Raw genomic sequence first — 52,326 nt, 5'->3', positions numbered from 1 at the left:
CCGCCGCAGTGGCCCGCCTCGTTCCCCGCCACCCCCGCGACCGCGGCGAACACACGGCAGCAGGTCCCGGCCGACGGAACCCGGCCGGACGGCGGTGACACCGCGAGATCAGAGATCCCTGTGCCGCGGAAGTGGAAGCGCGGCCCGATCGTCGCAGGTGTTGCCGCCGTGGTCCTCGTCGGAGCGGTGGTCGGGGCGATTGCCCTGTCCCCGGACGACACGTCCAATGCCACAGAGGCATCCGGCGACGACACCGGTGCGACCTCGCAGACCACCACCGCGGGACCTCCTCCGGTGGGCGCAGACGCCGTCAAGGCGATCATCGAGGCGTTGCCGCAGTCGCTGGAAATGGACAGCGACTGCACCGATGCCGGTCTGAGCAGCAAGACGCCGAAGGTTCAGAAGGTCTCGTGCGAAGTCGACTCCAAGTCGTTCGCGGTGTACGAACTCAACCTCCCCGGGTATGTGACGTTCCAGGCGTCGATCGACAAGGACAACGCGAACAAGGCGATCGGGGGCTGGCGTGCCGGCAACATGGGTGGGGACCTCGTCGAGAGCAAGGACGGTACCGCCGGTGCGTACATCAAGCCCGGCAAGAACTACGTCGAGTACGTCAGCACCGTCACCGGCCTCAATCTCGGGATGACGGTCCCCGGCATCGTCGACAAGGACGTGCTGGTCAAGATCCTCGAGCGGGCCGACATGTTGGATTGATTTCGAGTCGTCGGGAACTTTCCGGGGATCCGGCAACTCCTATCTGTGAGACCAGCGGAAGCCGCCGCTGACGACGAGCAGAGGGAGCACATCATGACGAACCCGCAGCAGAGCTTCGAGGGCAGCATCGACGACGTCACCGCCGCCCCGGACGTCCCGCAGGTCGACACGGCGACCGAGTCGACCTCGCCCACCGATACCGCGCCGACCGGGGCACCGCAGCCGGAGGCCGCGTGGGTCGAGGATCCGGCGCAGCCGTACGTCTCCCCCCGTGACCTCGACGGCGACGGCAGCATCGACACCGTGCACATCGACCTCGACGGTGACGGTGTCACCGACGAGATCGCCCACGACACCAACGGGGACGGGAACATCGACGTCATCGAATCCACCACCGGCAACGGGCACTTCAACGTCATCGAACGCGACACCGATTTCGACGGCGTGACCGATCGGCTCGACACCGACACCGACCTCGACGGGCTGACCGACAACGTCGCGTTCGACCACGACGCGAACGGGACCATCGACGAGGTCGACGCCGACACCGATGGCGACGGGATCATCGACACCGTCATGCTCGACAGCAACACCGACGGGATCTTCGACTACCACGGGGTCGACACCGACGGTGACGGCGACGCCGACCACATCTACACCGATGCCGGGCAGACCGGCGACTGGAACGAAGTCCCCACTTCCGCCGACCTGATCTGATCCCGCCCCGCGCGTACGTTCCGCTCGCCACCTTTCTGCTCGAGGAGTATCCACCATGGACGACATCGCCGGTACCGCACCGGATCTCGACCCGCCCACCTTCGACATCGGGGACGACATCGACCCGTTCGCCGATGCCTCGGAGGTGCCTTCGAGCGAGCCGTGGCAACCGAACGACATGGGAACAATGCCGTCCATCCCGGACCTCATCGACGGAATCGACCTTCCCGCACCGGACCTCACCACGCCGGAGCCGGCCGCGCCCGCACTCCCCGATCCCGATCCGGCCGCTCCGGCGCCACCCGAGTCCGAGCCTGCCGAAGATCCCGCGGAGCAGCCGCCCTCGGACGGCACCTACGGCAACGCCACGGCGTGGACGACGGAGTGGTTCTACCAGGAGGTCAACGGGTACTGCGGCCCGTCGAGCGCGGCGCAGCTGATCTCCGAGTACACCGGCCTGGACATCACGAGCCCACAGCAGATGGTCGACCGCGCACTCGAACTCGGACTGTTCGTCGGCGACGACCCGTCGCAGGGCATGACCATCGGCGGCATCGAGACGCTCCTCGACGACCAGGACGTCCCCTGCCACGTCGAGTCCGGCACCCTCGACGACCTGAAGTCCAAGCTCGAGGACGGCTACGGCATCATCGCGATGGTCGACAGCGGCGAGATCTGGTATCCCGACGAGGAGATCGCCGAGGACAGCACCCCCGACCACGTCGTCGTGGTCGCGGGCATCGACGAGGCCCGCGGCGTGGTCATCCTCTCCGACCCCGGCAGCCCCACCGGCAACGGGCTCGAAGTTCCCATCGACCAGTTCATGGACTCGTGGGCCGACGGTGAGAACCAGATGATCGTCGCCGACGAACCCGACCCCGACCTCGACGCGTCCGACGACAGTGTGGCGGCGCTGCAACCGAGGCCGTGGGCGATTCTCGACCTCATCGGATTGCAGTGATCACCCTGCGCGGACAGCTCACAATGGGGTGGGACCGTTGACGAACCCGGCATATCGCACGTCACGGCTCCTCGACACGAAAGGACGGACACGGCATGGACGACGCGGAATCGACATCCTTGTGGGATGAACTCGGTGTGAGCGCCGACGAGCTCACCCCGCCGATGCCCGAGCACCTGTGGGACGCCGCGATCGCCGCCGCGATCGACCCCGACACTCCGCCGCTCGACAGCGGCCTCGTCCCGTACAGCGACGACGCCACCACCGGTGCCGACTCGGTGGCCGGCGACCTCGGCTTCCCGGACACCGACGTGCCCGGCGGATCCCACGACAACAGCGGACCGCTCGACGATGCCGGATCGTTCGACGATGACGGGGCCGATCCGGACGATTCCGGCGAGGGCTGGGGCGACGCGCACGTCGACGACATCGACCTGGGCACGGACGGGTTCTGAGGCGGCCGTGACCTCAGCGAACCGGCGTCACTCGGTGCGCGAACCGAAGGGTCGGTTACGATCCAGCCCGGCCCAGTGGAGGGCCGCACTGTTCCGGGGGGATCGACCATGACCGAAGCCGACCTGCTCGACCTGTGCCGCCAAGGCGACGCACGGGCATTCGCACAGCTCGTCGAACCACATCGCCTCAAGGTGTGGGCGGTGTGCAGCCGAATAACCAGGAACCAGCAGGACGCCGAGGACGCGTTCCAGGACACCCTCGTCGCCGCCTGGCAGAACCTGCACAAGTTCCGGGGCGACTCCCAGCTCAGCACCTGGCTACACCGCGTCGCGGCCAACGCCTCGCTCGCCGTGATCCGTCGCCGCAAGGACGTGCTCTCAGATCAGGACGATTTCCTCGACGTGGTCGACCCGGCACCGTCGGTTGCCGACCGGGTCACCACCGTCGCGGCGGTGCGGGCCGCGATCGACACCCTTCCCGACGACTTCCGCGAGGCGATCGTCCTCAGAGAAATCGCCGGGATGACCTATCAGGAGATCGCGGACCACCAGCGAATCCCCGTCCAAACGGTCCGAAGCCGCATCAGCCGGGCCCGCGCACGACTCGTCGCCGAACTCACGCCCTCGATTTCGTGACCGCTGCGCGGCGCTACGCCTCGATCGGGTCGTACCAGTCCGCGTTCGTGAGCAGCACTCGCGTGCCCAGGTCGCGATTCCATTCCGGCTCGATCATGCCCGCAAGCCGCTGTTTCCGCGGCGGTGAAGAATTCGGTGCGGCAACCCGCTGGTCGCGACCGGCTACGGGGTCGGGTGCCCGCCTCGCTGGGCGAGGAGGACACCCATCAGTCCGGCCTCTTGACTCTGGGTCGCCATCATGTCGCGAGCCGCCTGCTTGACCGGCCCACCGGTGAGCATGGCCTCGGCGGCCTGCGCCATCACGACGCCACCTTGGTGGTGCCGGTACATCAACTGGAGGAACAGCACCTCGGCGTCGCGCCCGCGAGCAGCTCCGAGGGCATCGAGTTCTGCGAGGGTCGCCATGCCGGGCATCAGTCCGGGTGGCGGGCCGGTAGCGCCCGTTGGTGCCGGATGATGGTGTGCGGCAGCGGCATCTGCTGTCATCCAGGCCATCGGCTGCCGGTTGGTGGGCGTCGCGTCGGCCAGACGCAGCCAGCCCAGGAGCATGCCAATCTCAACGGACTGGGTGTCGTGAATCTGCCGGGCCAGGGCCACGATACCGGGGTCGGCGCCTTGGTCGAGTCGCTGCACCATCTGCATGGCCTGCTGATGGTGGGCCGCCATGTCTGCGGCGAAGCCGATCTCGGTGGCGCTGAGGACCGAGTTTGCGATGGGCGGGCCCGTGGGGGCGATCAACGGCCGCAGGGCCGCGCCGATCACCAGCAGCAACGCTGCCAGCGACGCGAACGCGACCCAGCGCACGAGGGTGGATCTCGTCATGATCCGAGGGTCGACCGCTGGTTCGCCGGCGGGGTGTAGACGTCCTCGTCGAGGCGAAGGGCGAGGAAGCCGTTGTCGGAACAGGTGACCCAGAGGTCGTTGCCGCGCCACTCCGGCGGAGACATGCACCAGTCGGTGGACAGGTCACCGCCGAGGAGCATGCCCGTGCGACTGCTCTCGGCCTGCGCAGGATCGAACACCCCGCGTTCCTTGGCCCCCTGCACCGCGAGTTCGGAGAACACGGGGTATCCGAGGACCGACGCCAGTGCGTGCGGAGAGTTCCATCGTTCCAGGTTGCGCCCCTTCATCGCCGGCGGGTTGAAGTAGCCGATCTCCTTCGCCTCGAACGGATCCCGGACGTCGAACACCCGGACGCCCGAGGACGCCCAGCCGCAGGCGAGTGCCGTCGGGTCCACGGGACGATCCGCGGTGCAATAGTGCGGGTCGTAGGTGAACGCCGAACCCCCCGACGCCGACGCGATCTGACTGTCGACGTTCTCGGGAAGGTTGATCTCGAGCTTGATGCCACCCACGATCCTCGGGTTCGCATCGTCGGCGACGTCGATCAGTTTGACCCCGCCGGACGCGGCCTCGTCGACGACGAAGATGTACGGGTGACCGTCGTAGCTCACCGGGACGCTGTGCTGGGTGGCGATTCCGTCCGTCCACACCATCTGGGCCAGCACGGGCACCTGCGGATTGGGGTCGCGGCGCTGCACCGCGCTGGTGTCGAGGACGCGGAGGCCACCGGCATTGTCCGCCAGGTACATCCGGTTGCCGTCCTCCCTCATGCCGAAGCCGTGCGACGACGGGCCGGAGAGGCCCTGCCAGATCACCCGCGGGTTGACGGGGTCGGCCAGGTCGACCGCGCTGACGAGTCCGGGGACCACTCCCGAGGACCAGTAGGTCATGCCGTCAGGTGAGAACCCGCCCTCGTGGGAGGTGATGGGAAGGGGCATCTGTAGGTTGGTACCGGTTCCCGGGTTGAGCAACCGGGGGTGAGCACAGTCCGAGATGTCGTACACCGAGAGCAGGCCGGATCCCGTCATTGCGGGAACCCCGGTGCCCACCAACAGCTTCCGGCCGGAGTGAACCTTGAGGCTTTCCCAGGTACCCGCGAGCATCGCCGGCTCGGTCAGGTTGACGGTCGGAACCGGGTTGGCGGGGTCGGAGACGTCGAGGACCTGGACACCCGGTGCGGGTCCGAGCAGGTCGCCGGGGAAGATTGTGCCGAGGTAGGCGCAATGGTCGAAGCTGGCGGAGACGATGCCTGCGCCACGTCCGGCGAACCCGCCGACCCGGGAGATGTTGCAGTCGTAGCCTTCGGCGCTGCGTCCGCTGTCCCGGTCGGCCGCGGGCACGTCGCCCTGCAACCCCGTCTCCGGTCGCGATCCGGGCCCGCAGTCCGCGGGCGCCGTCACGCTCCGGCTGACCTCGTGCGACTCGATGACCACCCCCGACGGGTCGGGCTGGGACGCGGCGGCACCGACCACGGGCACCAGCAGTGCCAGGGCAGCCGCGCCCGCTGTGCCACGAACGGCAGTCGAGAACTTCATACGTCGAATCTCCCTCGAAGCGGACACCACTGTCCGGGCCAGATGGGGCGAGGTGTCGGCGCGGCGTCAGCCGACGGCCGTGATGCGCAGGGCGCGAGGACAGTTCGCGGACGAGGCACCGACCTGGAGGTCGTACGCGCCGGGGCGGTGAGCCCACTTCCTGCTCGTCTCGTCCCACGCCTCGAAGGCCCGCTGCGGCACGGTGATGCCGACCGTCGCCGTTTCGCCGGCCGCCGCCTCGACGCTCGCGAAGCCGGCCAGCGCACGGGCGGGCCGGGACGCGTCGCCGTCGACCGGGGCGAGGTAGACCTGCACGACCTCGCGTCCCGGCCGGGATCCGGTGTTGCGGACCCGGACCGTGACGGTCTCACCGTCCCACTGGGCGTCCTCGTACTCCCAGGTGGTGTAACCGAGGCCGTGCCCGAACGAGTACGCGGGCGCGACGTCGGACCGGTCCCAGGCGCGGTAGCCGATGAACAGGTCCTCGGTGTAGACGAGTTTGCCGTCGGTCGGGGTCACCTCGGTGACCGGGCAGTCCTCCAGCGTCGCGGGCCAGGTGGTGGGGAGCCGGCCGCCGGGCTCGGCGACGCCGGTGAGCACCTCCGCCAGCGCCGCGCCGGCTTCCTGCCCCGGGAACCAGCTCAGCAGCACCGCGGCGACGTCGTCGCGCCACGGCATCTCTACGGGGGCACCGGAATTGACGACCACAACGGTCCGCGGGTTTGCCGCGACGACGCGGGAGACCAGCTCGTCCTGACGGCCGGGCAGCGCGAGGGTGGTGCGGTCGAAGCCCTCGGACTCCACCTTGTCGGTGGTCGCCACGACGACGACGGCCACATCGGCCTGAGCCGCGGCGGCCTCGGCCTCGGCCATCAGCTCCTCGAGGTCACGCTGCGGCTCGAGGTGCCCCAGGCTGAAACTGACGACGGCGATGGGCGCGCCTTCCATCTTCATCGGGTCGTATCGCAGGGAGACTTCGACGGTGCGCCCCGCCTCGAGCTCGACGACAGCACGGTCCTTCGGCGAGCCGAAGAACATCTCGAACGGATCGAAGCTCTCGAGTGCCTGCTCGCCCTCGAACACCGTCTCGCCGTCGACGGCCAGGGTGAACCGGCCGATTCCCTTGGTGCCGAAGCGATGCGGGCCGGACAGTTCCGGCGTGAAGCTGCCGACGATCTCGATGGTCTGCAGTGACGGGTAGTCGATGCCCTCGGGGAGGTCGCCCATCCACATGATGTTGCCGTCCGCCAGCGGGAGCTCGCGCTGCAGCGACCCGTCGACGGTGAGGCAGCGGGCGCGCAGGGCGAACCCGCGGTCGGCGACACCCATGTCCTCGCTCAGCACCGTGCCGACGCTGTAGCTCAGCGCACCGTCGGGCAGCGCCGCCGTCAGCCCGTCGAGCGGGGAGACGACGGTTTCGGGGAAGACCATGGCGGAGCCACCGCCGAGCACGCGGGCGTCGCGAGCGGCCAGTCCGATGAGGGCGACCGTGGACTCGGCGGGTGCGATCGGCAGCGCTGCACTGCCGGCGACCTCGGTGTTGCGGGCGAGCACGAAGGAGCGCCGGGCGACCTCCCGCGCGATCTCGCGGCCATCGATCTCCGCGGGGAATTCGGTGACGGCAGCGGGTACTCCCTCGAGCAAGCCGACGCGGGCCGCGAGCAGCAGGACGTGGCGGACGGCGTCGTCGACGACGGACTCGTCGACCTCGCCACTGCGGACCGCGTTGGCGAGGAGTTCGCCGTAGACGGACACCGGACCGGGCATCGCGACGTCGAGGCCACCCATGATGGCGCCGACCGTCGAGCGGGTGCCCATCCAGTCCGAGACCACGATGCCGTCGAAGTCCCACTCGTCTCGGAGCACGCCGCGCAGCAGCTCGGCGTGCTCGCTCATCGTGGTTCCGTTGACGCTGTTGTAGGCGGACATGACGGCCCACGGGCCGGCGTCGCGCACGATCGCCTCGAACGGCGCGAGGTAGATCTCGCGCAGCGCCTCCGGGGAGACGATGTTGTCGACGAACATGCGGTCGGTTTCGGCGTCGTTGGCGACGAAGTGCTTGACGGTGGCGCCGACGCCACCGGACTGCACGCCGCGGACGAAGCCGGTACCGATGGCACCGGTGAGCAACGGATCCTCGGAGTACGCCTCGAAGTGCCTGCCGCCGACGGGCGTCCGGTGCATGTTCACGGTGGGGGCGAGCAGCAGGTGCACGCCCTTGCGACGCGCCTCCTGCGCGAGCAGGGTCCCGGCGCGAGCGATCAGCTCAGGATCCCAGGAGGCGGCCATCGCGGTGGGCGAGGGCAGCAGAACGGACGGGTCCTCCGGCCCCCAACTGGCTCCGCGCACGCCGACCGGGCCGTCGGACATCACGAGGGAACCGAGCCCGATCTCGGGGAGCGGGGGGAGCGTCCAGATGTCCTGGCCCTGGAGCAGTCGCGCCTTCGTGTCCAGGTTGAGCTTGGCAAGTGCCGATTCAACGACCTCACGCAGCGCCTCGTCGTGCATCGTGGACTCCTTCGTCATCGACGGTTCGCTTGGCATCGATCGAGGCGTCACCGGTGCGGTCAATCCTTGGCGCACTTGCCTTTCCGATGGCGAGATTACCCAACACACACACGACAGCCGACCGGTTGCGAACACGGTGGTGTCGCCAGGCTAACCGGGGACCTAACAACTCTTAAGTGTTGTTATCAAAACGTTACCTGTTGGCTCGACTACGGTTTACCGGAATCACCCTCGGGCCGGTCGACTGCGGTGAGCAGCGCGACGAAGTTGCGGAAAGCGGCGGACATGTCCACCTCGTCTGGGGCCAGCAGCCACTGAATCTGCACACCGTCGATGACGGCGATCAACAGCGGCGCCGCCTGTTCGGGAGTGAGATCGCCGGGCAGCCTGTCGCCGAATTCCGCCCTCAGCAACTCGGCGAGCCTGGCGCGCGCGGCGGCGTAGCGCTCGGTGAAGAACTCGCGTGCCGGATGCTGACCGGTCGTACTCTCGGCGGCCAGAGCAGTGAATGTCTGGACGACACCGGGTCGAGCAGCGTTGAATTCCACGACCTGCTCGAGGTGGGACAACCTGACGTCCGCCGAGGCCGCGAGCAGGGCGGCAGTGTCCCATCGGTCCCGGGCTTCGAGAACACCTATCAGCAGGTGTTCCTTGCTGGGAAAATAGTGCAGGACACCCGGCTGGGTCAGCCCGACCCGCTCCGCAACGGCGGCAAGAGTGGTGGCGCGGTATCCACTCGCCGCGATCTCGGCCATCGCGGCGTCGAGAATGGCCTCACGCCGAGCCTCCGCCCTGGCTGCACGCCCACCTCGTTGTCGCTCGGTCACGGTGCGAGCCTAACGACAGGGACACGCGATCCAGTTCTTCGACCGGTTCCACCCAAATTATAACGATAATGTAACAACCGCTAATAACGACTAGGTAGATCGCTAGCCTCGTCGCCATGAGCAGTCGCTTGAGTAGAGGCGCAGCCCTCCTCGCCGCAGCAACCCTGATCATGTTCGGGACCGGAGCCACGGCCACGGCCGGCGCGCCCGCCCCGAGCGGTCAATCGATCACTTCAGTCGAGAACACGTACTCCGAGCGGGGGCCGTGGGAAGTGACCGAGCAGCAGGGATTCGGTTGCTGCGACTCCTCCGGCCACAAGTTCGACGTCTGGTACCCCACCGATCTCGGTGCGGACGGTACCGAGCACCCGATCATCACCTGGGGTAACGGCACCTTCGCGCATCCCTTCCAGTACGACTACCTGCTCTCCCATCTGGCGTCCTGGGGTTTCGTGGTGATCGCGCCCGACAACACCAACACGGGCTCCGGCCAGGAGATGCTGCAGGCGGTGGACTTCCTCAAGGGGCAGAACGAGGACCCGTCGAGCAGCTTCTACCAGGCGCTCGACACCGACAACGTCGGCGCCATGGGCCACTCGCAGGGCGCGATCGGTACCCTCAACGCCACGATCGCCGCCGGCGGCGCCGTCAAGACCGCGGTCCCGATCGAACTGCCCGGGCAGTACATGTGCACGCTCAACATGCCGAAACCCGAGGCAGCGATGACGATCTGCACGGATCCCACGAAGCTCACCACCGGCTCCGTCCTGTATGTCAACGGGTCCGGCAGCCCCATCTCGCCGTCAACCCAGCCGCTTCCGGTCGAACAGATCGGCCCCCAGTCCGCGCAGGGCTACTTCGCCGCCACCCCGGACTCGGTCCAGAAGGCGATGGCGACGCTGAACGGCCCGAACCACAACGACATTCAGGGCCAGCCCGGCTGCCCCCCGAACGATCCGGGCTGCGTCAGCGGCGTGCAGGGCTTCCTCGGCACCCTCACCGCCTGGAACATGGACAAGCTCCAGGGCGACGAGTACGCGCACAGCACATTCGTCTCCGGGACAGGCGAACTCTTCAGCCAGCAGGCATGGAGCAATCAGGCGAGCAACATCGCCAACTGAGCCAGGGGGACCAAGGGGGGACGGGCCACGGGAGCTGCACAGCAGCTCCCGTGGCCCGCTTGCATCAGAGGTGCAACACCGCGCCCGGATCGGGCAAAACCCCTCGCCCGACTAACGTAACGATCTACCATGTAATAGTGAAACCCGAGTCCTCTCCCCGAATGGGGCGTCCCCGCGACCTCAGCAAGGACGAGGCGACCCTCGTCGCTGCCCGACGCCTCCTTGCCGAGGTGGGCTATCAGCAGACGACCGTCGCCTCGATCGCGCGTGCCGCCGGCGTGAACACCCCTGCGATCTACCGGCGGTGGCCCACGCGTGAGGCCCTGCTCGAGGAGGCCGTGCACGGGACCGGTGGCCATCCACTGCCCGACGACTCCGGTGATCTGCGATCCGACCTGGCCACGTGGGTGCGGATCTTCCTGGTTCGCGCCGCGCGTCCGGCAGCGCGGGCCGGTGTACCCGGCCTTCTCGCCGACTCGCAGACCGAAGCGGCGCGCCAGCGGTTGCTTGCCATCGGGGCTCCCGTCCGGGAAGCCTTTCAGTGCCTGCTCGACGGCGCAGTCGCCCGCGGCGAGATCGCATCGGGAGTGGACGCGATGTTTCTGTTCGATCTGCTCTCGGGTGCCACGACGATGCGCGGGCTGACGCGGGGCACCGAAGACGAGGACGAGTTCGTCGAGGCCCTCACCGGTGCCCTGTACGTCCTGGCCGCGCACGCGTCCGAGGCGGTAGACACCAGGGCGGTGCCGTAATGCAGATCGACGTTCAACTGGACTGTCGGCCGGAGGACGCCGCGGGGCGTGCGCGCGAACTGGTCGCGCTCGGCGCCGACGGACTGTTCACCTTCGAAGGGGCCCACGACGTTTTCACTCCTCTCGTCACGGCAGCTGGCGTGACCTCGGCGGACCTGATGACCAACGTCGCCATCGCGTTGCCCCGCAGCCCCCTACACCTGGCTCACATTGCCAACGACCTGCAGTCCCTGAGCCGCGGACGATTCCGGTTGGGGCTCGGCTCACAGGTGCGCCCGCACGTCGAGAAGCGTTACGGGGCACAGTGGTCCAGGCCCGCTGCCCGGATGCGGGAGTCGGTGCTGGCGATCAAGGCGATCTTCGCGGCCTGGGAAGGCCGGGCGCCGCTGAATTTCCAGGGCGAGTTCAGCACGCACACCCTGATGCCGCCCACCTTCAACCCCGGACCCAACCCGTACGGTCCGCCGGAGATCTGCCTCGGCGCCCTGGGACCCCTGATGACGCGGGCCGCGGCCGAGGTCGCGGACGGACTGCTCGTGATGCCGTTCAACAGCGTCCGGCACTTCCGTGAGCGGACCGTGCCTGCGATCGAGGAGGGCCTCGAGCGCGGCGGACGGTCGCGCGCCGACCTCGCGATCTATCCCCAGGTGATCGTGGGTGTGGGCCGCACGCCGGAGGAGCTGGCCGCGGCCGCCCGCGGCGTGCGGGGCCTGCTCGGGTTCTACGGATCCACCCCTGCGTACCGGCCGGTGCTCGAGGTGGAGGGCTGGGCGGACATGCAGCCGGAGCTCAACGTGCTGTCGAAGCGCGGCGAATTCGCCGCGATGACGGACCTGATCGACGACGACATGCTCGCCACCCTCGCGGTGCACGGCACGCCCGAACAGTGTGCGGCGCAGATCGTCGCCCGCTTCGGCGACCACGCGAACCGGGTGTGCTGCTACTTTCCCGGCTACCCGGTATCGGATGTCCATGTCGCCGAACTGATCTCGGCCGTGAAGGCGGCGTCGTGACGGGCGGGGTGCGCGTCGACGCAGAGCGCGGAGTCGCGGTGGTGACCCTCGACCGGCCAGAGCGGCGCAACGCGTTCACCAAGGACATGGGCCGGGCGCTGAGCGCGGCCTATCGGATGCTCGACGACGACGACGACGTCCGAGCCATCGTCCTCACCGGCGCTCCCCCGGCGTTCTGCGCGGGCGCCGACGTGACGGGAGGTGACGGCACCTTCGCCGCACCGGAAAACGACACGTTCACCGCGTCACCGGTCAACCCACCGGCCTTCGACCTGCGCAAGCCCGTCGTCGCCGCGGTGAACGGGCACGCAATCGGCATCGGCCTGACTCTCGCGATGCAGGCGGACATCCGGATCTTCGCCACCGACGCCAAGTACTCGATCCCGCAGGTCCGCCGCGGAGTGATCCCGGATGCCATGTCGCACTGGACCGTTCCACGCATCGCGGGGATGGCGGCGGCAGCGGACATCCTGTTGACGGGCCGCACCTTCGACGGCGCCGAGGCGGTCCGGCTGGGCCTGGCGAGCCGTTCCCTGCCGGCGGACGAGGTACTGCCTGCCGCGATGGACATCGCCCGGGACATCGCCGTGAACGTCGCGCCGATGTCGGCTGCACTGTCCAAGCGACTGCTGTGGCAGAGCATCGGCCGCAACTATTCGCCGGAGCGCGTCGCAGAACTGGAGACGGACATGCACCTACGAGTCATGGGCACCCACGACGCGGCCGAGGGGGTGCGGGCGTTCGCGGATCGACGTGAACCCCAATGGCAGTCGTCACTGTCCCGCGACTGGCAGGAGGTCGATCCGCGATGACCGCCCCGACCACCGACCACGTCCTTGCGGGCGTCGACCTGGCCGGCCGTACCGCGCTGGTCACCGGTGCGAGCCGAGGGCTCGGCGAGGAGACCGCCCGTGCGCTCGCCTCCGCGGGTGCGCAGGTCGTTCTCGCCGCGCGGGAGGTCACCCTGGCCGCCGCAGCCGCCGACCGGATCCGTGACGCGCATCCCGCCGCGAACCTGGAGACGTACGGCGTCGACCTCACCGACCTCGACAGCGTGCACTCCTTCGTGGATCGGCTCACCGAGCGGTGCCTGCCTGTGGACTTCCTGATCAACAACGCCGGGGTGATGTACCCGCCGCTGCAGCGCACCCGGGACGGTTTCGAGGCGCAGTTCGGTGTCAATCACCTCGGCCACTTCGCACTCACGACGGCGCTGCTGCCCGCGCTGACCGCCGCGGCCGACCGGTCCGGAGTCCCTGCCCGGGTGGTCACGGTGTCCTCGGATGCGCACCGCGCGCACCCCGTCGATCTGGCCGACCCGAACTTCGAGCGCCGCGGCTACGACAAGTTCGTCGCCTACGGGCAGTCGAAGGCCGCCAACGTCCTGATGACCGTCGAGCTCGAACATCGTTTCGGCAGCACTGGTGTCCATGCGTTCGCGGTGCATCCGGGGGTGTGCGCCACCGGGCTCGCCCGGCACATGTCGCGCGAGGACTTCGCCGAGATGAAACGCCTCTCGGCGGGCACGCCGAATGCTCTGACAACTCTGAAATCCGTCCCTGCCGCCGCGGCGACGTCGGTGTGGGGAGCCACGGCGCCGGAGCTCGACGCGGCAGGCGGGACGTACCTCGTGGACTGCGCTGTCGGCACGGCCGCCGACCATGCAACCGATCCCTCGACGGCGTCGACCCTGTGGGAGTTGTCCACCCGGTTGACCGCTGTCGACGCACAGCGGCTGTAGCCGCACCCGACCCCATCAGGTGTCGGCACTCCCGGCCCCGGCCGGCCGTTCCTTCGAGGAGGACTCATGGCTCTACCCATCGACGAGGATCAGCGCGCGCTCGCGGATTCCGTCGCGGCCTTCGCCCACCGAACCGCACCGGTTGCGGACACCCGTGCCCGATTTGATGCCTTGTCGTCCGGTACCGCACCGGACCCGGTGTGGGACGCGGTGCTGCGTCAGGGACTGCACGCCGTTCACCTCCCGGAGGCTGTGGGAGGTTCGGCGTGCGGGCTGCCGATGCTCGCTGTCGTCGTCGAGCAGCTGGGCAGGGCCCTTTTCCCCGGGCCCTACTTCCCCACGGTCCTCGCCGGTGCGGTCGCCTCGACCGCCACTGCCGGTGCCTCGGAACTACTCGCAGCGTTCGGCGCGGGCGCGACCGGCGCTCTCGTCACCGGGAGTCGCTTCACGGCAGAGGAAGTCGACGGAGGTTGGATTGTCGAGGGGACGTCCGATCCCACTCTCGGGCTTCCGGGTGCGGCGCGAGTGCTGGTGCGGGCTTCGCGGGAGAGCTCCGCGAGCCTGTGGTTCTGGCTCGACGACACGGATCTCGGCAGGACGACCGCGGCCGTGGCGGCCTGCAAGGCAACGGACATCACCCGATCGGTCGGCCGGCTCCATCTGACCGGACATCACGTCGCCCCCGATCGGACGCTGTCCGGACTGGACCAGGACCATGTCGACCTTGTCGTCGCGGCCCTGTTCGGCGCTGAGGCGAGCGGGATCACCACGTGGTGCCTGGAGACCGCCGTGGACTACGTGCGGGCCCGGCACCAGTTCGGTCGACCCGTTGGCAGCTTCCAGGCCGTCCAACACAAGGCGGCGCTGATGCTCGTCCGGTCCGAAGTGGCGTGTGCCGCCGCGTGGGATGCCGCTCGCGCCGTGGAAGACACTCCCGACCAACAGCGCCTGGTGGCGGCACAGGCCGCACTGACCGCGGCTCCGGCAGGTGTCGACCAGGCGCTCGACTGCATCAGCCTGCTCGGCGGTATCGGATTCACCTGGGAGCACGACGCGCACCTGTACTGGCGTCGGGCAGTCGCCGTCGCCTCGGCGGTGGGCACCGACGACACCTGGTCGACCCGGCTGGGTGAGGCGGCCATGCACATTCAGCGGGACTTCTCGTTCATCGACGAGAACACCCTGCCCGCACTGCGGGAGCGGGTCTCGACTTCACTCGACGACGTTCTCGCACTCCCCGAGGACGAGATCGCAACGGAAGGGTGGGCCCCCTCGCGTGGCGGGGCCAGGCGGGCCAGACTCGCGGCCGAGGGCCTCACCGCACCCCACTACCCGCAGCCCTACGGCCTCGACGCGGGACCGGTGGAGCAGGCCGTGATCGCGGACGAGTTCGCCCGGCGTGGGCTGGCGCGGCCGGACACGGGAATCGCGGAATGGGTGCTGCCCACCCTGATCTCGCACGGCAGCGAGGAGCAGCAGAAGCGGTTCGTGCCCGCAACCCTGCGCGGCGAACTCGTCTGGTGCCAGTTGTTCTCCGAGCCCGGCGCCGGCTCGGACCTCGCGGGCCTGTCGACCCGGGCCCGCAGGGTCGACCGGGGCTGGGTACTCACGGGACAGAAGGTGTGGAACTCGCAGGCGCGGGAGGCGGACTGGGGTGTGTGCCTCGCGCGGACCGACGCGGACGCGTCGAAACACAAGGGCCTGACCTACTTCCTGATCGACATGGCCTCGCCGGGTGTCGACGTCCGTCCGCTTCAGCAGGCCACGGGAGTGTGGGAGTTCAACGAGGTGTTCCTCGACGAGGTGTTCGTTCCGGACGACTGCGTCGTTGCCGGTCCCGGTGACGGTTGGCGTCTCGCCGTCACCACCCTGTCGAACGAACGCCTCAAGATGGGGACTGCGGGCTTCGGTCACGGCGCCGCGGACACCGTCCGGCAACTGCTCGACGGTGGAGAGTACGGCGCCACCCGCGACGAGGTCGTGCGGGTGCTCGGCCGAAACACCGGCCGTGAACTCGCCGTGTCGGCCATGAACCTGAAGTCGGTGCTCTGTCGCCTGAACGGGTTGGAGGACACGACCGGCGCGTCCACGAGTGTGCAGAAGGTGTTCCATGCGATCGCGCAGCGCGAGGGATCCCGGGCACTGGTCGCGTTGCTCGGCCCGCTCGGCTGTGTAGGAAGTCCGGACGAGCCGTACGTCCAGGACTACCTGGGTGTCCCGGCCGTGCTGATCGGCGGCGGCACCATCGAGATCCAGCTCAACGTCATCGCCCAGCGGGTGCTGGGACTGCCCCGCTGACATGGACGTCACTCTTCTCGCCGACGGCCTCGGCTTCACCGAGGGCCCGACCCTGCTGCCAGACAATCGGATCGCCGTGGTGTCCATGAGTCGTGGTTCGGTGCTCGTACTCGACCGCGACGGAACCGTCGCGGTCGAGTACCGGGTGGAAGGCGGCCCCAACGGTCTCGCCCTCGGGCCCGACGGCGCACTCTACGTCGCGCAGAACGGTGGCATCTGGGCGGCGCGGGCATCAGCCGAGCCGGGAGTTCAGGTCATCCGGAACGGGGAGGTCTCCTACCTCGCGACTGGGATGGACGCGCCGAACGACCTGACCTTCGGGCCGGACGGACGGTTGTGGGTCACCGACTCGCGGGAGGAAGTCGACTTCGCCCACCCGGAAAGCGCACTGCCCGGCAGGGTCTGGGCCGTCGATGTCGACAGCGGCGCAGCGGAGCTGATGCTCGAAGGGCCCGTCTTCGTCAACGGGATCGCGTTCGACGGCGGCCGGCTGTTCCTGACCGAGACCGTAAGCGGCCGGGTGACGGCATACGATCTCACGCCGGAACCACGCGCGACCGCGGCGCCAGTGTTCACGATCGTCGACGGGCACCCCGACGGACTCGCCATCGACGACACCGGCCGACTGTGGGTCGCCACCACCAGCGGCGACCGCATCGACGTCATTGGTTCCGGGGGTGTTCTCGAGGAGAGACACCGCCTCGAGACGGGCAGCATGCCCACCAACATCTGCTGCGGCCCAGCGGGTTCGGGAGAGTTCTACGTCGCCGCGGCCGGGGCGGGGTCCGTCCTCCGTCTCACCGGCCCGGCACCCGCGCCCTTCCCCCGGCGAACCCCGTCCAGTTCGCCGGGGGCGTGAGCAGCGGTCAGGCGTCGCCCAACAATTGTCCGAGCCTTGCCAGGCAGAAGCCGTGGATGCTCACGTTGTCGCCGAGCTGCAGGTGCGTCGACAGGCGCAGCAGCGGCACCGCGAGCAGCACCGCGCCGAGCACCTCGTTGAACCGGAGGTTCTGCACCTTCCAGCCGGTCAGTTCCTCGTAACGGGCGATGGTCTCCTCGCGCGTCGGGGTACCCGGCAGAGGCGGGTGCCCCTCGTACTCACTGCACGCCCAGTCCAGGAACAGCACCCACGCCAGGTCGGCCTCGTGGTCACCCAGATACGCCATCTCCCAGTCGAGTACGCCCGCCACGGCCAGTTCCGGCGTGTACAGGATGTTCGACATGCGGGCGTCGCCCCAGACCAGCGTCACGTGCTCCGGGTCGTAGAGGTTGCCCTTGAGCCAGGTCAGGGCCCGCTCCATCACCGGCGGCAGTTCCGGTGCCGCCCAGCGGATGGCCCAGTCGAGGTAGTTCACGATCTGCTCGACCGGCTTGTCCCCGAACCTGGGCATCGCGAGGAATCCGAGCCGCAGCTTCTCGGGGTCGAGGGCGTGCACCTGCGCCATCGTCTCGACGCACTCCCACCACATCTTCGCCCGACCCTGCTCGTCGGCCTCGAAGTAGTTCCCTGCCGTGTGGTACGACGGGAAGTCACTAGGCGCCTCGGCGTTTCCGATGCGATCCATCACGTAGTACGGAGTGCCCAGCGGGTTGTCGTCCGCGGCGATCCACCGGACGCTGGGGACCGGGAGATCGGTCGGCCCGAGCCGCTCCGCTACCAGGTACTGCCGGCGCAGGTCGTAGTCCGGGAACAGCGCGACCTCCGGCGGCCGTCGGAACACGAATCCCGCCGACTCGTGCTCGGCACCCTCGAGGTCGAACAGATAGGTCTCGGTGGAGAACCCCCGCTCGGTGCGCCTCCAGTTGACGATCTTCGCGTTCTGTGCACCCGGAATTCGCTGCTGGACAATCGGTTCGAGCGCAGCAGCCAGATTCTCGGGTGCGACCCGCTCAGCCATTGTTCGCTCCGGACCGGTTGGCGCTCCAGTCGGTGTAGCCGTAGCGGGGATTCACGCCCATGAACACCATCTCCACGAGCCCGTGCCCGACCTTGTCGCCCATCCGGACCTCGCAGAGGGTCTCGCTGAGCATACTCACCTTGCGGATCTCGTTTACGTCGGTGATGTCGACGTCGAAGCTGTCGCTGAAGTCCTTGCCGCGGTACATGCCCGACGCGTAGTCGTTGTACTCGTCGTACCCGGCCAGGCCCGGCCAGAAGTCGCACACGGGCGTGACCTCGATGACGTCGGTCGAACGGTCCGCACGGTGCACGGTGAACGTGCCGGACTTGACGACGCGGAGGTCGTCGCGGAAGTCCAGGTCGTGCTCGACGTCGATGATCGGCAGCGGGTCCTTGCCGGAGTCGATCGGGAAGAGCACCTCGCCCTCGAACTGCCAGCGCTCCCCGGTGTGGGTCTCGCGCTGCGCGAAGTGGACGACCTCGTTCTCGAACTGGAAGATGCCCATGTAGTAGAGGACGCCGGCGGGCACCTCCGAGGGCTGCATGTTGTCGCCCTCGGACAGGCTGCCGCCTCCGCCGCCGTGGCGCACGCCCCACGAGTGGTCGCGGCCGAACCACCAGTTCTCGGGCTCGATCTCGATGCGCTCGCCGTCGATCTCGATCCAGCCGGTGATGGTGCCGTTCTGGTAGAACCGGCGCGCGTCCTCGCGGACCCGGCCGCGGCTGCGATGGAAGGCCGCAGTCTGCTCGTAGACCGGGAAGTCGCCGGAGAAGTCGAGCTGCAAGCTCAGACCGTGCTCGTTGGCCTCGAGGGTGGAGCTCACCTTGCGCAGCGGCTCGACGATCTCGTAGGTGTACGGCCCCACGCTGAAGGCGTTCAGCGCCCCGGTCTGGGGATTCAGCTCGGTGGACATCCGCACCACGCGGGCCTGTTCGCCCTTGCGGGTGACCATGGCGTAGGCGTCGAGGACGTTGCGGTTCGGGTACTTCGCCATGCCGGTCATGATGCTGATCTCGCCGGACTTGTCGAAGCCGTACATCACGATGCGCTCGGTCCATCGGAGGTCGCTCTGCGAGACGTGGTCGAGAGTGGTGGGGAGTTGGTGGATCAGCAGTTCGTCATGCGGAGTGATCATGGCCTGACCTTTCGTCGGGGAGGAGGGCTGACCGGAATCTATTACGGAGCACTCCGCAACGTATTGGTTTCGGCGAAAGACGTCCGGTACTGTCCGCGATTGTGGATGAGCGCAAAGATCGCCGGACCGGCACCGCCGGAGTAGGACGGCCCCGCGATCCACAGGTCGACGAGGCCATCCTCTCCGCGACCAGGGAGCTACTGGTGGAATGCGGCTATCAGAAGACCACCATCACCGCCATCGCACGCCGCGCGAAGCTGGGCACCGCCGCGATCTATCGGCGCTGGGCGGCCCGGGAGTCGATCATCGAGGACGCGATCTTCGGGATGCAGGACGTCGCCCTGCCCGAGGCCACCGACGACCTGCACGCGGATCTGCTCGCCTGGACCCGGATGTTCCTCGTGCGGATCGCCGAACCCGCAACCCGAGCCGCGATCCCGGGGCTGCTGTCCGCCTACCACTCCGACGACGGCGTCTACGAGCGCCTCGTCACTCGGTCCGAGGCTCCCGCGCGCGCCGCGCTCACCGCCCGGGTGGCCGCGGCCTTCCCGGAGCGTTCCGACGACACCAACACCGCCGTGTCCGACGCCGCCTTCGACCTTCTGATGGCCGCGACCACCATGCGGGGTCTCACCAGCGGGCTCGCGGACGCCGACACCTTCTGCGCCCGCACCGCCGAGTCGTTGACGCTGCTCGTGACCGTGGACCGCGCCGACACCGCCGCCGATCGGTCGTCGAGCCGCACCTGATGAACGAACCTGCTCATCGCAGGCCATCTACGTAAATCTCGCGCCCTACGCCTCGATCGGGTCGTACCAGTCCGCGTTCGTGAGAAGCACTCGCGTGCCCAGGTCGCGGTTCCACTCCGGCTCGATTCCGTGTCGCCGGAACACGGGGAACATCACGTCATCGAGCAGCCGTATTACGTCGGCCCGGTAGAGGTCTTCCTTCGCAGTCTCGCTGAGCGTCTCATAGGCGTCCTCGTCGAAGTCCTCCGGCGGAAACGCGCCGTAGCCGATGTAGGTTTCGCCGTCCACGACGAGACGCTCGGTGTCCTGCTGGTGGAAGTAGGCGTATCCCTGCCAGTGTCGACTGTCGTCGCGTTCGCCCCAGATCTCGCCGGATGCACAGGTTCCGCAGCAGGAGAAGTCCGCGCGGGCGACCACGCCGTGAGCATTCAGCTCGTCGAACGCGGCGGTCGTCCGGGAGGCGTACGCGCCGATCTCGGACTGCTGCCGCAGCCGGGCGGTGCGCAGCGCGTCGAACGCCGCGGCGAGCTGGTCGTCGGTGAGGTCGTACTCCTCGCCGTAGATGTCGATGAAGTCGTCGACATCGTCGCGGCCGGTGATCAGCTGCTCCCAAATCTGCTGGGTCAACTCGGCGCGGCCGTCCTCGTCGAGGGCGAGGGTGGGGAGGGTCGCGTAGGGCGGAATCGTGTTCGGGTTGTTCGATGCTGGGCTCACAGCGCCACCTCCGGATCAGGACGAAATCGGGCGAAGCCACCCGGCGGCGACGATGGTAGCCACCACCGCCGACACGGTGTCGTCCGCGGCGGCGTCCTCCGCGCAGAGGGGCACGACGTGTGTCTGCGCGCGGTACCCTCCATCAGTTCGGTGAGATCCGAGGCGAGCACCGTGGGTCCTCACGACATCAGTCGTCGCGGCGAGCGCGGACGAGATGTTCAGTTCCCTGCGCGTGTGCCCGGTTCCGTGAGGAACACGATCTTGCGAGTCTCTGCGTCCACGTCAACCGCCTTGTCCTTGGCGGCGATCCGCTCGATCATCTGCTGCAGCGCCACGAAGATCGCCCGCCGCAGAAAGCCACTCAGCTCCGAAGCATCGCGGATGTCGGAGCGGTTAACGCGAATCTGCGCCGTCATCCGACGCTGCGCCACCGACACGCGGGGCGCGTACAGTCCGGTGGGGTCCGTGGTCGACGAGATCTCGCCGCCGACGTGCAGGAGGATGTCGAGCTCATAGGCGAAGTCGATGTCACGCAAGCTTCGCTTGATGGCGGTCGTCGCCGCCACCACGTCCGGATCCGGTCCGCCGAACACAGTGCGAAAGACCATCGCGCTCAATCGCGGAACCCGCCCTCAGCCCTTGGTCAACTCTTGGGCGAGCATCACGATGATCCCGCTGGGACCGCGGACGTAGGTGAGTTTGTAGATGTCCTGGTAGTTGGCGACACCGCGGAGCGGGTGGCAGCCGTGCCTCGCGGCCACCGCGAGGGCTTCGTCGATGTCGTCGACGGAGAAGGCGACACGGTGCATGCCGATCTCGTTGGGAAGGGTGGGTGTCGTCTTGATTGCCTCGGGGTGGATGTACTCGAAAAGTTCGAGGCGGCCCTGCCCGTCGGGCGTCTGGAGCATCGCGATGTTGGCATGGTTGCCGTCGAGTCCGACTGCGGTGTCGGTCCACTCGCCGCTGACAGTGTCCCGGCCGAGAACGCTGAGACCGAGGTCGACGAAAAAGGCGATCGCCGATTCGAGGTCCTCCACGGCGATACCGACGTTCTCAAGTTTGATGGCCATGCACCCACGCTAACGACTGGACGGAACCCGAACACGGACCTCGGCCGATGTTCGCCCAGACAAGCATCGACGCCCGCCACCTCGTGCGAGGCGACGGGCGTCAACGAATCGTGTGCTCAGGACCCCAGCGCGTCCTTGACCAGGTTCGTCAGAACCTGCGACAGAACACCGATGAGGATCGTTTCTGCGCTACCACCCATGTCTGCTGCTCCTTCGCTGTATTTCGTGTTGCGTTCAGAACACTACGGGGCGAGATGGCCCCGCGGGCCAGTTTGCTGAACAAGCGTCCAAGAGCTCCCGGCCGGCGGCAGCAAACAGGCGGCAATGAGAAGGGCCGCGACCGGAGGGGTTTCCACCGAGCGCGTGAACCAGCGCCGCGGGCAATGTGGCCTGCGACACGCAGAAGCGGAACTCCACGAGCCGAGCGCACGTTCTTCGACTACCAGACGAGGCAACCCACCCGGTCGAGTGCAAATAGATCCACGAGCTGCGCTTCGGTCGAATGAAGGTGGCCGATCCACACGACGGTGTCGACGAGGATCATCCGCCGCTCGGGCGAGCAGCTCATCGTCGATTGCGACAGCGGCCCGCATCGCACACCGCAGCCTTGGTCATCCTTGCGGAGGCGCCAGAGAGACATGGGTAGCGTCTTACGAATTGTCAAGTGTCGCAGATTAACCCGGATTCGAATCCACCTCGGCGTTCGCGCCCACCGCGCTACGGTGTCCGCGGGGTCGAATCACCCTCCCGGCAGCGGCATTGGAAGCGTCGCCGGGCGTCACAGAATGGAGAGGGCTCAACCATGCCTCGTGCCACAAACCGTCGTATCGCAGCCACCATCGCCGCCACCGCCCTGGTGGCTGCCGGCCTTGTCGCCGGGACCGGTACCGCCTCCGCGGCAGACACATCGTCTGCCGGGTCGCTGGAGAATTCGTGGGGCTGCGGTAGGAACGCCGCGCAGTTCAGTCCCACGTTCTGCGTCGTGTTCGGTTATGCGTTCATAGTCCCGGACTGGGTGATGTCGTAGTCCTGAACCGGGTGTTGTAGGACGAGAGGGAGCGGGACCGACGACGAACGGGCGGCTACCGGGCAACGCACTCGGCCTTGTCCGTCCTTACGGAGGCACCCGAGAAGACACGGGTAGCGTCATACGAATCATCAAGACGCAGGAGCCCGGACCCGAATCCACCTCGGCGTTCGCGCCGCGGCGCTACGGTGTCCGCGGGGTCGAATCGCCCTCCCGGCAGAGGCGTTGGAAGCGTCGCCGGGCGTCACAGAATGGAGTGGGCTTCCCATGCCTCGTATCACGAACCGTCGTATCGCATCCACCATTGCCGCCACCGCCCTGGTGGCTGCCGGCCTCGTCGCCGGGGCGGGTACCGCCTCCGCCGAAGGATCCTCAGCCGAGCCGATCAGCCTCTTCCCCGTTTGCGTCCAGCCCATGATCTACCCGCCCCAGCCTGGGACGTGCACCGTCTTCGGTCAGTCGTTCGATGTCCCCGAGTGGCTGTCGTAGGACGAGCAGGAGGACCGACGACGAACGGGCGGCGACAGGGCAACGCACTCGGCGTTCGCCCCGGTAACCGCCCGTTCGCGGTGTGGATCTAGACGGTGAAGCAGAACTCCACCACGTCGCCGTCGGCCATCACGTACTCCTTGCCCTCCATGCGCGCCTTGCCTGTAGCCTCGGCGGCGTTCATCGACCCCGCAGTGGCGGAATGGCTGGTCCGGATGCTCGTCTCCCTGGCGGGAACGCCGGGATCGACAGGCGACGTGGACGACCGGGAGGCTCTGTCGGCCTACCTGCAGGCGTTTCTGGGTCCGGTGTTCGGCACGAAATGAGCGGCGCCCCGAACGGGCATGCGAAACCAACCGCACACGGCCCTGTGTCCGCGCACCGGGCGGCCCCACCAGGCGCGGGCACTCACAAGGAATGCGTAGTGCTATACGAATCATCAAGTGAGACAGAGGCATCCGGACTCGATTCCACCTCTGAGTTCCCACCTCCACGCTACAGTGTCCGCCGGGGCGAATCGCTCTCCCGGCAGAGGAATCGGAACGGTCGCCGGGCATCACAGAATGGAGGGGGTTCAACCATGCCTCGTGTCACGAACCGTCGTATCGCATCCACCATCGCCGCCACCGCCCTGGCGGCTGCCGGCTTTGTCGCCGGGACCGGTACCGCCTCGGCAGCCGACGCGTCGGGCATCCTCGCACCCAAGGACACCTTCCTCGTCTGCGGACAGGCGGGGTGGAATCCCTACAAGTGCTGGATCAGTTTCTTCAACCTGCCGATCGCGGAATTCGAAGTCCCGGAGGGGCTTTCGTAGGACGAGCAGTAGCGGGACCGACGCCGAACGGGCGGTTACCGGGACACGCGCCTCGCGTTCGTTCCGGTAACCGCCCGTTCGCGGTGTGGATCTAGACGTTGAAGCGGAACTCCACGACGTCGCCGTCCTGCATGACGTAGTCCTTGCCTTCCATACGCACCTTGCCCGCGGCCTTGGCGGCGTTCATGGAGCCGGCCTCGACGAGGTCGGCGAAGGAGACGATCTCGGCCTTGATGAAGCCACGCTCGAAGTCCGTGTGGATGACGCCCGCGGCCTGCGGGGCGGTGTCGCCCTTGTGGATCGTCCAGGCGCGTGATTCCTTCGGGCCCGCGGTGAGGTAGGTCTGCAAGCCGAGGGTGTGGAAGCCGGTACGCGCGAGTGCGTGGAGGCCGGGCTCGGCCTGGCCGATGGAGTCGAGCATCTCCTGCCGGTCCTCCTCGTCGAGCTCGAGAAGTTCCTGCTCGACCTTGGCGTCGAGGAAGACGGCGTCGGCGGGGGCGACGGAGGCGCGGAGCTCGGCGACCTTCGCCTCGTCGGTGAGGACGGCCTCGTCGGCGTTGAAGACGTACAGGAACGGCTTGGTGGTGAGCAGGCTCAGTTCACGCAGGAGCCCGAAGTCGAGCTTGTCCTTCACGCTGAACAGCGTCTTGCCCTCGTCGAGGAACGCCTGAGCCTTGAGCGCCTCGTCGTGCAGGGGCTTGAGTTCCTTGTTCTTCTTCGCTTCCTTCTCCAAGCGAGGAAGAGCCTTCTCGAGGGTCTGCATGTCGGCGATGACGAGCTCGGTCTCGATCACCTCGATGTCGGACGCCGGGTCGACGCGGCCGTCGACGTGCACGACGTCGTCGTCGGCGAACACGCGGACCACCTGGCAGATGGCGTCGGCCTCGCGGATGTTGGCGAGGAACTTGTTACCGAGGCCCGCGCCCTCGGAGGCGCCCTTGACGATGCCCGCGATGTCGACGAAGGACACGGTCGCGGGCAGCAGGCGCTCGGAACCGAAGATCTCGGCCAGCTTGGCCAGCCGCGGATCGGGCAGCTCGACCAGGCCGACGTTGGGCTCGATCGTCGCGAACGGGTAGTTCGCAGCCAGCACGTCGTTGTTGGTCAGCGCGTTGAACAGGGTGGACTTGCCGACGTTGGGCAGTCCGACGATTCCGAGGGTAAGGCTCACGGGCTGCCATTCTACGGAATGGGCGTCATCCCAGGTCGCGCCGGGCGGTCGACGGTCAGGCCGCCGGCGTTCGTGCGACGGTCACCACCCAGTCTGCGTCGTCCCGCCAGGGCCGAAGATCCCACGTCGCGAACCGATGCTCGACCTCGAATCCCGCCGCGACCAGGTCCCGGTCGAACTCGTCGACCGAGTACGGGCGGTCGGTGGCGAACCCGGTGACCAGGACTCCCCCGGGCGTCAGGTGGGCGGCGAGCCGCTCACAGACCAGGCGCTCGGTGCCCGGTTCCACGAAAACCATCACGTTGCCCGCCGCGACCACGGCGTCGAACGTTTCCTCCGGCAGATCCAGCTCGGCGAGATCCGCCTGGACGACGTCGAGCAGGCCCGTGGCTCGTGCCGCGTCGAGCAGCACCGGATCGAGGTCGACGGCGGTGACGCGGTGTCCGCGCCTGGCGAGCTCCGCACCCACCCGGCCCGTACCGCAGCCGGCGTCGAGCACCCGCGACCCCCGTGCCAACAGCGCGTCGACCATCCGGGACTCGCCGTGCAGATCGGCTCCCTGTTCTGCCAGTTCCTCGAACCGCGTGACGTAGGCGCGCGAAGCGTCCTCGTCGCGTTCCCGTTTCCATCGCGTCACGTGGTCCAGACTAGGGCCAGGACTGAGGAAGGGGTGTCGGGTGAGGTGGTTGATCGTGGCCGGGGTGTGGGTCGTCGGCCTGGCATTGGGCGTGCTGGCGATCACCGCCGGATGGGGTTGGTGGATCCCGGCGGCGCTGGTGCTGTTCCTCGCCGCGACGGGCACCTACGACCTGATCCAGCGCAGGCACAGCATCCTGCGCAACTACCCGATCCTCGGGCACGCCCGCTTCCAGTTGGAACGGATCCGACCCGAGATCCAGCAGTACTTCGTCGAATCGTCCACGGATGGAACACCGTTCGACCGCGAGACCCGCGACCTCGTCTACGAGCGGGCGAAGGGGACGAAGGACGCGGAACCGTTCGGTACCGAACGCGACGTCCACGCCCCCGGGTACGAGTTCATGACGCACTCGCTGCGCGCCCGCCACGCCACCGACCTCACTCCTCGGGTCCGACTCGGCGGGCCGCACTGCACGCAGCCGTACGACATTGCGCTGCTGAATGTTTCGGCGATGAGCTTCGGATCGCTGTCCGGCAACGCCGTCGAGGCGATGAATGCGGGCGCCGCCCGAGGCGGATTCGCCCACGACACCGGGGAGGGCGGGATCAGCCCGTACCACCGCCGCCACGGCGGTGACCTGATCTGGGAGATCGGCTCCGGCTACTTCGGCTGCCGCACCGACGACGGCCGGTTCGATCCGGACCTGTTCGCCACGAAGGCAGTCGACCCCCAGGTCAAGGCCATCTCGATCAAGTTGTCGCAGGGCGCGAAGCCCGGCCTCGGCGGCGTCCTCCCGGGCGCGAAGGTCTCCGAGGAGATCGCCGCGACGCGCGGGGTCCCCGTCGGGAAGACCGTCATCTCGCCTCCTGCCCACGGCGCCTTCGGGACACCCAACGAACTGATCGACTTCATCGTCACGCTCCGAACCCTGTCCGGCGGCAAGCCCGTCGGCTTCAAGCTGTGCGTCGGGTCGCGGATCGAGTTCCTCGGCATCTGCAAGGCGATGATCGAGCGGGACATCACCCCGGACTTCGTGATCGTCGACGGTGCCGAAGGCGGAACGGGCGCCGCGCCCGTCGAATTCGAGGACCACATGGGCACCCCGTTGACGGAGGGCCTGATGATGGTGCACAACGCGCTCGTCGGGTCGGGTCTGCGCGACCGTGTCCGGATCGGCGCCTCCGGCAAGGTCGCCAGCGGCAGCGACATCGTCAAACGGATCATCCAGGGCGCCGACTTCACGCTCGCCGCGCGCGCGATGATGTTTGCCGTCGGCTGCATCCAGGCGCAGGCCTGCCACACGAACCACTGCCCGGTCGGCGTCACCACGCAGGACCCGGCGCGCACCAGGGCCCTCGACGTCCCCGACAAGTCGGCGCGGGTGTACCGCTTCCAGAAGTCGACGGTCGCGAGTGCCGCGCAGATGGTCGCGTCGATGGGCGTCGACTCCTTCTCCGACCTGCGGCCCTCGATGCTCAACCGCCGGGTCGACGCCCACACCACGAAGACGTACGCGGAACTGTACGAGTGGCTGCAGGACGGGGAACTGCTCGAGGATCCGCCCACGTCGTGGCGCAGCGACTGGATCGACGCGGACGCCGATCGATTCTGAGCCCGGGCCGGGGCCACTCTGCCGGGCATTGACCCTTCCGGCGTCCTAGTGTGAGGTGAGCCACATCCACGCGCGGAGGGATGCCAGCACATGACGACGGCCACGAGTCCGACACCCAGCTCCGATCCGAACGTCGAGTACCTCTACACCGACCCGGACCTCCCTCCAGTCGGGGTGGTCGATCGCAGTCCGATCACGCCGGCGAAGAAGCTGATCTTCGCGGCGATCGGCGTCCTGGGCGCGGTAGCGTGGTCGATGATCGCGATCGTCCGCGGCGAGCAGATCAACTCGGTCTGGTTCGTCATCGCCGCCGTGTGCACGTACGTGATCGCGTACCGCTTCTACGCGCGGTTCATCGAGAACAAGATCGTCAAACCCCGCGACGACCGCGCCACGACCGCGGAGATCATGGAAAACGGCAAGGACTACATGCCGACGGACCGGCGGGTCCTGTTCGGCCACCACTTCGCCGCGATCGCGGGCGCAGGCCCCCTGGTCGGCCCCGTCCTCGCCGCTCAGATGGGCTACCTGCCCGGGACGATGTGGATCATCATCGGCGTCGTGTTCGCCGGCGGGGTCCAGGACTTCCTGGTGCTGTGGATCTCGTCGAAACGGCGCGGCCGCAGCCTCGGCCAGATGGCACGGGAGGAACTCGGCCTGGTGGGCGGCATCGCAGCGATGATCGGCGTCTTCGTCATCATGATCATTCTCATCGCGGTGTTGGCGCTCGTCGTGGTGAACGCTCTCGCGGAAAGCCCGTGGGGCGTCTTCTCCATCGCGATGACGATCCCCATCGCCCTGTTCATGGGCGTCTACCTGCGGTTCCTGCGCCCCGGCAAGGTGTCCGAGGTCTCGCTCATCGGCGTGGTCCTTCTTCTGCTCGCGATCATCTCGGGCGGCTGGGTCGCCGAAACCGCCTGGGGTGCAGACTGGTTCACCCTGTCCAAGGTCACGCTCGCGTGGCTGATGATCGCGTACGGGTTCGCCGCGTCGGTCCTGCCGGTGTGGCTGCTGCTCGCGCCCCGCGACTACCTGTCCACGTTCATGAAGATCGGCACCATCGCGCTGCTCGCGGCCGGAATCCTGGTCGCACAGCCCGCGATCCAGATGCCCGCCATGACGGAGTTCGCGAAGAACGGCGAGGGTCCCGCATTCGCGGGTTCACTGTTCCCGTTCCTGTTCATCACCATCGCCTGTGGCGCCCTGTCCGGATTCCATTCGCTGATCGCGTCCGGCACCACCCCGAAACTGCTGGAGAAGGAACGTCAGACCCGGATGATCGGCTACGGCGGCATGCTCACCGAGTCGTTCGTCGCGATCATGGCACTGGTCACGGCGTGCATTCTCGATCAGCACCTGTACTTCGCCCTCAACGCGCCCGCCCCGCTGACCGGCGGCACCGCGGCGTCCGCACCCGACTACCTCAACAACCTGGGACTACCCGGCGCCGACATCACCGCCGAACGACTCAACGAGGCCGCCGAGGCCGTCGGAGAGGAGTCGATCGTCTCGCGAACAGGCGGCGCACCGACGCTGGCGTTCGGCATGTCCGAGGTGATGCACCAGTTCATCGGCGGCGAGTCGCTCAAGTCGTTCTGGTACCACTTCGCGATCATGTTCGAGGCATTGTTCATCCTCACGACCGTCGACGCGGGCACCCGCGTGGCCCGGTTCATGCTCTCCGATTCGCTCGGCAACTTCGGTGGCGCTGCGAAGCGCTTCAAGGATCCGTCGTGGCGTCCCGGCGCGTGGCTGTGCTCGATCATCGTCGTCGGGCTGTGGGGCGGCGTCCTGCTGATGGGCGTCACCGATCCACTCGGCGGTATCAACACCCTGTTCCCGCTGTTCGGCATCGCCAACCAGCTGCTCGCCGCGATCGCGCTCACCGTCGTGACGGTCGTGGTGATGAAGCGCGGCCTGTTCAAGTGGGTGTGGATACCGGCAGTGCCACTGGTGTGGGATCTCGTCGTCACGATGTCGGCGTCCTGGCTGAAGATCTTCTCCGACGTCCCGGCGATCGGATACTGGGCGCAGCACAACGCGTTCCAGGACGCGAAGGACGCCGGGCAGACCTCGTTCGGTACGGCGAAGACACCCGAGGCGATGGACGCCGTCATCCGCAACACGTTCATCCAGGGCACCCTGTCGATCGTGTTCGCGGTGCTGGTTCTCGTCGTCGCCGTCGTCGGCCTGTGGGTCTGCGTCAAGGCCTGGCGGGCGGGCGGGTTGCCGGACACGGAGGCGCCGACGGTCCCGTCGAAGATCTTCGGCCCGGCCGGTTTCGTTCCGACGAAGGCCGAGAAGCAGATTCAGGAGCAGTGGGACGTGTTGATCGCCGAAGGCAAGGTCCGCGCACCCGGCGCCGCGCACACCGTGGAGCACCACTGATGAGGGGCCTGCTGTGGTGGGTGCGGAGCCTGATGGGCGATCACGACTACGAGCGGTTCGTCGCGCACCGAGCGCGCGTCCACCCGGGTGAGCCCGTGCCGACCGAGCGCGACTACTGGCGTGCGCGGTACGCCGACGCCGACCGCAACCCCGGCGCCCGCTGCTGCTGACGCCGAGCGACGGTGATGTCCGATTCCCGCTAGCGCGTGACGCGGACGGCTGCCACGCTGGACGGCATGGACCTCGACTTCGACCGCTGCTACCGCGCCGTCTCGTCGCGGGACGTGCGCTTCGACGGGCAGTTCTACACCGCCGTCCGCACCACCGGCATCTACTGCCGGCCGTCGTGCCCCGCGATCACACCGAAACCGGGCAACGTGACGTTCCTTCCCACCGCGGCGGCGGCGCAGCAGGCCGGATACCGGGCATGCCGTCGCTGCCTGCCGGACGCGTCGCCCGGCTCGCCCGAGTGGAACGTCCGCTCCGACCTGGCGGCGCGGGCGATGAGGCTGATCCGCGACGGCGCCGTCGAGCGTGACGGTGTCGCAGGCCTGTCCGCGACGCTCGGGTACTCGACGCGTCAGCTCACTCGAACCCTCACCACCGAGCTCGGCGCCGGACCACTGGCGCTGGCCCGTGCCCACCGCGCCCACACCGCGCGGACACTGATCGAGACCACCACCATGTCGATGGGCGACATCGCCTTCGCCGCGGGATTCGCAAGCATTCGGCAATTCAACGACACCCTGCGCGAGGTGTTCGACGCGACGCCGACCCAGCTGCGCACGGGGGCACAGCGCCGCGCCGCCGTCCCGACGCCGGGCGCGGGCACGGTGTCGCTGCGACTGCCCTATCGCCCACCTCTCGACCGCACCTGGCTGACCTGGTTCCTGTCCGCCCACGCGGTTCCAGGACTCGAACACTGGTCGGAGGGCGTCTATCGGCGGACGCTGGGACTGCCGCACGGCAGCGGTGTCGTCGCCGTCCGATTCGACGACACCCATGTCCTCGCCGAGTTGTCCCTCGGCGACATGCGCGACCTCGCCACCGCCGTGTCCCGGCTGCGGCACCTCCTCGACCTCGACGCAGACCCCGTCGCCGTCGACGACGCGCTGCGCGGAGATCCGCGCCTCGCGCCCGCAGTCGACGCCGCACCGGGAATCCGGGTTCCCGGCTGCGTCGACCCCCAGGAGTTACTGCTGCGCACCATGATCGGGCAGCAGATCTCGGTGGGCGCCGCAGCGACGCACACCGCGAGGCTGGTCGCCGCGCTCGGCGAGCCGATCACACCGCACCCGCACCTGACGCACACGTTCCCCGACCCGACGACCGTCGCCGAGCGGGGGCGAGAGGTCCTCACCGGCCCGGCCCGACGAGTCGACGCCGTGATCGCCGTCGCAGGGGCGCTCGCCGACGGCTCGCTGTCGATGCATGTCGGCCGCACCCGCGCCGAGCTGAGGTCGGATCTACTGTCCCACCGGGGAATCGGACCGTGGACCGCCGACTACGTCGCGATGCGGGTACTTCCCGACCCCGACATCCTGCTCGACACCGATCTCGTCGCCGTTCGCGGCGGCGACATCCTCGGCGTCGATCTGGCCAACTCGACCCCCTGGGCGCCGTGGCGTTCCTACGTCTCCATGCATCTGTGGCGTGTCGCACTGACCGCGCGCGGAGCCCTGTCCACCACACCCGATGAGGAGAATCACCGATGACCTCGTACCACTGCACCGTCGACACCCCGATCGGTCCGTTCACCGCCGTCGTCGATGCCGACGGCGCCGTCCTGGCGTCCGGATGGACGCCCGACACCGACGCGCTGCTGCCGGTGATCCACCCTTCGCTGCGCCCGGACGCACTCGCCGCGCGCACCGATCTGGGCGCCGTCACTCGCGCAGTGACCGACTATCACGCCGGTGACCTGCGATGCATCGATTCGATTCCCGTGAAACAACACTCGGGCCCGTTCCTCGAAAACGCATGGGACGTCCTGCGGAAGGTGCCCGCGGGCGAGCCCGTCACCTACACCGAGTTCGCGGCCCTGTCCGGGCGACCCGCCGCGATCCGCGGCGCGGCGTCCGCCTGCGCCCGCAACGCCGCCGCCCTCTTCGTGCCGTGCCACCGGGTCGTTCGGGTCGGCGGATCGCTCGGCGGATTCCGTTGGGGTTTGCCGGTCAAACGCTGGCTCCTCTCCCACGAGGGCTCCGCCGGGTAGATTCGCCCCCGAGTGCCACGCCTGGAAGGGACCGCCGGTGACCGAAACACAGCAGACCGCCGTCAAGCCACGACGCCGCCGCTTCGCCGACCGCGGTGAGGTGATCGGAGTCGGCGGCCTGTGGTTGGCCAAATGGTCGCTGTGCCTCGTCGTCATCGCCGCCGGCGCCTGGGTGGTGTGGGAGATCCTCGGCGAACTGTGGGTCGTGGTGCTGCCCGTCCTGCTCGCGCTCGTCGTCGCGACGGTGCTGTGGCCGCCCACGGGCGCCATGATCAAGCGGGGCGTCCCACCGGCAGCGGCGGCGGGAATCACGATCGCCGCGTTCTTCGCGGTCCTCTCCGGGATCATCGCGCTCATCGTCCCGTCCGTCGTGGACCAGGCGCCGCAGATCGCCGATCGAGCCACCGAGGGCCTGTACAAGGTGCAGGACTGGCTGCAGGGCCCACCCGTGAACCTGCGCGAGGATCAGATCGACTCCGCGATCGACGCGATCACCTCGAAACTGCAATCGAGCGCACAGTCGATCGCCACCGGCGTGTTCTCTGGCGTCAGCGCCGCGGGATCGATGCTCGTCGCGATCTTCCTCGTTCTGGTCCTCGCGTTCTTCTTCATCAAGGACGGCCCCCGGTTCATTCCGTGGCTGCACTCGGTGAGCGGTGGGCGCGCGGGGCGCCACTTCGAGGCCGTCTCGATCCGCGTGTGGGACACCCTCGGCGGATTCATCCGCACCCAGGCTCTCGTCAGCTTCGTGGACGCGTTCTTCATCGGACTCGGCCTGGTGATCCTCGGTGTTCCGTTGGCCCCGGTGCTGGCCGTGCTGACCTTCCTCGGCGGCTTCATCCCCATCGTCGGCGCCTTCGTCGCGGGCGCCCTCGCGGTGCTGGTCGCACTGGTCACGAAGGGCTGGACGACCGCACTGATCATCCTGATCATCGTGCTCGCCGTGCAGCAGCTCGAAGGCAATGTGCTGCAGCCGGTCCTGCAGTCCCGGAGCATGAAGTTGCACGCCGCGATCGTGCTGCTCGCCGTCACCGGTGGCAGCTCCCTGTTCGGCATCGTCGGCGCCTTCCTCGCGGTCCCCGTCGCGGCGTGCGTCGCGGTGGTGATTCGCTACATCGGCGAACAGATCGACCTGCAACTCGACGCGCAGGCCGAGCCGCCGGGTTCCGACCCCGGCGGCGAGTCGACCGCCGCAGAGGGCGACCTCTCGCCCTCCGACGATCCGGTTCCGTCCGACGATGCGGAACCCGAGCAGGCACAGGAACAGTGACCTCGGAGGTCAGGAAGCTCCGGCACCCGTCTCCACCGGGTTCGCCGAATCCGACGACCACTGCGACCACGACCCGGGGAACAGTGCCAGCGGCACATCCGCGACGGCCGCCGCAGCCACGAGAACCGCTGCGGTGACCCCTGATCCGCAGTACGCACCCGCGGTCACGGTCCCGTCGGTTCCGCGGGCGCGGAAGAGCGCCGCCAGCTGCTCACGGTCAGCGAATGCGCCGTCCTCGCGGAGGATCGACGTGGACGGCAGGTTGACGGCGCCGGGGATGTGACCGGCCACCGGGTCCACCGGCTCCACCTCACCGCGGAAACGTTCGGGCGCACGGGCATCCAACAACACCCCGGTGCTGCCGAGTTCCGCGGCATCCCCGGAGGTGAGCGTCGGTAGTCCACCCGAGTACAGGTCTGCGTGCCGCACCGTGACGGTGCCCTCGCCCACCTCCGACACACCGGTCTGCACCGGGCCACCGGCGGCGCGCCACGCAGCCCATCCGCCGTCGAGAATCCGCACATCCGCGAGCCCGGCGGCTCGCAGCACCCACCAGGCCCGCGACGATCCGGCTCGGTTCCAGTCGTCGTACACGACGACCGTGTCGCCGTCGTCGACTCCCCAGCGCCGCAACGCTGCCTGGAGATCGATCCCGGCCGGCAATGGGTGTCGTCCGCGTCCGGAAACGGCGTGGTCGCTCAGGTCGGATTCGAGGTCGACGTAGACGGCGCCCGGAACGTGCCCGGCCAGGTAGGCCGCGTGCCCGTCGGGTTCCGCGAGCGTCCAGCGGACGTCGAGCACCGAGACAGACGCGTCGGAGGCGAGCAGTTCCACGAGTTCGGGCGCGGATACGAGTGTCATCGATGGTTCCTGTCGTGTGGTGGTCAGCCTGCGATCGACTCCAGGGTGGACCCGTTCCTGCCGCGCAGCACGTGCAAGCGGCTCGGGATCCGCTGGCGCATCTCGTCGACGTGGCTGACGATTCCGACGACCCGTCCACCCTCCCGCAGTTCGTCGAGCACGCCCATCACGGCTTCGAGGGTGTCGGCATCGAGGGTGCCGAACCCCTCGTCGATGAACATGGTGTCAAGCACCAGCCCGCCCGACTCTGCGGCGACGACGTCGGCGAGCCCGAGCGCGAGCGCCAGCGACGCGAGGAACGACTCACCTCCGGAGAGGGTCTTCGCGGACCGCACCACACCGGTGTAGTCGTCGCGGATGTCGAGTCCGAGGCCGCCGCGTTTGCCGCGCGGCCCGGCGCCGTCCTCGTGGACGAATTCGTAACGGCCACCGGACATCCTGCGGAGCCGCACGGACGCGGACAGCGCGACCTCCTCCAGCCTCGCGGCGAGGACGTACGACCGCAGAGACATCTTGCGCCCGTTCTGTCCGCGTCCCGCGACGACCTCGGCCAGCGCCGCGAGTTCCTCGTACCGCTGCAGCGCGGGACCCAACTGCTCGACCTCGGCGCGCAGTGCGCCGGCGTAGTGCTCGACCTTCGCTGCGCGGTCGTCGGCGGCGGTGGCGGTCCGCATCGCCGCGTCGCGGGCTTGCGCCGCCGCGACGTGAGCGGCCTCGATGGCAGGCAGGTCCGCGGGTTCCGTGGCGATCGCGGCGACCACGGCCGGGTCCGCGAGGATCGCCTCGGCCCCTCGCCGGTCCTCGCGGGCCGCGGTGAGGAAGGCACCGATCTCGTCGATCTTGGGCTGCGCCCGGACCGCGGAGCGTGCGTCGGCGAGGTCCGCGAAGCCGGCGTCGGCAGCGACGTCGGCCGCGTCCGCGGCAGCGGCGGCGGCGGCCGTTGCGGCGCGTGCCGCCGACGCCCGCTGGTCGCGCAGGGCGTTCGCCGTCGACGCGAGACCCTCGAGCCGGTCGCGCCGCGAGCGCAGATCGGTCTCGGCCCCGATGGCGAGTTCGATCTCCCGATCCAGATCGACGAGGCGCCGGGTGTCGTCCGTGATGCGCTGTTCGAGGCCGGCGAGTTCGGCGGACAGTCCCTGGGCACGGGAAGCGAGATCGTCGCCTTCGGCGCGCAGACGCGACAACGACTGCGCCGCAGCCGGTTCCGATTTCTCCGCGGCGCACGCCTCGGCATGCGCCTTCTCCGCAGCGTCGAGTGCGGCGACGAGGCTGTCGTGGTCCGCAGCGCCGACCCGGGCCGCGAGCACCTGCACCTGCCGATCCAGTTCGACGACCGCCGCGGCCTCGGTGTCGGCGTCGCGCCCGCGTCGCTGTTCGATCGCCCGCGCCGCATCCTCGTCCGCCTTGGTGACGGCGCCGTCGGCGGGCAACGCGAGTGCGGGATGCTCGGCCGAACCGCACACCGGGCAATGGTCACCGGCGGCGAGCCCGGATGCCAGTTCCGCAGCCATTCCGGCGATCCGCCGCTCACGCAGGTCGGCCAGCACCTCCCTGGCATCGAGGTGGGCGCGGCGCGCCTCCTCGTGCCGGTCCCCCGCGGCCGCACGCTCGACACGAACCCGTCCGAGTTCCGTTGACGCCGCGATCTTCTCGCGTGCCGATGCGAGGAGGTCGACCCGGTGCGGCACCGTGGCGGCGAGCTCACGCAGATCGGCCAACCGGGTTTCGCACTGCGCGACCTCACCGGGCAGCCGAGCACGCCGCTCGTCCACCTCGCGCGCAGCGGTGGTCAGTTCGACCTGCCGCGCGCGTGCGGCGTCGAGGTCGGTGTGCGCCTGGCGCCGAGTCGCGTCCCGCGCGATCAGCTCGTCGAGCCGCGTCACGTCGGCGCCCCAGCTTCGCACCGCCTCGGCGAGCGTCGTCGCGTCATCCGCACCGTCGGGCCACGACAGACGAGCCACCAGCGCGGCGCCCTCGGGCTCGCGGGCGACGGTTCGGGACAGCGAATCGACCAGGCCGAGTTCGGCCTCGAGAACCGTCCGGGCCTGCGCCGCGCGGGCGTCCGCGGCGGCGACGGCGACGGCACGCACCGCGCGGGTGTGCTCGGCCTCCAGAACGTCCCTGTGCTCGCGTCCCTCGTCGATCTCCGCGAGGCGGGTGCGGGCCTGAGCGGCGCGGTCCTGCAGCTGCCGTACCTCGCGTGCCTTCCGCAGCGTGATCTCGGATCGGCCTGCCGCGTTCGTCGCGGCGGTCAACACCGCGCCCGCGGCGTCGGCGGCATCCCGTGCATCTTCGACGAGCCTGCGCGACCACTCGACCGGGTCCGCGTCCGCGCCCGCCTCGATTCCCGCCGCCGCGGACACCTGTGCGGCAACACGATCCACCGCGTGCTTCTTCGCGGAGATCGCCGACTCCTCCGACCGGCGTTGCGCCGCGAACCACTCCTCGACCGTGGCGAACCGGCCGGTGTCGAACAGCCGCTCGAGCAGGATGCCGCGCTCCTCGGTGTCGGCACGAAGGAACCTCGCGAAGTCGCCCTGCGGAAGGAGGACGACCTGGAAGAACTGGTCCGCGCTCATCCCGAGCAGGCGGCCCACCACCTCACCGATCTCGTCCAGCCGGGTCAGGTTCTGCCCCTGGCCGTCGAGCCACTCGAGCGTCCCCTTGGCGTTCTCCTTCGTCGTGCCGGTGCCGCGAAGTTTCGGGCGCTGGTACTCCGGACTGCGCGTCAGGCGCAGGCGTCTGCCGCCGATCGTCGCCTCCAGCATCACCTTCGGGGGCGTGCCCGGGGCCGCGTGGTCCGACAGCAGCCGCTTGCCCTCCTGCCGCGCCCCGGGCACCCGGCCGTAGAGCGCGAACGCGACGGCGTCGAGGATGGTCGTCTTGCCCGCGCCCGTCTGCCCGTGCAGAAGGAACAGCCCATCGGCACCCAACTCGTCGAAGTCGACCCGCACGGTGTCGCCGAACGGCCCGAACGCCGTGACCTCGAGATGATGCAGCCTCACGCGACGGATTCCCCCACACGGTCCTTCTCGGCGACGACGCCGTCCGATTCCCTCGCCGCGACGCCGAGCGCCCGCTCGATCCACTGCAGTTCACTCGCCGTCGGCTCGGCTCGCACATCCGTCAGGAAGCTGGTGACGATCTGACGGTCCGTGCGACCCCGCACCTTGTCCCGGTACTTCAGGTCCGTGTCTCCTTGTGGACGAACCCATTCCACGTGAACCAGGTGAGGAAACCGCTGTTGCAGCACACGCATGGCGTCCACCGGCCGCACCGGATCGGTGAGCACCGCGGACACGTAGTCGCCGACGGCGGATTCGAATGCGTCGTCGCCCAGCAAGTCGTCGACGGTCCCGGTCAGCTGGCTCAGGCCGCGCACCACGGGAAGATCGCGTCGCGTGACCTCGGCGAGCCCGTCGGCGTCGAGATCGACGATCCACACCGCCTTGCGATGCGTGCGTTCACCGAACGAGTACGGCAGCGGCGAACCCGAGTACCGGACGCGGTCCGTCAATGTCTGCGGCGAGTGGAGGTGACCGAGTGCCACGTAGTCGACGCCGTCGAACGCCGACGACGACACCGTCTCCACACCGCCGACCGAGATCGAACGCTCCGACCCCGTCGCCTCGGCACCGACCACGAACGCGTGAGCGAGGACCACCGAGCGCACCGTCGCGCCCCCGTCCGTGCGCGCCGTCAGATCGCCCCGGATCCGGCCCATCGCCGCGTCCAGGATGTCCGCGTGCGAACGCGCCGTGGGAACCCCCAGTTCGACACGTGTCGTCTCCGGCTCCAGATACGGAATGCCGTAGAACGCGACCGGACCGTGCTCGTCGGACACCACCACAGGCTTCGCGACCTCGGCGACCCGGGTCATCAGGTGCAGGCCGCCCGCGGACGCGAACGCAGCTCCCGCGCCGAGCCGTGCGGGCGAGTCGTGGTTGCCCGACGTGGCCACGATCACGGCACCTGCGTCACGGATCGCCTCGAACGCACGATTACACACAGTCACCGCATCGGCGGCGGGAACCGCGCGGTCGTACACGTCGCCGGGAACCACCACGACGTCCACGCCCTCGTCCGCCACCAGCCTGGCCACCGCCTCCAGAGCCGCGGCCTGATCGGCCAGCAGGTCGACACCGTGGAAGGTGCGTCCCACGTGCCAGTCGGAGGTGTGCAGGATTCGCATGAGCCGACCGTAGACGAGGGCACCGACACTCTCCCCCGGCCCCGACCGCAACACTCCGGCCCGCAGCGCGGGGGCGTCGATCCGATCGGAATTCCGCGAGATCGTTCCCACAAACGGTCACGCCAGCGCGGGAATCGTGACCCGAGCCGCTAATGTCTAGGCGTGTCTGCAACCCAACGCGCTCGATCCGGGGTGCCGCTCGCACGAAGGTCCGCGCTGCCCACGATCCCCGGTGTACCGGCCTTGGGCGCTGTCGCAATCGCGGTGGGGGCCACCTTCCTCGGCTTCCTCATCGACGCGGTCCGCGGCACCGAACTGACGTCCGCGTTCTCGGTCTTCTACTTCCTCGGATGCCTCGCCGCGGTTCTCGCCGTTCGAAACCGGGGCCTGTTCACTGCGATGGTGCAGCCACCGCTCCTGCTCGTGGTGGCCGTCCCGCTGGCCTATCAGTTCTTCACCCCGGGCGGCGGTGGCCTGAAGGATCTCGCGTTCAACGTCGCGATCCCCCTGGTGAACCGTTTTCCATTGATGGCACTGACCACCGCGGCCGTGGTCCTCATCGGCGCGGGACGGATGTACATCCGCAGGCAGGCCGCAGCAGTCGCCCGACCTGCCCGGAAGTCGACCGCGGCGCGGCGCACGGAGGCCGCCACCCGGACCGGCACCGACTCGGCCGACGCCACCCCGAACGAGGACCCGAAACCAGGTCAGGACGCCCGCGTCACGGAGCAGCCGACCCGCCGCGCCGAGGCCCCTACGGGCAGACCCGCCCACGCCCCGGGCAGCTTCCCCACCGGCCGGTACCCGAGCCGCTCCCGGCACAGCGGACCTCCGGAGGACGAGACCGAGACGTTCGATCGGCCGCGGCAGTTCGGGCGGTCACCCCGACCGGACGCCGATGTACGGGCCGAACGACCGCAGCAGCGCGAACCGCGCCGCGCCGAACCGCCGCGACGGGAACCGCCCCGGCACGAACCGCCCCGGCACGAACCGCCCCGGCAGGACGCGTCCCGGCGCGACCTCCCTCGCTACGAATCCATGCAGGATCGGCGGCCGGCAGGGCCCTCGGACAGGCACCGCGATCCCGAGACGCCGCTGCACCCGATCCCGCAGGTCCGCTACCGCGACCGGGACCGCGACGAGCAGGACCCGCCCTACCGCTACCGCTGAGCGGCGGCCGGCTTGCGCAGCTCGCGGGGCAGGGAGAACACCAGCGTCTCGTTCGCGGTGGTCACCGTCTGCACGTTGGCGAAGTCGTGTTCGGCGAGCAGGTCGATGACACCGCGAACCAGAATCTCGGGAACGGACGCACCCGACGTGACGCCGACCGTCCGGACACCGTCGAGCCACGTGGGATCGATCTCGCGGGCGTAGTCCACGAGGTGGGACGCCTTCGCACCGGCGCCGAGCGCCACCTCCACCAGCCGCACAGAGTTCGACGAGTTACGTGAACCCACCACGATCACCAGGTCGCACTCGGGTGCCATCGCCTTGACGGCGACCTGACGGTTCTGCGTCGCGTAGCAGATGTCGTCGCTCGGCGGATCCTGCAGCTTCGGGAACTTCTCCCGCAGGCGAGCGACCGTGGCCATGGTCTCGTCGACGCTCAGCGTCGTCTGCGACAGCCAGATCACCTTGTTCTCGTCACGGACGGTCACCGCGTCGACCGATTCGGGGCCGTCGACGAGCTGCACGTGGTCGGGGGCTTCGCCTGCCGTTCCCTCGACCTCCTCGTGACCCTCGTGCCCGATCAGCAGGATGTCGAAGTCGTCCCGCGCGAACCGCTTCGCCTCCTGGTGCACCTTGGTCACCAGCGGGCAGGTCGCGTCGATCGTGTGCAGGCTCCGCTCGGCCGCCGCCTCGTGCACCGCGGGCGAGACACCGTGCGCCGAGAACACCAGCACCGACCCCTCCGGCACCTCGTCCGTCTCGTCGACGAACACGACGCCACGCTCGGACAGGGTGTCGACGACATGGCGGTTGTGGACGATCTCCTTACGCACGTAGATCGGCGCACCGTGCTTCTCGAGAGCACGTTCGACCGTCTCGACGGCACGATCGACCCCGGCGCAGTAGCCGCGGGGCTCGGCGAGCAGTACCCGCTTGCCGGTGGCCGCATCGGACACGCCGGAGCCGGTGATTCCCAGATTGAGGGGCACAGCGGAAGTCATGACACCAGGGTACGGGGGCCGACGCGGCGGGGTCCGTACCGCGTCCCAGCTACCAAATACCCGCGCCGTAGTGCACGCTGGACACCATGTTCCGACCTCCTTTCGCCGCCCGCGTGGCAGCCGGAATCGCAGTGACGCTCGTCGAAGAGGTGCAGAAGCTCCCCACGACGGCGATCACGCTGCCGATGACTGCCGTCAGCCAGGTGCTGCAGACGGGCATGCACGTTCAGCAGACCGTCACCGCCCTGGCCATCAAGGGCGACGAAGCACTGGCGGTCCTGTTCCCGCCGACCGACGATCAACCCTCGTGGGCGACCTTCGACGAGGACGCCCCCGCGCCCGTCGCCACCAATGGTCGAGGCGTCCCCGAGTCGCCCTCGAACACCTCGAACAACGGGCGCTTCGAGCTGTACTCGATGTCCCCCACGACCGACGGACAGGGCCCGGAGTCGGCTACCGAGTCGGAGGAGCCGGTCGCCACCGCAACAGGTGAGCGTCCCGAGATCGCCGACTACCTCGACTACGACAACCTCACCCTCGCGCAGCTGCGCGCGCGACTGCGGAGCCTGTCGGTCGACGAGTTGACCGCGTTGCTCGACTACGAGAACGGCACCCGCGAGCGGGCACCGTTCCTGACGATGCTCGGCAACCGGATCACCGCCGCCACCGCCAAGTGACCACGCCCGATTCCCAGGCGGCTGCTCGGCCGTCGGCGCAGACCTCGAACTCCGCCGAGAACCCCTGGCCGGTCCGGTCGGTGTCGACGAAGGTGGCGGCGTGGATCGACCGGCTCGGCAGTATCTGGGTCGAGGGCCAGATCACCCAGATCAACGTCCGTCCCGGAACCCGAACCGCGTTCCTCGTCCTGCGTGACCCCGCTGCCGACATGTCGTTGTCGGTGACCTGTTCGCCGAACCTGATCCGTGACAGCCCGGTTCCGCTGACCGAGGGCAGCCGGGTCGTGATGTTCGGCAAGCTGTCGTTCTACACCGGCCGGGGTTCCGTCTCGCTACGAGTGACCGAGATCCGCCCGGTGGGGATCGGTGAACTGCTCGCACGAATCGAACGCCTTCGCGGACTTCTCGCCGCCGAAGGACTGTTCGATCCGCGGCTCAAGCGTCCGCTGCCGTTCCTGCCGCGCACCGTCGGGCTGGTCACCGGCAGGGCGAGCGCCGCGGAGCGCGACGTGCTCAGCGTCGCCGGGCAGCGTTGGCCCGCAGTGCAATTCGAGGTCCGGAACACTGCGGTCCAAGGTCCGACCGCGACCGCGCAGATCGTTGCGGCGCTCGCGGAATTGGACGCCGACCCCCACGTCGAGGTCATCGTCCTGGCCCGCGGCGGCGGCAGCGTCGAAGACCTCCTTCCGTTCTCCGACGAGACACTGTGCCGGGCTATCGCGGCCTGCACGACCCCGGTCGTCAGCGCCATCGGTCACGAACCGGACAGCCCGCTCTGCGACCTCGTCGCCGATGTCCGGGCCGCGACTCCCACCGACGCCGCGAAGAGGGTCGTGCCCGACGCCGTCGCCGAGCAGGCGCTGGTCACCGAGTTCCGGGCCCGCGGAGCGGCCGCACTGCGGAACTGGGTGGCGCGGGAGGCACGGTCCCTGGCAGACCTGCGGAGCCGACCCGTCCTGGCCGACCCGTTGGCCACCGTGGAGCGGCGGGCCGAGGACGTCACGAGAATGCGGGATGCGGCACGACGCGACATCCACCGCGTCGTCGACGTCCAGCGAACCACTCTCGAACACCTGTCGGCGCGGTTGACCACACTGGGCCCGGCCGCCACCCTCGCCCGCGGCTACGCCGTGGTGCAGCGGATGGTCCCGGGTTCCGACCCGGAGGTGTTGCGGTCGGTGGACGATGCCCCGCCGGGAACGCAGGTGCGGGTGCGGGTCGCGGACGGCGCACTCGTCGCGGCGGTCATGGGCAAGGACAAGTCAGGAGAGCAGAAGTGAACGAACCGGTATCCGAACTCGGATACGAAGCGGCGCGCGACCAGTTGGCCGAGGTGGTCAAGCTCCTCGAACAGGGCGGGCTCGACCTCGACCACTCCCTGTCGTTGTGGGAGCGGGGCGAGGCCCTTGCCAAGCGCTGCGAAGAGCACCTCGCCGGTGCGCGGGCCCGGGTCGAGAAGGCACTCGCCCACGCCGACGACGAGGACTGAGCGAACTCACTCGATCGGTTCGGCCTGCCCGATCGCGGTCGCGAGGGTGGTGAACTCCTCGGTGGAACCGCTGCCGGTGACGAGGACCCGCACCTCTCCCAGGTCGGTGACCCAGATCGGCTCGCTGCCCTCCTCGTCGTACTGAACCCAGGAATTGCCCTCGTAGAGATCGGCCCCCGTCGACGCGCGCGGACCGCCGGCAACCCACGGGACCAACGTTTCCTCGGTCGCCGACGACTGGCTGAGCTGCAGGTAGCGGCCCGCGTCGGTGATGTAGCCGACGGTGCTGACGTCCCCGCCGTCGTCGCCGGGTGCGGTCCCACGACTGCCGGAGTTCGGCTGCCAGTTGTCGGGCACCACCGGATTGCGGATCGGGAAGTCCAACTCTGCCGCGTCGAAGGCCAGTGCCGCCTCGATGTCGAACTGGGGAACCGGACCCGCGGTCGGGCCGTCCGGACTGAACGAACACGACCTGGCGATTCCCGCGATGATCACGATGAAGAGCACGAGGGGAATCAACGACCAGATGATGTCGCGATGGTCCTGAAGATAACGGGGTTTGTCGCCGGCCACGATTGCCAGTATCCCAGTGCCGTCGACAGCGCCGACGCCCGGACCCGAGGTGAGTGCGCCGTCACACCCGAAAACATCGACGACGGGACCGCAGGCGTGAGCGGCTTCACCACGCGGACCGGCTGCACATCCTCGCAGGTGAGGATGCGACAATCACCCTGGCGAGATTCGTCTCTCCCCATCGACACATCCCACGGCGACTGCGGGTCGCCAGCGAGGAGGCACCGCCCATGACGGCCAGCACGAGTCACCGCGAAGCACCGGATCGCAACCTCGCCCTCGAATTGGTGCGTGTCACCGAGGCGGCCGCGATGGCCGCAGGCCGCTGGGTCGGCCGTGGCGACAAGGAAGGCGGCGACGGGGCTGCGGTCGACGCGATGCGTCACATGGTCAGCTCGGTCTCGATGCAGGGCGTCGTGGTCATCGGCGAGGGCGAGAAGGACGAAGCCCCGATGCTGTACAACGGCGAGGAGGTCGGCAACGGCGACGGTCCGCTCTGCGACGTCGCGGTCGATCCGATCGACGGCACCACGCTGATGAGCAAGGGTGCTCCCGGCTCGATCGCGGTGCTCGCGGTCGCCGAGCGCGGCGCCATGTTCGATCCGTCGGCAGTGTTCTACATGGACAAGATCGCCGTCGGCCCCGAGGCCGCGGACGTCATCGACCTCGGCGCCGGTGTCGCCGAGAACATCCGTCGCGTCGCGAAGGCGAAGAACCGCGCGGTGTCCGACACCACCATCACGATCCTGGACCGGCCGCGGCACGCGGACATCATCCGTGAGATCCGCGAGACGGGTGCCCGTATCCGGCTGATCTCGGACGGCGACGTCGCGGGCGCGATCGCGACGGCCCGCCCCGAGTCCGGTGTCGACATGCTGCTCGGCATCGGCGGCACGCCCGAGGGCATCATCGCCGCGGCGGCGCTGCGCTGCATGGGTGGCGCGCTGCAGGGCAAGCTCGCCCCCAAGGACGACGAAGAGCGCCAGAAGGCCATCGACGCCGGGCACGACCTGGACCGCGTCCTCACCACCGAGGAACTGGTCACGGGCGACAACATCTTCTTCTGCGCGACCGGTGTCACCGACGGCGACCTGCTCCAGGGTGTGCGCTACTACGGCGGCGGCGCGACGACGCAGTCGATCGTCATGCGCAGCAAGTCCGGCACCGTCCGCATGATCGAGGCGTACCACCGCCTGGAGAAGCTGCACGAGTTCTCGTCCATCAACTTCGACGGTGTCGACGGAGCCCGTCGCCCGCTGCCCTGAGACATGCGGCTCACCGCCCGTGAGTGCTTTCCCCGCCACCTGGCAGGAAGGACTCACGGGCGTTGTTGCTTCTGCGGTGGCAAGCTGAGTGCATGACCGAGAACAGCGAGCAGCAGTTCCGCATCGAGCACGACACGATGGGTGAGGTCCGGGTTCCGGTCGACGCCCTGTGGCGTGCGCAAACCCAGCGTGCCGTCGAGAACTTCCCGATCTCCGGTCGCGGCCTCGAACGGGCACAGATCCGCGCCCTCGGACTCCTGAAAGCGGCATGCGCGCAGGTGAACCGGGACCTCGGCCTCCTCGACGCCGAGAAGGCCGACGCGATCGTCGCGGCCGCCACCGAGATCGCGGACGGCCGCCACGACGACCAGTTCCCGATCGACGTCTTCCAGACCGGGTCGGGCACGAGTTCGAACATGAACGCCAACGAGGTCATCGCGTCGATCGCGCAGGCGAACGGGGTCACCGTGCACCCCAACGACCACGTCAACATGTCGCAGTCGTCGAACGACACCTTCCCCACCGCGACGCATGTCGCGGCAACCGAGGCGGCGGTGAAGGATCTAGTCCCCGCGCTCGACCATCTGCGCCTGGCCCTGTTGGACAAGGCCACCGAATGGCGGACGGTCGTCAAGTCCGGACGCACCCACCTGATGGACGCCGTCCCGGTCACGCTCGGGCAGGAGTTCGGCGGCTACTCCCACCAGGTCGAGGCGGGCATCGAACGCGTCATGGCCACGCTCCCCCGACTCGGCGAGCTGGCAATCGGCGGGACCGCGGTCGGCACCGGACTGAACGCGCCGGAGGGGTTCGGTCCGAAAGTTGTTGCTCGCCTTGCGGAGTCGACCGGAATTGATGCGCTGTCCGCGGCCCGCAACAGCTTCGAGGCGCAGGCGGCGCGGGACGGTCTCGTCGAGTTGTCCGGCGCACTGCGCACGGTCGCGGTGTCGCTGACGAAGATCGCGAACGACATCCGGTGGATGGGGTCGGGGCCCCTGACCGGCCTCGGCGAACTCCATCTTCCGGACCTCCAGCCCGGCAGCTCGATCATGCCCGGCAAGGTGAATCCCGTTCTCCCCGAGGCCGTCACCCAGGTCGCGGCGCAGGTTGTCGGCAACGACGCCACCGTCGCATGGGGCGGGGCCGCGGGCGCCTTCGAGCTGAACGTCTACATCCCGGTGATGGCACGCAACGTGCTCGAGTCGATCCGACTACTGGCGAACGTGACGCGCCTGTTCGCCGACCGTTGCGTCTCCGGCCTGGTCGCGAACGTCGAGCACCTGCGCACCCTGGCCGAGTCGTCCCCGTCGATCGTGACGCCGCTGAACTCGGCGATCGGATACGAGGAGGCCGCGGCCGTCGCGAAGGAAGCCCTCAAGGAGCGCAAGACGATCCGTCAGACGGTCGTCGACCGCGGCCTCATCGGTGACGCGTTGTCCGAGGAAGAGCTCGACCGCCGCCTCGACGTGCTGGCGATGGCGAAGGTCGACGACTAGGACGCCTGGTCGACTGGACCGTGCGTGCTGCTCACAGCGATCTGCGCGTGGCTCAGGCTCCTTGCCACTCAGGGGACGGGCCCTAGTCGTGGCAGGCGTCCACGGGAACCCGAACAGCTGGGGGCGGCGTCGGCTCCGCCGCCTCCTGCCGCACTCGGGCGTCGACCATGTCGGCACCGCTGAGCACGCCGGACAGGCCGCGGTTTCCCCTGGTGAACGGCACCGATGCCACCACGACCCACAGCCACAGCACTGCCGCGAGCGGGTCCACGAGCACCAGCACCGCTCCCATCCCGGTGACGGTCAGCGCCCGCGCGGTCCTGGCCCCGACCGCCGGCTCGGTCGGCCACTGCGGCCGCAACCACACCACCCGCTGCCCCAGCGAGGCACCGGATCCGATCAGGCCGGGCCCGACGACCGCCGCGATCGCCGACAGCGCCGCGATCGCCCGGGCCGCGCCGGCGTCGACGGAAATACCCACGACCTGCGCTCCCGCCTGGACCACGACGGCCGCCGTGACGAAGACACCCACGAACGCGGTCACGTCGACGGCCATGCCGACCCAGCGGCGCCAGACCGTGACCGGGCGCGGCACCGGCCGGCCCGCCGCGAGCAGGCCGCGGCTCGGCACGAGCTGCGGGGCGAGCCCGGCCAGCACCACCCCGACCACCGCGCCCGCCGAGTTGAGGAGCAGGTCGTTCACGTCCGCCACCCGGTAAGCGCAGGGGAACACGCCCCACACGCCGGTGTACTGGGTCAGCTCGATCAGCCCCGAGACGGCGACGGCTGCGGCGATCGTCGCGGCGCGGGAGCGCTCGAACAGCACCAGCCCGAACGCCCCGAACGGCACGAACAGCACCACATTGAGCACTACCTGCATGACCGCGGGACTCGTCAGCACCCCGAACGCGCTCATCCCTGCGGTGTCGCGGCGGATGTCGGCGACGAAGGAGAACGGGCGCAGCACCGGCTCGGTGACCGCGTACAGCTCGCACCACCGCGGGGTCAGCGACGGCAGCGGGAACATGGTGAAGGCGACGACCGCCGCGGCGTAGATCAGGGCCGCGACCACCACCGTCAGCCGGGCCGCCGACACCCGGCCGTACTTGCGGTACTGCCAGACCATCAGCGGCAACGCCAGCACCGCGGCAGCGGCCAGCCCGACGAGCACTGAGTACACCACTTGTTCACGCATGCCTCCACTCCATCAGCGCACGGGTCGCGAGACATCCACTCGCCGGACGAAATCCGCGCGGGGCCGGGTCATACCCGGGGATGACCCCGACTCGGAGGCACTGCCATTCGCGAACGGCGAGTTGGGCGCCGTGATCTCGTGCGTGGGTGTGATGTTCGCGCCCCATCACCAGGGCGAGAGTGAACGAACCAGGCCTGTGCGCGAGTTCGGTGGTCGGAGCCACCGAACTCGCGCACAGTCGCGGAGCGCCTACGGACTGTAGGCCCAGACGGAGACCCAGTCGACCAGCAGGTTTCCGTCGCTGATTCCGTTGCCGTTCGTCTCCGTCTGCAATTGCCACCGCATCGGGGTGGACGGCACCCATGCCGTGCTGTCGAGGACGACCCGGTCGTCGAGCAGGTAGCGGATCCGGCCGGGTGACCACTCGACGGTGTAGGTGTGCCACTCGGTGAACCGGGCGCCGATGTCCGTCGCGACGGCCTGGCATCCGCCCACACACGAACCCGCACCCGAATAGTGGTGGAAGCCACCCGCCGTGCCCGCGAGACCGCCTTCGGGGAAGTCGAACTCGCCGTCCACCGGCCACCGCTCGGACTGCGGCCACAGCAGCCACGCGACGTAGTACTCGCTCAGGTTCGGCTTGTCGACCTTGAAGCGCGCCGAATAGCGCCCGTAGGTCTGGTACTGACTCTGGCCGTCGATCAATGGCGAAGGATTGGCGCCGGCCGGCAGGCCGTCGACCCGGTGCAGGTGGAAATTGAGGACGCCGTTTTGGACACTGAGAACGCGGTCAGGGCGATACGGCCGTTTCTGATAGGTGTCGAGATAGCAACTCGGGTAGGTGCGCCATTTCTGGCCTTGGGCGCCGGTGTACACGATCCGGTCCGGCTCGCAGGTGTTGGCCCAGGAACCGACCGCGGCGTTCGCGGTGAAGTCGTCGACGAAGATCTGCCGCCAGCCGGGCAGATTCCCCCGCGGGGCCGCTACACCGGACGGCGACGTCACCGGCGGGACGGTCGTCGGCGGCGGGGTGGTGGTCGGGGGCATCGCGGCGTAAACCCAGCGTTGGCCTGTGCTTCCGTTGCACCGCTGGAGCACGACAGGGTTCTCGCTCACCTCGCGCCCTCCCCTGTTCTCGACACACAGGCCGTTGGCCTGTGACGAGACCGTTCCATTCGCGCCCGCGGTCCACCGCTGGGCGGCGGAACCGGTGCAGGCGCCGGTGGTGACGACCGTACCGGTCCGATTCGACGGCGCGATCAGGCACCTGCCCTGAACTCGGACGGTGCCGTCGGATTCGACACTCCAACTCTGACTGGGCATTCCGTTGCATTGGTAGACCTGCACGGGGTTGCCCTCGAAGGTGACACCCCATCTATTGTCCAGGCACAGCCCCCCGGCGGTGCGAACCGGACCGATGGTGGCGGCGGATGCGTGAGGGGCGACGGACTGCGGCACCGCGACAAGCGTCCCCGCGACCGCGGCGGTCGCGGCCGCCATGGAGAGAATTGCGCGTTTCGCGGTGCGTCGCGCGGGATCGGGCGGCCGGACGCTTTCACGAATGCTGTTTCGCGGTGTGGGGTTTTTTCGCACACGAAAACGAACCATTTCGTACCTCGTTCTCGACGATGAGGGGTGAGGGGTTCGCATGCGAATGGAGAAATCGTGGTCAGAAATGAAGTTAGCACGCGATTTTCGGGATTTCGCGGCGAAACAAGCGTGAAGTCCGCGGAAAACCGTTCGCCACACGGGAACCTGCGCGGCCCCGCGGATCGACCTGCCCGCACCGCGAACGGCGGCCAGCGCTTAGACTCCCGAACCATCACGTTTTGTTAGGGAAGGCATACCTTTGCGAGTGGTGGTCACCGGCGGTGCCGGATTCATCGGATCGACGCTCGTCGACCGACTGCGGGGCGACGGCCATCGCGTCCTCGTCGTGGACGACCTCAGTCGCGGCCGCGAGGACAACCTCACCGGCGCCCTCGCCACGGGCGCGGTCGACCTGCAGACTCTCGACGTCTGCCGGGACGACCTCGCGCCGACCTTCGAGCTGTTCGGACCCGAAGTCGTGTTCCACCTGGCCGCGCAGATCGACGTCCGGAACAGCGTCACGGACCCGATGCACGACGCGGAGGTCAACATCCTCGGCACCATCCGCGTCGCGACGGCGGCGGCCGCGGCCGGAGCACGCAAGATCGTCTTCACCTCGTCCGGTGGGTCCATCTACGGCACCCCGGAGGAGCTGCCCGTCTCGGAGGCGACACCGGTCCGGCCGATGTCGCCGTACGCGTGCGGGAAGGTCGCGGGCGAGAACTACCTGGAGAGCTTTCGCCTCCTCCGTGGCCTGGACTGTTCGCACATCGCACCGGCCAACGTGTACGGTCCCCGCCAGGATCCACATGGAGAGGCAGGCGTGGTCGCAATCTTCGCTCGCGAGATGCTGGCCGGCCGGCCGACGACGCTGTTCGGCGACGGCGGCAACACCCGCGACTACGTCTTCGTCGACGATGTCGTCACCGCATTCGTCGCCGCTTCGGGCAGCGTTGGATCGGGCATGCGCTTCAACATCGGGACGGGCACAGAGACAAGCGACCTGGAACTGAATCGCCTTGTCGCCGACGCCACGGGCGCGACCGCTGCGCCGATCTGGAAGCCCGAACGACCCGGCGACGTGCGCCGTTCCGCACTCGATGCAGGACGTGCCCGTCGGGTCCTCGGCTGGCAGCCTGCCGTGGGCCTCGACGCGGGGGTTGCGCGCACCGTCGAATACTTCCGTCGGTTCGAGTCGACCCTGCCGGTCGCCGGATGAGGTTCGCGTGACCGACCGCTCCACCGTCCGCGTCGCACATCTGGACGTGATGCACAGCCACGCCCGCGCCACCACGATCGTCGGCCCGGTCGACCTGCCGCCCGCCGACGTCGTCGCGGACCGGCTCGCCGCGATGACGGCTGCCGGGCCCGATGCTCGACTGGGGCTGCGACCGTCGACCCGAACGAACCGCTGGGTGTTCGACCCGGTGGCGCACCGGCCGGTCGTCACGACGATGGACGCGCCGGCGTCGCCGATGGATCTCCTCGACATCGACGTCGACTCGACCGGAGCGGCGGAGGCGCGGCCGACGAGTGTCGTGCTGGCAGGCGACTACCTGCGCACCGACCACAATCACGGCCTCGGGGAGGTCGCGTTCACCCTGCTGTTGCACGGGGTGGTCCTGGGCACGATCGACCCGTCGGATCCGAACGTGTGGCGTCCCGCTCGGCGCCGAGGCAACGGGATCGCGACCGCGGCGCTGCGCACCTTCGGGTCGGACCCGCGGCGGCTCTGGGCGCTGCGAAGTTCTCTGTCACGCGCGGACGCAGCGACGACGATCGCGCACACACCGCTCGCTGGACCCGATCCCGTTGCGGCGCAGCAACCGTGGACCCCCGATCGCACTGCCGTGTTCTCGCGGATGCCGCCGGAGACGGTGGCGCAGCTGCGCGCCTGGCGCGACAACGACGCTCCGGGGACGTCGATGTTCGCGGTGGTCGCTGCGGCACTGCATCGCGGACTCCGGTCCGCCGGACTGGACGTCGACGATGTGGCGACGGTGACGCTCGACGTCCGCAAGTACCTGGCGGACGGTCACGTTCCGCTCGCCAACTTCGTCTCGGGTCTGGAGTTCGACCTGGGCCCGCGCCCGACCCCGCGGAGGATCCACGGCATGGTCGCCACCGCGGTGGCCTCGGGGCGACCGGTGGCAAATGTGGCACTCAATTCCGCGCGGACCCGGGTCGGCCTGCTCACCGGCAGGCCGACTGCTCCGGCGACCCGTCCGCGCGCGCCTCGCGCTCGACTGCTGTTCTCGAGCCTGGGGAAGGTCCCCCGGCAGGGCGCAATCCCCTGGCGTGGGACGGCGGATCCGTTCTACATCGTTCACAACGACCCGACCGGCCCGGAGGGAATCACGGTGTCCTGGGCAATGATCGACGGCAGCATGTTCACCGCGGCCTCGTTCCACGGAAACGTGTTCGACCGCGCACAGGTGCAGCGCGGACTCGATTCGGCAACCTCGGACCCCTTGCATCTCCTGCGGTGACCCGGTTCCCCTGACACACCCGCCCGTCCCGTAGGATAGGCAAGCCTTCCCTATCCTGGGGCCTGGCTGCACCTTGACGATCCCGGAGTTTCGCCTTGGCCTCGACGACCCGCCCCGACCCCGGGGTCGCCATCATCATCTGCTGCTACACGCTCGACCGTCTCGGCCTGCTGACCACGGGCATCGACGCGGCCCGCGACCAACTCCGTGACGGCGACGAGCTGATCGTCGTCGTCGACCACAATGCGGAACTCGAGCGCGAACTCCGGACCCGGTTCCGTGACTCCGTCACCATCGTCGCCAACGCGCACGACCGTGGACTGTCCGGCGCCCGCAACACCGGCGTCGCCGCCGCGACCGCGGAGATCGTGGTCTTCCTCGACGACGACGCCGCACTTCGGCCGGACGCGCTCGACGCGGCGCGGGCATCATTCGCCGACAGGTCCGTCGTCGCGGTCGGCGGTGCGGTCGTCGCGAACTGGGCATCCGGTCGGGCGCCCGCGTGGTTCCCCGAGGAGTTCGGGTGGGTCGTCGGCTGCGACTACCGCGGACTACCCGCCGACGGCGCCGAGATTCGCAACCCCATCGGTGCCGCCATGGCCGTACGCCGGGCCGAACTCCAGAAGGTCGGCGGCTTCTCCGACCGCCTCGGCCGAGTGGGTGCCGTTCCCGCCGGGTGCGAGGAGACCCTGATGGGCATCGAACTGCGGCAACAGTTTCCCGGGTCCCGGATCGTGCGGGTCACGGGGTTCGCCGTCGACCACGCCGTGCCCGACACCCGGGCAACGCTGCGGTACTTCACGAGCCGCTGCCGACACGAGGGACGGTCCAAGGCCGTCCTGTCGGGCATGGTCGGCGCCGACGCGGGACTGGCCGCCGAGCGCAGTTTCGTGGTGCGCACCCTGACCACCGGCGCGCTGCGCTATCTCGGGCGGACGGTCACCGGACAGGGCCTGGCCGCGCTGAGCCGGCTGGCGGTACTCGTACTCGGGCTCCTGGTGACGGCGGGCGC

Annotated in this window: 50 protein-coding genes and 1 pseudogene (1 of these 51 only partly in view); 31 read left to right on the top strand and 20 right to left on the bottom strand. The window is 68.8% G+C overall.

What is annotated here, in order from left to right:
* The 5 genes from FFS72_RS26410 to FFS72_RS10615 form a co-directional block, all read left to right on the top strand.
* Positions 1 to 714 (top strand): hypothetical protein (locus FFS72_RS26410; protein WP_212744347.1); only part of this gene is annotated, 714 nt, incomplete at its 5' end.
* A gap of 93 nt (positions 715 to 807) precedes the next feature.
* Positions 808 to 1,431 carry a hypothetical protein gene (locus tag FFS72_RS10630; protein WP_137873910.1) on the top strand — a complete coding sequence of 208 codons (624 nt, stop codon included), beginning with the start codon at positions 808 to 810 and terminating at the stop codon, positions 1,429 to 1,431.
* 55 nt (positions 1,432 to 1,486) lie between these two features.
* Positions 1,487 to 2,392, top strand: coding sequence for a C39 family peptidase (locus FFS72_RS10625; RefSeq protein ID WP_212744346.1), 906 nt, complete (start codon positions 1,487 to 1,489; stop codon positions 2,390 to 2,392).
* 95 nt (positions 2,393 to 2,487) lie between these two features.
* Complete coding sequence (locus FFS72_RS10620) at positions 2,488 to 2,847, top strand: hypothetical protein (RefSeq protein WP_137873909.1); 360 nt, start codon at positions 2,488 to 2,490, stop codon at positions 2,845 to 2,847.
* Positions 2,848 to 2,955: 108 nt separating this feature from the next.
* Positions 2,956 to 3,483, top strand: a complete 528-nt coding sequence (locus FFS72_RS10615; RefSeq protein WP_137873908.1) for an RNA polymerase sigma factor — start codon at positions 2,956 to 2,958, stop codon at positions 3,481 to 3,483.
* Positions 3,484 to 3,645: 162 nt separating this feature from the next.
* Here the strand turns inward: FFS72_RS10615 and FFS72_RS10610 are convergent, their stop codons facing one another.
* From FFS72_RS10610 to FFS72_RS10595, 4 genes are all read right to left on the bottom strand, one after another.
* Positions 3,646 to 4,305, bottom strand: a complete 660-nt coding sequence (locus FFS72_RS10610; protein ID WP_137873907.1) for a DUF305 domain-containing protein — start codon at positions 4,303 to 4,305, stop codon at positions 3,646 to 3,648.
* A complete protein-coding gene (locus FFS72_RS10605) occupies positions 4,302 to 5,861 on the bottom strand; it encodes an LVIVD repeat-containing protein (protein ID WP_137873906.1) in 1,560 nt (519 codons plus the stop codon). Before FFS72_RS10605 ends, FFS72_RS10610 begins: the two co-directional genes overlap by 4 nt.
* A gap of 66 nt (positions 5,862 to 5,927) precedes the next feature.
* Entirely contained in the window at positions 5,928 to 8,387 is a 2,460-nt protein-coding gene (locus FFS72_RS10600; RefSeq protein ID WP_137873905.1) for a beta-glucosidase, read from the bottom strand.
* Between the two features lie 191 nt (positions 8,388 to 8,578).
* Positions 8,579 to 9,196, bottom strand: a complete 618-nt coding sequence (locus FFS72_RS10595; RefSeq protein ID WP_212744345.1) for a TetR/AcrR family transcriptional regulator — start codon at positions 9,194 to 9,196, stop codon at positions 8,579 to 8,581.
* Between the two features lie 116 nt (positions 9,197 to 9,312).
* Here FFS72_RS10595 and FFS72_RS10590 point away from each other — a divergent pair, with 116 nt between their 5' ends.
* The 7 genes from FFS72_RS10590 to FFS72_RS10560 all read left to right on the top strand — a co-directional run bounded on the left by FFS72_RS10590 (position 9,313) and on the right by FFS72_RS10560 (position 16,980).
* Positions 9,313 to 10,317, top strand: a complete 1,005-nt coding sequence (locus FFS72_RS10590) for a poly(ethylene terephthalate) hydrolase family protein (protein ID WP_137873904.1) — start codon at positions 9,313 to 9,315, stop codon at positions 10,315 to 10,317.
* A gap of 137 nt (positions 10,318 to 10,454) precedes the next feature.
* Positions 10,455 to 11,069 (top strand): TetR/AcrR family transcriptional regulator, encoded by a 615-nt coding sequence (locus FFS72_RS10585; protein ID WP_249353231.1) that lies wholly within the window; start codon positions 10,455 to 10,457, stop codon positions 11,067 to 11,069.
* On the top strand, positions 11,069 to 12,082 hold the full coding sequence (locus tag FFS72_RS10580; RefSeq protein ID WP_137873903.1) for a TIGR03617 family F420-dependent LLM class oxidoreductase: 1,014 nt from the start codon (positions 11,069 to 11,071) through the stop codon (positions 12,080 to 12,082). The genes FFS72_RS10585 and FFS72_RS10580 overlap by 1 nt, the downstream gene beginning before the upstream one ends.
* Positions 12,079 to 12,894: an enoyl-CoA hydratase/isomerase family protein gene (locus FFS72_RS10575; protein WP_137873902.1), complete on the top strand. Its 816-nt coding sequence runs from the start codon at positions 12,079 to 12,081 to the stop codon at positions 12,892 to 12,894. The genes FFS72_RS10580 and FFS72_RS10575 overlap by 4 nt, the downstream gene beginning before the upstream one ends.
* Positions 12,891 to 13,823: an SDR family NAD(P)-dependent oxidoreductase gene (locus tag FFS72_RS10570; RefSeq protein ID WP_137873901.1), complete on the top strand. Its 933-nt coding sequence runs from the start codon at positions 12,891 to 12,893 to the stop codon at positions 13,821 to 13,823. Before FFS72_RS10575 ends, FFS72_RS10570 begins: the two co-directional genes overlap by 4 nt.
* A 66-nt stretch (positions 13,824 to 13,889) precedes the next feature.
* Complete coding sequence (locus tag FFS72_RS10565; RefSeq protein WP_137873900.1) at positions 13,890 to 16,121, top strand: acyl-CoA dehydrogenase family protein; 2,232 nt, start codon at positions 13,890 to 13,892, stop codon at positions 16,119 to 16,121.
* Position 16,122: 1 nt separating this feature from the next.
* On the top strand, positions 16,123 to 16,980 hold the full coding sequence (locus FFS72_RS10560) for an SMP-30/gluconolactonase/LRE family protein (RefSeq protein ID WP_137873899.1): 858 nt from the start codon (positions 16,123 to 16,125) through the stop codon (positions 16,978 to 16,980).
* Positions 16,981 to 16,987: 7 nt separating this feature from the next.
* Here the strand turns inward: FFS72_RS10560 and FFS72_RS10555 are convergent, their stop codons facing one another.
* Together FFS72_RS10555 and FFS72_RS10550 are read right to left on the bottom strand one after the other, a co-directional pair.
* On the bottom strand, positions 16,988 to 18,019 hold the full coding sequence (locus FFS72_RS10555; RefSeq protein ID WP_137873898.1) for a phosphotransferase family protein: 1,032 nt from the start codon (positions 18,017 to 18,019) through the stop codon (positions 16,988 to 16,990).
* Complete coding sequence (locus tag FFS72_RS10550) at positions 18,012 to 19,157, bottom strand: Rv3169 family protein (protein ID WP_137873897.1); 1,146 nt, start codon at positions 19,155 to 19,157, stop codon at positions 18,012 to 18,014. The genes FFS72_RS10555 and FFS72_RS10550 overlap by 8 nt, the downstream gene beginning before the upstream one ends.
* A 101-nt stretch (positions 19,158 to 19,258) precedes the next feature.
* Between FFS72_RS10550 and FFS72_RS10545 the strand changes: the two genes are divergently transcribed.
* Positions 19,259 to 19,906 (top strand): TetR/AcrR family transcriptional regulator, encoded by a 648-nt coding sequence (locus FFS72_RS10545; protein ID WP_249353230.1) that lies wholly within the window; start codon positions 19,259 to 19,261, stop codon positions 19,904 to 19,906.
* Positions 19,907 to 19,951: 45 nt separating this feature from the next.
* Here the strand turns inward: FFS72_RS10545 and FFS72_RS10540 are convergent, their stop codons facing one another.
* From FFS72_RS10540 to FFS72_RS26960, 4 genes are all read right to left on the bottom strand, one after another.
* Complete coding sequence (locus tag FFS72_RS10540) at positions 19,952 to 20,620, bottom strand: DUF6891 domain-containing protein (protein WP_137873896.1); 669 nt, start codon at positions 20,618 to 20,620, stop codon at positions 19,952 to 19,954.
* 218 nt (positions 20,621 to 20,838) lie between these two features.
* Complete coding sequence (locus tag FFS72_RS10535) at positions 20,839 to 21,228, bottom strand: hypothetical protein (protein ID WP_502704099.1); 390 nt, start codon at positions 21,226 to 21,228, stop codon at positions 20,839 to 20,841.
* 24 nt (positions 21,229 to 21,252) lie between these two features.
* On the bottom strand, positions 21,253 to 21,690 hold the full coding sequence (locus FFS72_RS10530; protein WP_137873894.1) for a VOC family protein: 438 nt from the start codon (positions 21,688 to 21,690) through the stop codon (positions 21,253 to 21,255).
* A 439-nt stretch (positions 21,691 to 22,129) separates the two neighbouring features.
* Positions 22,130 to 22,258 carry a hypothetical protein gene (locus FFS72_RS26960; RefSeq protein ID WP_283235412.1) on the bottom strand — a complete coding sequence of 43 codons (129 nt, stop codon included), beginning with the start codon at positions 22,256 to 22,258 and terminating at the stop codon, positions 22,130 to 22,132.
* Between the two features lie 234 nt (positions 22,259 to 22,492).
* Here FFS72_RS26960 and FFS72_RS10525 point away from each other — a divergent pair, with 234 nt between their 5' ends.
* On the top strand, positions 22,493 to 22,717 hold the full coding sequence (locus FFS72_RS10525; protein WP_137873893.1) for a hypothetical protein: 225 nt from the start codon (positions 22,493 to 22,495) through the stop codon (positions 22,715 to 22,717).
* Positions 22,718 to 22,984: 267 nt separating this feature from the next.
* Positions 22,985 to 23,206, top strand: coding sequence for a hypothetical protein (locus FFS72_RS10520; RefSeq protein WP_137873892.1), 222 nt, complete (start codon positions 22,985 to 22,987; stop codon positions 23,204 to 23,206).
* Between the two features lie 88 nt (positions 23,207 to 23,294).
* Here FFS72_RS10520 and FFS72_RS10515 read toward each other — a convergent pair.
* Positions 23,295 to 23,399 (bottom strand): annotated as a pseudogene (locus FFS72_RS10515) (DUF933 domain-containing protein); the annotation flags it as partial.
* A 387-nt stretch (positions 23,400 to 23,786) separates the two neighbouring features.
* On the opposite strand from FFS72_RS10515, the gene FFS72_RS10510 reads away from it, so the two are divergent.
* Positions 23,787 to 24,020 (top strand): hypothetical protein, encoded by a 234-nt coding sequence (locus FFS72_RS10510; protein WP_137873890.1) that lies wholly within the window; start codon positions 23,787 to 23,789, stop codon positions 24,018 to 24,020.
* Positions 24,021 to 24,111: 91 nt separating this feature from the next.
* Here FFS72_RS10510 and ychF read toward each other — a convergent pair whose 3' ends face one another.
* Together ychF and FFS72_RS10500 are read right to left on the bottom strand one after the other, a co-directional pair.
* On the bottom strand, positions 24,112 to 25,191 hold the full coding sequence (gene ychF / locus FFS72_RS10505) for a redox-regulated ATPase YchF (protein WP_137873889.1): 1,080 nt from the start codon (positions 25,189 to 25,191) through the stop codon (positions 24,112 to 24,114).
* 55 nt (positions 25,192 to 25,246) lie between these two features.
* Positions 25,247 to 25,828: a class I SAM-dependent DNA methyltransferase gene (locus FFS72_RS10500; RefSeq protein ID WP_137873888.1), complete on the bottom strand. Its 582-nt coding sequence runs from the start codon at positions 25,826 to 25,828 to the stop codon at positions 25,247 to 25,249.
* 40 nt (positions 25,829 to 25,868) lie between these two features.
* Between FFS72_RS10500 and FFS72_RS10495 the strand changes: the two genes are divergently transcribed.
* From FFS72_RS10495 to FFS72_RS10470, 6 genes are all read left to right on the top strand, one after another.
* Entirely contained in the window at positions 25,869 to 27,443 is a 1,575-nt protein-coding gene (locus FFS72_RS10495; protein WP_137873887.1) for an FMN-binding glutamate synthase family protein, read from the top strand.
* A 90-nt stretch (positions 27,444 to 27,533) separates the two neighbouring features.
* A complete protein-coding gene (locus tag FFS72_RS10490; RefSeq protein WP_137873886.1) occupies positions 27,534 to 29,831 on the top strand; it encodes a carbon starvation CstA family protein in 2,298 nt (765 codons plus the stop codon).
* The gene (locus FFS72_RS10485) at positions 29,831 to 30,001 is read left to right on the top strand and encodes a YbdD/YjiX family protein (RefSeq protein WP_137873885.1); all 171 of its coding nucleotides are present in this window, start codon (positions 29,831 to 29,833) and stop codon (positions 29,999 to 30,001) included. Before FFS72_RS10490 ends, FFS72_RS10485 begins: the two co-directional genes overlap by 1 nt.
* 66 nt (positions 30,002 to 30,067) lie before the next feature.
* Positions 30,068 to 31,546 carry a DNA-3-methyladenine glycosylase 2 family protein gene (locus FFS72_RS10480; RefSeq protein WP_137873919.1) on the top strand — a complete coding sequence of 493 codons (1,479 nt, stop codon included), beginning with the start codon at positions 30,068 to 30,070 and terminating at the stop codon, positions 31,544 to 31,546.
* Entirely contained in the window at positions 31,543 to 32,046 is a 504-nt protein-coding gene (locus FFS72_RS10475; protein WP_137873884.1) for a methylated-DNA--[protein]-cysteine S-methyltransferase, read from the top strand. The genes FFS72_RS10480 and FFS72_RS10475 overlap by 4 nt, the downstream gene beginning before the upstream one ends.
* Positions 32,047 to 32,083: 37 nt before the next feature.
* On the top strand, positions 32,084 to 33,316 hold the full coding sequence (locus FFS72_RS10470; protein WP_137873883.1) for an AI-2E family transporter: 1,233 nt from the start codon (positions 32,084 to 32,086) through the stop codon (positions 33,314 to 33,316).
* A 9-nt stretch (positions 33,317 to 33,325) separates the two neighbouring features.
* Here the strand turns inward: FFS72_RS10470 and FFS72_RS10465 are convergent, their stop codons facing one another.
* The 3 genes from FFS72_RS10465 to FFS72_RS10455 are packed head-to-tail and all read right to left on the bottom strand — an operon-like array spanning position 33,326 to position 38,369.
* Complete coding sequence (locus FFS72_RS10465; RefSeq protein WP_137873882.1) at positions 33,326 to 34,177, bottom strand: sulfurtransferase; 852 nt, start codon at positions 34,175 to 34,177, stop codon at positions 33,326 to 33,328.
* A 23-nt stretch (positions 34,178 to 34,200) separates the two neighbouring features.
* Complete coding sequence (locus FFS72_RS10460) at positions 34,201 to 37,182, bottom strand: AAA family ATPase (RefSeq protein WP_137873881.1); 2,982 nt, start codon at positions 37,180 to 37,182, stop codon at positions 34,201 to 34,203.
* A complete protein-coding gene (locus FFS72_RS10455; protein WP_137873880.1) occupies positions 37,179 to 38,369 on the bottom strand; it encodes a metallophosphoesterase family protein in 1,191 nt (396 codons plus the stop codon). The genes FFS72_RS10460 and FFS72_RS10455 overlap by 4 nt, the downstream gene beginning before the upstream one ends.
* A gap of 162 nt (positions 38,370 to 38,531) precedes the next feature.
* Between FFS72_RS10455 and FFS72_RS10450 the strand changes: the two genes are divergently transcribed.
* Positions 38,532 to 39,539, top strand: a complete 1,008-nt coding sequence (locus tag FFS72_RS10450; protein WP_137873879.1) for a DUF6542 domain-containing protein — start codon at positions 38,532 to 38,534, stop codon at positions 39,537 to 39,539.
* On the opposite strand, the gene FFS72_RS10445 is transcribed toward FFS72_RS10450, so the two are convergent.
* The gene (locus FFS72_RS10445) at positions 39,530 to 40,540 is read right to left on the bottom strand and encodes a 4-hydroxy-3-methylbut-2-enyl diphosphate reductase (RefSeq protein WP_137873878.1); all 1,011 of its coding nucleotides are present in this window, start codon (positions 40,538 to 40,540) and stop codon (positions 39,530 to 39,532) included. The two genes, FFS72_RS10450 and FFS72_RS10445, sit on opposite strands and share 10 nt — an antisense overlap.
* Before the next feature lie 86 nt (positions 40,541 to 40,626).
* On the opposite strand from FFS72_RS10445, the gene FFS72_RS10440 reads away from it, so the two are divergent.
* From FFS72_RS10440 to FFS72_RS10430, 3 genes are read left to right on the top strand one after another with little or no spacing between them, the layout of a single operon-like run.
* Positions 40,627 to 41,217, top strand: a complete 591-nt coding sequence (locus tag FFS72_RS10440) for a lipid droplet-associated protein (protein WP_137873877.1) — start codon at positions 40,627 to 40,629, stop codon at positions 41,215 to 41,217.
* Positions 41,214 to 42,497, top strand: a complete 1,284-nt coding sequence (gene xseA, locus FFS72_RS10435; protein ID WP_137873876.1) for an exodeoxyribonuclease VII large subunit — start codon at positions 41,214 to 41,216, stop codon at positions 42,495 to 42,497. Before FFS72_RS10440 ends, xseA begins: the two co-directional genes overlap by 4 nt.
* Positions 42,494 to 42,706, top strand: a complete 213-nt coding sequence (locus FFS72_RS10430) for an exodeoxyribonuclease VII small subunit (protein ID WP_050063017.1) — start codon at positions 42,494 to 42,496, stop codon at positions 42,704 to 42,706. The genes xseA and FFS72_RS10430 overlap by 4 nt, the downstream gene beginning before the upstream one ends.
* Before the next feature lie 6 nt (positions 42,707 to 42,712).
* Here the strand turns inward: FFS72_RS10430 and FFS72_RS10425 are convergent, their stop codons facing one another.
* Positions 42,713 to 43,279 carry a DUF4245 domain-containing protein gene (locus FFS72_RS10425; protein ID WP_137873875.1) on the bottom strand — a complete coding sequence of 189 codons (567 nt, stop codon included), beginning with the start codon at positions 43,277 to 43,279 and terminating at the stop codon, positions 42,713 to 42,715.
* A gap of 230 nt (positions 43,280 to 43,509) precedes the next feature.
* Here FFS72_RS10425 and glpX point away from each other — a divergent pair, with 230 nt between their 5' ends.
* Positions 43,510 to 44,544: a class II fructose-bisphosphatase gene (gene glpX, locus FFS72_RS10420; RefSeq protein ID WP_137873874.1), complete on the top strand. Its 1,035-nt coding sequence runs from the start codon at positions 43,510 to 43,512 to the stop codon at positions 44,542 to 44,544.
* A 92-nt stretch (positions 44,545 to 44,636) separates the two neighbouring features.
* Entirely contained in the window at positions 44,637 to 46,040 is a 1,404-nt protein-coding gene (locus tag FFS72_RS10415) for a class II fumarate hydratase (RefSeq protein WP_137873873.1), read from the top strand.
* Positions 46,041 to 46,122: 82 nt separating this feature from the next.
* On the opposite strand, the gene FFS72_RS10410 is transcribed toward FFS72_RS10415, so the two are convergent.
* Positions 46,123 to 47,235 carry a VanZ family protein gene (locus FFS72_RS10410; protein ID WP_137873872.1) on the bottom strand — a complete coding sequence of 371 codons (1,113 nt, stop codon included), beginning with the start codon at positions 47,233 to 47,235 and terminating at the stop codon, positions 46,123 to 46,125.
* Between the two features lie 249 nt (positions 47,236 to 47,484).
* A complete protein-coding gene (locus FFS72_RS10405) occupies positions 47,485 to 48,735 on the bottom strand; it encodes a ricin-type beta-trefoil lectin domain protein (RefSeq protein ID WP_249353229.1) in 1,251 nt (416 codons plus the stop codon).
* Positions 48,736 to 49,084: 349 nt separating this feature from the next.
* On the opposite strand from FFS72_RS10405, the gene FFS72_RS10400 reads away from it, so the two are divergent.
* The 3 genes from FFS72_RS10400 to FFS72_RS10390 form a co-directional block, all read left to right on the top strand.
* Entirely contained in the window at positions 49,085 to 50,044 is a 960-nt protein-coding gene (locus tag FFS72_RS10400) for an NAD-dependent epimerase/dehydratase family protein (RefSeq protein ID WP_137873870.1), read from the top strand.
* A gap of 7 nt (positions 50,045 to 50,051) precedes the next feature.
* The gene (locus FFS72_RS10395) at positions 50,052 to 51,314 is read left to right on the top strand and encodes a hypothetical protein (RefSeq protein WP_137873869.1); all 1,263 of its coding nucleotides are present in this window, start codon (positions 50,052 to 50,054) and stop codon (positions 51,312 to 51,314) included.
* A 95-nt stretch (positions 51,315 to 51,409) separates the two neighbouring features.
* Positions 51,410 to 52,326, top strand: partial view of a glycosyltransferase family 2 protein gene (locus tag FFS72_RS10390; protein ID WP_137873868.1) — the beginning only. The gene runs 1,081 nt beyond the window's last position; the window shows 917 of its 1,998 coding nt (coding positions 1-917); its start codon is at positions 51,410 to 51,412; its stop codon lies beyond the right edge, outside the window.

It is taken from the genome of Rhodococcus sp. Q, from assembly GCF_005503035.1.
In the GTDB taxonomy this organism is placed as follows: Bacteria; Actinomycetota; Actinomycetes; order Mycobacteriales; family Mycobacteriaceae; genus Rhodococcus_G.
The sequence above is the reverse complement of the archived record's forward strand: the minus strand, read 5'-3'. Positions and strand labels throughout refer to the sequence as shown.

What these genes read in the sequence shown, in the direction of transcription:
- FFS72_RS10565 (WP_137873900.1), top strand. Translation starts at nt 13,890, where the DNA reads ATGGCTCTACCCATCGACGAGGATCAGCGCGCGCTCGCGGATTCCGTC.
- FFS72_RS10455 (WP_137873880.1), bottom strand. Translation starts at nt 38,369, where the DNA reads ATGCGAATCCTGCACACCTCCGACTGGCACGTGGGACGCACCTTCCAC.
- FFS72_RS10480 (WP_137873919.1), top strand. Translation starts at nt 30,068, where the DNA reads ATGGACCTCGACTTCGACCGCTGCTACCGCGCCGTCTCGTCGCGGGAC.
- FFS72_RS10415 (WP_137873873.1), top strand. Translation starts at nt 44,637, where the DNA reads ATGACCGAGAACAGCGAGCAGCAGTTCCGCATCGAGCACGACACGATG.
- FFS72_RS10555 (WP_137873898.1), bottom strand. Translation starts at nt 18,019, where the DNA reads ATGGCTGAGCGGGTCGCACCCGAGAATCTGGCTGCTGCGCTCGAACCG.
- FFS72_RS10620 (WP_137873909.1), top strand. Translation starts at nt 2,488, where the DNA reads ATGGACGACGCGGAATCGACATCCTTGTGGGATGAACTCGGTGTGAGC.
- FFS72_RS10475 (WP_137873884.1), top strand. Translation starts at nt 31,543, where the DNA reads ATGACCTCGTACCACTGCACCGTCGACACCCCGATCGGTCCGTTCACC.
- FFS72_RS10405 (WP_249353229.1), bottom strand. Translation starts at nt 48,735, where the DNA reads ATGGCGGCCGCGACCGCCGCGGTCGCGGGGACGCTTGTCGCGGTGCCG.
- FFS72_RS10560 (WP_137873899.1), top strand. Translation starts at nt 16,123, where the DNA reads ATGGACGTCACTCTTCTCGCCGACGGCCTCGGCTTCACCGAGGGCCCG.
- FFS72_RS10410 (WP_137873872.1), bottom strand. Translation starts at nt 47,235, where the DNA reads ATGCGTGAACAAGTGGTGTACTCAGTGCTCGTCGGGCTGGCCGCTGCC.
- FFS72_RS10465 (WP_137873882.1), bottom strand. Translation starts at nt 34,177, where the DNA reads ATGACACTCGTATCCGCGCCCGAACTCGTGGAACTGCTCGCCTCCGAC.
- FFS72_RS10525 (WP_137873893.1), top strand. Translation starts at nt 22,493, where the DNA reads ATGCCTCGTGCCACAAACCGTCGTATCGCAGCCACCATCGCCGCCACC.
- FFS72_RS10630 (WP_137873910.1), top strand. Translation starts at nt 808, where the DNA reads ATGACGAACCCGCAGCAGAGCTTCGAGGGCAGCATCGACGACGTCACC.
- FFS72_RS26960 (WP_283235412.1), bottom strand. Translation starts at nt 22,258, where the DNA reads ATGAGCTGCTCGCCCGAGCGGCGGATGATCCTCGTCGACACCGTCGTG.
- FFS72_RS10490 (WP_137873886.1), top strand. Translation starts at nt 27,534, where the DNA reads ATGACGACGGCCACGAGTCCGACACCCAGCTCCGATCCGAACGTCGAG.
- FFS72_RS10530 (WP_137873894.1), bottom strand. Translation starts at nt 21,690, where the DNA reads ATGGCCATCAAACTTGAGAACGTCGGTATCGCCGTGGAGGACCTCGAA.
- FFS72_RS10610 (WP_137873907.1), bottom strand. Translation starts at nt 4,305, where the DNA reads ATGACGAGATCCACCCTCGTGCGCTGGGTCGCGTTCGCGTCGCTGGCA.
- FFS72_RS10580 (WP_137873903.1), top strand. Translation starts at nt 11,069, where the DNA reads ATGCAGATCGACGTTCAACTGGACTGTCGGCCGGAGGACGCCGCGGGG.
- glpX (WP_137873874.1), top strand. Translation starts at nt 43,510, where the DNA reads ATGACGGCCAGCACGAGTCACCGCGAAGCACCGGATCGCAACCTCGCC.
- FFS72_RS10485 (WP_137873885.1), top strand. Translation starts at nt 29,831, where the DNA reads ATGAGGGGCCTGCTGTGGTGGGTGCGGAGCCTGATGGGCGATCACGAC.
- FFS72_RS10550 (WP_137873897.1), bottom strand. Translation starts at nt 19,157, where the DNA reads ATGATCACTCCGCATGACGAACTGCTGATCCACCAACTCCCCACCACT.
- FFS72_RS10520 (WP_137873892.1), top strand. Translation starts at nt 22,985, where the DNA reads ATGCCTCGTATCACGAACCGTCGTATCGCATCCACCATTGCCGCCACC.
- FFS72_RS10570 (WP_137873901.1), top strand. Translation starts at nt 12,891, where the DNA reads ATGACCGCCCCGACCACCGACCACGTCCTTGCGGGCGTCGACCTGGCC.
- FFS72_RS10625 (WP_212744346.1), top strand. Translation starts at nt 1,487, where the DNA reads ATGGACGACATCGCCGGTACCGCACCGGATCTCGACCCGCCCACCTTC.
- FFS72_RS10600 (WP_137873905.1), bottom strand. Translation starts at nt 8,387, where the DNA reads ATGACGAAGGAGTCCACGATGCACGACGAGGCGCTGCGTGAGGTCGTT.
- FFS72_RS10605 (WP_137873906.1), bottom strand. Translation starts at nt 5,861, where the DNA reads ATGAAGTTCTCGACTGCCGTTCGTGGCACAGCGGGCGCGGCTGCCCTG.
- FFS72_RS10445 (WP_137873878.1), bottom strand. Translation starts at nt 40,540, where the DNA reads ATGACTTCCGCTGTGCCCCTCAATCTGGGAATCACCGGCTCCGGCGTG.
- FFS72_RS10535 (WP_502704099.1), bottom strand. Translation starts at nt 21,228, where the DNA reads ATGGTCTTTCGCACTGTGTTCGGCGGACCGGATCCGGACGTGGTGGCG.
- FFS72_RS10510 (WP_137873890.1), top strand. Translation starts at nt 23,787, where the DNA reads ATGCCTCGTGTCACGAACCGTCGTATCGCATCCACCATCGCCGCCACC.
- FFS72_RS10590 (WP_137873904.1), top strand. Translation starts at nt 9,313, where the DNA reads ATGAGCAGTCGCTTGAGTAGAGGCGCAGCCCTCCTCGCCGCAGCAACC.
- FFS72_RS10440 (WP_137873877.1), top strand. Translation starts at nt 40,627, where the DNA reads ATGTTCCGACCTCCTTTCGCCGCCCGCGTGGCAGCCGGAATCGCAGTG.
- FFS72_RS10615 (WP_137873908.1), top strand. Translation starts at nt 2,956, where the DNA reads ATGACCGAAGCCGACCTGCTCGACCTGTGCCGCCAAGGCGACGCACGG.